We start from the raw sequence: 57,293 nt of genomic DNA, 5'->3' as shown, positions 1-57,293 counted from the left end.
AAGGGGCCGCTGTACCTGCCGGTGACGCCGCCACGCACCATCCCATCCATGCCACAAGCCGCAACGCACGCCGCGCCCGCTTCCGCCACGCATTCCGCGCCGGCGGCATCCAAACCGCACTGACCGGCGCCCCTTGGCACCGGTGTCCGCGTTCCAATACCGCGACGGCATGCTGCACGCCGAGGATGTGCCGCTGCCGCAACTCGCGGCGGCCTTCGGTACACCTTTATATGTATATGCGCGCTGCGCACTCACGGATTCCTGGTTGCAGTTTGCCCAGCCGTTCGCCCACACGCCCCATCAGGTGTGTTACGCAGTCAAAGCCAATGGCACGCTCGCGCTGTTGCAGGTGCTGGTGCAACTCGGCGCAGGCTTCGACATCGTGTCCGGCGGCGAACTCGCGCGCGTGCTGCGCGCCGGCGGCGAACCCGGGCGCGTGGTGTTTTCCGGAGTCGGCAAGCGCAGCGATGAACTGGAACAGGCGCTGGCCGCAGGCGTCGGCTGTTTCAACGTGGAATCCGCCGCCGAGCTGGAGCGGCTGAATGCGCTGGCCTCGGCGCGCAAGCAGCGTGCACCGGTGGCGCTGCGCGTCAACCCGGGCGTCGAAACGCGCACGCATCCGCATATCGCCACCGGCCACAGTGGCGCGAAATTCGGCATCGAGCTGGCCCAGGTTGAATCCCTGGCGCTGCACGCAACCGGCCCGCCGGGCGTGCAACTGCAAGGGCTCGCCTGCCATGTCGGTTCGCAAATCACCGAGTGCCAGGCAATTCTCGAAGCGGCAACACGGCTCGCCGAACTGGCCGACCGCTTGCGCGCGCGCGGCATCGGGCTCGCGCACCTGGATTTCGGCGGCGGCTTTCCCGTGCGCTATCGCCCCGATGAACCGCTGCCGGATGTGGCCGCGCTGCTCAGCGAGCTGCGCGCACTCGCCGAGACGCGCGGGCTGGCCATGCGCATCGAGCCGGGACGCGCGATGGTGGCGCCCGCGGGTGTGCTGCTCACGCGCGTTGAATACCTGAAGCGTACGGCACAGCGGCGATTTGCCGTCGTGGATGCGGGCATGACCGAATTGATCCGTCCGGCACTCTACGACGCTTGGCACGAGATCCGGGAAGTTGTGCCGCGCGCCGACGAGGCCGAGCTCTGCGACGTGGTGGGGCCGGTGTGCGAAAGTGCCGATATTCTCGGCCGCGATCGCCGGCTCGCCGTCCAACCGGGCGATTTGCTTGCGATCATGAACGCAGGTGCCTACGGCGCAAGCATGGCCTCGAACTACAACGCCCGCCCGCGCGCCGCCGAAGTGCTGGTGGACGGCGCGCGTTCCGCACTCATCCGCCGCCGCGAGACTCTCGATGATCTGATGGCGCACGAAGAACGGCTGCACAAATAATCAATTATGCATGCGCTCGATATCGAGAGTCTTGAGGTATCTGTACCCGTAGAGCGAGCCGAGCACCGCAGTGAGCAAGGAATAGCCCGAAAGGGGTGCGGACAGGATGGCCGCACTCCCGCCGTCGGGCCAGGGATGGCCCGTCGGCGGGACTCCGCTGCGAACAAGGCGCGCAGGGTAGCCGCGCTTTGCGCGGCCCGCTCTCCGGGGGAATGGCTTTGGGCACTTTCGCCGAAACGAAAGTGCCCCGCCCGCGGGTGCGGGTACCCGCATCCAAAAACTCTACGGCCGGAGGCCACGCTAAATACCCTAAACTTACCCCATGCCTGAAAACGCAGCCGCCAACGACACCCCGAAGAAGCCCCTGATTCTCGTGGACGGTTCGTCGTATCTGTATCGCGCCTATTTCGCTCTGCCGCCGCTCAGCAATTCCAAAGGCGAACCCACCGGCGCGGTGCGCGGCGTTGCCGCCATGCTGAAGAAGCTGCTCGCGGACTACGCTCCCGAACGCCTGGCGGTGGTATTCGACGCGAGCGGCAAGACCTTCCGCGACGAGCTGTTCGCGGAGTACAAGGCCAACCGGCCCGCCATGCCGGACGACATGGTGGAGCAGATCGAGCCGCTGCATGCACTGGTCAAAGCCCTGGGTTTTCCGGTGCTGCAAATCCCCGGGGTCGAGGCTGATGATGTGATCGGAACGCTGGCCAAACAGGCCGCGGACGATCACCTGCCGGTGCTGATTTCCACCGGCGACAAGGATATGGGCCAGCTCGTGAATCCGCAGGTCACGCTGGTGAACACCATGACCGGCACCGTACTCGATCGCGAGGGCGTGAAGCAGAAATTCGGCGTGTGGCCGGAGCAGATCATCGATTATCTGGCGCTGGTGGGCGACAGTTCCGACAACATTCCCGGGGTCTCCGGCATCGGTCCCAAGACCGCCGCCCCGCTGCTCGAACATTTCGGCACACTCGAAAGCCTCTACGCGCGTCTGGACGAGGTACCGCAACTGGCGATCCGCGGCGCCAAACAGTTGCCGGAAAAATTACGCGCTCAGCACGAACAAGCGATGCTTTCCCGCCAACTGGCGGTGATTCGCTGCGACGTGGAACTTCCGGTGACGCTGGCCGACCTCGCGATGCGCGCACCCGACGCGGCTGCGTTGCGCGAGCTGTACACGCGGCTGGAATTCAAGACCTGGTTACGCGAACTGGACGGCGGCGAAACCAAACCGATGGAAGCGGCGCCTGTCCCTGTTGCCGCTGCATCCTCACCCCTCACTCCTCACGCCTCGCCCGAGCCCAGCTATGAAACGATTCTGGATGAGACCGCTTTGGACAAATGGATAGCCAAGCTCGAATCCGCGGAGCTTTTCGCTGTCGACACCGAAACCACCGGCCTCGATTACATGCAGGCGCGCATCGTCGGCGTGTCGTTTGCGGTCAAAAGCGGCGAGGCCGCCTACCTGCCGCTCGCGCACCGCTATGCGGACGTGCCGCCGCAACTGGACCGCGAACGCACGCTGCAGCGCCTCAAACCGCTGCTGGAAAGCGCTGCACATGCCAAGCTCGGCCACCACATCAAATATGACGCTCACGTGCTCGCCAATCACGGCATCGCGCTGGCCGGAATCAAATACGATTCGATGCTGGAATCGTACGTGCTCGACAGCGTGGCAAGCCAGCACAACATGGACGCGCTCGCGGAAAAGTACCTGAACTACAAGACTATTCACTACGAAGACGTGGCCGGCAAGGGCGCGAAGCAAATCGGCTTCGAGCAGGTGCGCATCGAGGAAGCCACGCGTTACTCCGCCGAGGACGCGGACGTGACCCTGCGCCTGCACGCGACCCTATGGCCGCGGTTGCGCGCCGTGCCCGCGCTCAAGCGCGTGTTCGAAGACATCGAGATGCCGCTGGTGCCAGTGCTGCTCGCCATGGAAAACCACGGCGTGCTGCTGGACAGCGCCATGCTCAGGCAACAGAGCAGCGAGATCACCGCCAGCCTGCGCAAACTTGAACTGCGCGCCCATGAACTCGCCGGCCAGCCCTTCAACCTGGACTCGCCCAAGCAGTTGCAGAGCGTACTGTTCGAGAAAATGCAGTTGCCAGTGATGCGCAAGACGCCGGGCGGCCAGCCGTCCACGGCCGAGGACGTGCTGGAGGAACTGGCGGCAGGCTACGAGCTGCCGAAAGTGATTGTCGATTACCGCGCGTTGAGCAAGCTCAAGTCCACGTACACCGATAAGCTTCCGACGCAGGTGAATCCCCAGACAGGACGCGTGCACACCAGCTATCACCAAGCCGTCGCGGCCACCGGGCGCCTGTCCTCCATGGATCCGAATCTGCAGAACATCCCAGTGCGCACTGCCGAAGGCCGGCGCATCCGGCAGGCGTTCATCGCGCCGCCGGGAAACTGCATCGTATCCGCCGATTACTCGCAGATCGAACTGCGCATCATGGCGCACCTCTCGGGCGACGCCGGTCTCATGGCGGCCTTCGAGCAGGGCATGGACATCCATCGCACCACGGCGGCCGAAGTCTTCGGGTTGAAATTGGAGGAGGTCAGCGACGAGCGCCGCCGCGCCGCCAAGGCCATCAATTTCGGTCTCATCTATGGCATGTCCGCCTTCGGCCTGGCCAAACAGCTCGGCATCGAGCGCGGTGCGGCCCAGGATTACGTGGACCTGTACTTTGCGCGTTATCCCGGTGTTAAGCAGTTCATGGACAAAACACGCGCAGTGGCGCGCGAGCAGGGCTATGTGGAAACTGTATTCGGCCGGCGCCTGTACCTGCCCGAGATCCGCGCCAAGAATCCGCAGCTGCGCCAGTACGCCGAACGCAGCGCCATCAACGCGCCCATGCAGGGCACTGCCGCCGACATCATCAAGCGCGCAATGATTGCGGTACACCGCTGGCTGGGAGAGCAGCGCGTGCCGGCGAAGATGATCATGCAGGTGCACGATGAACTGGTATTCGAAGTTGAAGACCCCGCGCTCAATGACGTGCAACGCGAGGTGCCGCGTCTCATGAGCGGCGCGGCGGAGCTCAAGGTGCCCTTGGTGGTGGACATCGGTTCAGGCGCGAACTGGGATGAAGCCCACTAAATGGAAACGTTCCTTATCTCCTCTCCCCTCGGGGAGAGGCTGGATGAGGGGGTGTCTTCTGTTACTACATTTCGCTTCGCCTATGGCGGGATGAGAGAAAATTATTTTGTCAATTCAGCAAGTTAGTGCTGATTTAAAATGTCACGTACCCGCGGAACTTTTCCCCGGGCCAAGGCTCCAATCCTTCGAGCGCCGCAATAGCGCTCACTCCTGCTCACCTCCCTGAGCGGGAAAAGCCATCCGGTCTCCCCAAGCCGGGTGAAGCGTTTAACCCCGGTGTTTTACCCCTTTGGCACCGGGGTTTCTTTTGCCTGCGTTTTGCCGCGGCTTGCGGCGCTCATGCGTGGAGTGGATTTCCGGGCTTGGTGTAGAATCGCGCCTTCCTTGCGGCGCACTGCACGCGGACTCCCGGCCCGCAAGACTGCCTTGGCCCATGTGCCGTCCGCCGCTTTGCCGTCAGGAGCCTTGCGCATGAACAAATGGGTATTGATGTTGGCCACCGCAGCCGCGGTGGCGGTGGCCGCCAACGCCGGCGCCGCCAGCGATCAAAGCGCGGTCCCCGGAAACGCGGCCGCCGGCCAGGCCAAGTCCGCCACTTGCGCCGCCTGCCACGGCGCCGACGGCAATAGCGTGAGCTCGCAATTCCCCAAGCTTGCCGGCCAGAATGCAGACTACATCGTGCGCGAACTGCAGCGCTTCAAATCAGGCGAGCGCAGAAACCCGATCATGCAGCCCATGGCTGCGCCGTTGAGCACGCAGGACATGGAAGACCTGGCTGCCTGGTTTTCCAGCCAGACGGTCAAACCCGGTGAGGCCGACCCCAGCCTGGTGAAGACCGGCGAAGCGGTGTACCGCGGCGGCGATGCCGCATCCGGAGTGCCGGCCTGCCTCGCCTGCCACGGTCCGGATGGCGCCGGCAACCCGCCGATGAAAATCCCGCAACTATCGGGTCAGCACGCCGAATACGTGGTGAGCCAGCTGCAAGCCTTCGCCAACGGCAGCCGCCAATCTCCGATGATGGATACCATTGCCGCGCGGCTCACGCCGGCGCAGATGCAGGCGGTGGCCAGTTACATCCAGGGCCTGCACTACGCGCCCATCCAGCCGTGAACTTGCAGCCGCGTGCACGTTCACAATGGCTGTGCGTTATCCTGAATTCCAGAGGAACGTGAACAGAGACACGGTAAGCAAACTGTGCGCGGCCGGCGCGCTGCTAATGTGCTGCGTCTTTGCCGGAACGGCTTTCGCGGCCAGCGCGGCACCGGCCTACCGGGAGGGCGTGAATTACATCCCGGTGATGCCGGCCCAGCCCGTGAATGTGAATCCCGGCCAGGTCGAGGTGCTGGAATTTTTCTGGTACGGCAGTCCGCAGTGCTTCGCGCTCGAACCGTACCTGGACGCATGGCAGAAAAGCCTGCCGGCAAACATAGTACTGACGCGCGTGCCGGCCACGCTGAATCCCCAGTGGGACGTCGCGGCGCGCGCCTATTACGTGGCCGTACAGCTGGGTATCGCGGACCGGGCCAATGCGCTGATCTACGCGGCCATGCATGTCCAGCACCTGAGTCTCGGCACGCAAAGCGATTTTCAGCGCCTGTTCGCCAGCCAGCTCGATGTGAGCGCGCAACAGTTCAACACCACGTGGAATTCGCTGCAGGTGGCCGCACGCCTCGCGCAGGCCAAGGTTCTGGCGCAACGCTACGGCGTCACCAACCTGCCGGCACTCACGGTGGACGGCAAGTGGCTGACCGGTGCGGGCTACCATTTGAGCGCCGCACAGATCGTGCCGGCGGTGGGCTGGCTGGTGCAGCAGGACGAGAGCGCGCTGGCGGCGAGTGTGCAACAGTAAATGCGGATTTGTGATCCGCGATGGCGCGGAAGATACAGGAGAGTCACAGTGAAAATATCAAAAACCCTGACTGCCGCCGCGCTGGCGGCCGGCCTGCTGATTTTCGGCGCCAGCGCCCTGGCGGCCGGCAAGTTTCAGGAAGGCGTGAACTACGTGCCGGTATCGCCGGCCCAGCCGACCACGGTTGCACCCGGTCAGATCGAAGTTATCGAGTTCTTCTGGTACGGCTGCCCGCACTGCTTCGCCTACGAGCCTTACGTGGATGCCTGGCTCAAGCACAAGCCCGCGAACGTAGTGTTCAAACTCATTCCGGCAGCCTGGACCGGCGGCGAACACATGGACATCGATGCACGCGCCTATTACACCGCACAGGCCTTGGGACTGGAGCCGAAAATCCACAACCCGTTGTTCAACGCCATTCACGTGGACAACCGTTTTGACCTGACCCAGAGTCAGTCGGCTTTGCAGGGGTTCTTCGCCAAGTACGGCGTGAGCAAACAGCAGTTCAATGCCACCTGGAACTCGTTCGGCGTCAATCTCAAAATGAACCAGGCGCTGCAGACCATCACCCGCTACGGCATCCAGGGCGTGCCCACGTTCGTGGTCAACGGCAAATGGATGACCGGTGCCGGCTATCAGATGCCGCCGCAGCAGGCGATGCAATGCGTGGATTTTCTGATACAGCAGGAACAAGCGGCACTGAAGAAATAGCCGCTCCTAACTCTGGCCGCCACGCGGCCAGAGCCCGCCGCGCGCGATGAGGGCCACGAACGCAGGCTGGGTTATCCGACGACCAGACGGTCTGCTTTCATCAGTTCCCACTGCCGCTCGTACTCCATGATCCGGGCTACGCTCTCGACAAATGTTTCGTCGTGGCCGAATCGCAACAGCAGGTAAAGCCCCGTTTCCAGCCCGGAGGAGATTCCCCCGGCTGTGATCACGCGGCCTTGGTCAACGATGCGGTGACGGTCTATGGAACACTTCGGCGCAATCCGGGCCAAGCGGTCAATCGGGATGATCTTCTCGGATGGATCTCCATTCTTGCGGCTGGTCGCCTTGAGGCCGTCCAAGATACCCGCCTTGCCATAGATCCACGAACCGGTACACACGCTCACCAGGCAGGTTTTTTCGGGCAACGCGCGCACGAACCCTAGCAGGCGTGCGTTGTGCATCTCGCGTCGCGTGCCGATGCCACCGGGGATCAGAAAAGCATCCATATCGGGGTGATCGTCGAGCCCGTAGCGCGGCGTCACCTGCAGTCCCGCGGTGGCTTGCACGCACTTGGCGGTGTCGCCGACCAAAAAGACATCCAGCTCGGGGTCCATGCGCTGCGCTACCGCGAAGACGCCAAACGGGGCCGTGAAATCAACGACCTCCACTCCATCGAAAACGTAGATTCCCAAACGCTTGCTCATGCTGCTCTCCTCGGCGCCGGACAGGCGGCGCGGCGATGACGGATTGCGCCAACGTCAGACTCGCCAAGGCACTCTGACGCGGGTCGGGAACGGGATAGTCACGCCGGGTGGCGGACGCATTCGTGCAGCTAATGTATACTCCCATTAGCTACCCGTCTACCGGCCGCCAATGGTGAGCTCGCACCCATGATCGCCACATCCCGTTTTCCGCTGCTGGGAGAGCCGCTCGTGGTCGACTTGGTGAACACCCGGGTACGCCGCAACGGCGTTGCTGCGGACTTGCTGGACAAGCCTGCCGCATTGACCGCTTGGCTGCGCGCCGAGCACGCGCGTCTCGCCTGGACCGGCACGGCTGACGCGGCCGACCTCGAAGCCGTGCGCACGCTGCGTGACGCTATTGGGCATTTGCTGCGCGCCAAACGCGAGCACACGCAGCCACCGTCAGCCGCCTTGGGCAAGGTGAACCGAGCTTTGGCGAATCCGGCGGCCCGGTCCCGTCTGACATGGAATGCAGCAGGCCCGCGCTCGACTCCGCCGACACGCCGGTCGAGACGCGGCGCGTTGTTGCGCGCGCTGGCAGCGGACGCGGTAGCCCTGCTAACGGATCCGCAGGCTGATCACTTGCGTAAATGCGCGCATCCGGACTGCATATTGCAGTTTGTGGCACGCAACCCACGGCGCCGCTGGTGTTCCGATGCGTTGTGCGGCAACCGCGCGCGCGTGGCGAGACACTATCTGCGCCGGCACGCAGCGCGCTGATGCACACGCTGACGAATCCGTTACCACCCGTACAAGTGGCCCCCCCGCGCTGGATGCTGGCAGTCATCTGCAGCGCGGCCTTCCTGGTATTCGTGCAGACCTTCATGGTGGCACCGTTGATACCGCAACTGTCGGTCGTGTTTCACAGCGCGACGGCGTGGGTGGCCTTGGCGGTGCCGGCGTACGTTATCCCGCAGGGACTGGCGACGTTGTGGGTCGGGCCACTCTCGGACCGGCTAGGCCGGCGCGCAGTGATATTCGGTTCGCTATTTGTTTTCATTACGTTCACTGCGGCCACCGCCACCGCCCGTCACGTCGGTGCGTTCATCGCGTGGCGCATCGTCACCGGTGTGAGTGCGGCCGGCGTCGTACCCATTTGCCTCACGCTGATCGGCGATGTGGTGCCGTTCGAGAGGCGCGGTCGCGCGGTCGGCTGGCTGTTCGGGTCCATCGCGGGCGGGACCGCGACCGGCGCTGTCGTAGGGGCGCTGCTGGAGCCCGTGCTGGGCTGGCGCAGCTTGTTTCTCGGCGTAGCCGCGTTGTGTGCCTTGATAGTCGTGCTTGCATCGGTCACTGGTGCGTTTCCAAGGCTGATCCGTCCGCGCGTCAGGGCGACGTGGTTGGCCGTTATGCACGGTTACACGGAGCTGTTGTCTCAGGCACGCGCGCAGCGGACCTACGGCTATGTACTGCTCAACGCGGTTCTGCAATCAGGCGTATTCACGTGGCTGGGTGTGTATCTCCACCAGCGATTCGGGATGGACGAGGCCGGCATTGGTCTGATGTTGCTGGGCTACGGCGTGCCCGGCTTGCTGTTCGGTCCGGTGATCGGAAAGCTAGCAGATCGCTACGGCCGCGCAAAGATCGTTCCCGCTGGGGTAGCCCTGACTGGCGTGTGCGCACTGCTGCTCGCACTGCCATTGTCACTGGGCGCAACGCGGGTCGCCATCGTGCTGCTGTCGCTGGGTTTTGATTTGACCCACCCGCAGTTAGCGGCGATTGCCACCGACCTGCGCGGCGGCGGCAGGGGCCAGGCAGTAGCGTTGATGGCGTTCTCACTGTTCATCGGGTTCGGCGTCGGCAGCTTGTTGTTCCAGGCGGCCTTGATGCTCAGGTTTACCGGCGCACTCGTTCTATTCGGCGCTGTTGCGTTGGCCGCTGCGGGTACCGCCGTTATACTGTTTCGCAGGGAACGGCCGCGGACGGTATAGTCGGTGTGAACGTCACGGCCGGCAATCCGGCTTTGCGACGGTCAGAAATCGCGGCCGTGACGGATTCATCCCGGCTTTACCTCTACCCCTGCCACCAACACGCCCGCCGTACAAAACTGGCGCGGGCACGTGGTGTCACGGAAGTATTCGCCGTTAACGTGACGGCTCCCCCCGTTGACCCGCACTGCCGCCCGGCAGTAATGTGCGCCGCCCCTGTGCGCCAAATCTGGACCGCGGCTCCCGCCAATGCAAGCGGCGACGGGGGCTGATACCGAAGTTTCAAGCGCTGTGAGTGGCGAATTCGATTGATGGGAAACGCCGTGCAGCGACACACTGCCCGAATGACTTCGACATGAGCCTGAATAACGTTCCGGAACGCGTCGCTGCCCTGCGTATCGTGATGCACCAGCGCAAGGTATCCGCCTGCATCATTCCCACCGCCGATCCGCATCTTTCCGAGTATCTGCCGGCGCACTGGAAAGCACGCGAGTGGCTCTCGGGTTTCACCGGTTCGGCGGGGACGCTGATCGTCACTGCGGATTTCGCCGGGCTGTGGACCGACTCGCGCTATTTTTCCCAGGCTGAGCGGCAACTCGCGGGCAGCGGCATCGAACTCGTGCGCCTCGTCATTCCCGATCCGCTGGAATGGATCGAGTCGCTCGGCACGCGCCTCGCCAAGGGCGCCATGGCCGCCTGCGCGCCCGACATGCTGTCGCTCGCTCAGGAACGCGCCGTGCGCGCGCGGCTCGGGCAGTGCGGCGCGCGCCTGAACTTGGAAGATATGACCGCAGGCCTGTGGAAAGAACGGCCGCCGCTGCCCACGGCTCGGATCTTCGAACATGCGCCGGAATATGCCCTGCGCACGCGCACGGAAAAGCTGGACACAATTCGGGTTGTCATGCGCGCGGCCAGCGCCACCCATCATCTGGTGTCGGCGCTGGATGAAATTGCCTGGGTGCTCAACCTGCGCGGCAGCGACATCGAATACAACCCGGTGTTTCTGGCGTATCTGCTGATCGCTGAACGCGATGCGACCCTGTTCGTGGATGCCGCCAGATTGGACCCCGCTCTGCAGCGGCAACTGCAGCGGGACGGCGTGAACATCGCGCCGTACGCCGCCATTGGTCGCGCGCTCGGCGAGCTGCCGAAAGATGCCAAACTGCTGCTGGACCCGGCGCACACGGCCGCGGAAACGGCCGGCGCGATTCCTCACGGCATCATCCTTGAACAATCCCCGGGCCCGATCACGACCGCGAAGGCAGTCAAGAATGAAGGCGAACTCGAGCGTGTGCACGCGGCCATGCGACATGACGGCGTGGCCTTGGTCGAGGCCGCACATTGGCTCGAAGCCGCGCTGGCACGCGGTGAACGACTCGCGGAACTCGATGTGGACGCCAAGTTGCGCGCACTGCGTGCGGCGCAGCCCGGATTCGTGAGCGAGAGCTTCGCAACCATTGCCGGTTACCAAGCCAATGCCGCGCTGCCGCATTACCGTGCGACTGCCGCAGCGCACGCCGAATTGCATCCGCGCGGCATGTTGCTGATTGATTCCGGCGCGCAATATCTCGGCGGCACCACCGGCATCACGCGCGTGTGGGCGCTCGGTGAAACCACGGCCGAGCAGCGCCGCGACGTGACCCTGGTGTTGAAGGGCGTGATCGCGCTATCACGCGCAAAGTTTCCGCACGGCGCTTCCGGCCAACAGATCGACGCGCTCGCGCGCGCACCGATCTGGGCCGCGGGGATGGACTACGGCCACGGTACCGGTCATGGCGTGGGCTACTGCCTGAACGTGCACGAAGGCCCGCAGGCGATACGCCCGCCGCGTTCGCTGCCGTTGGTGGCGCTGGAAGCGGGCATGATCACCTCCATCGAACCAGGCATTTACAAGCCCGGACGGCATGGAGTGCGTATCGAAAACCTGGTCGCGACCGTGCCCGCCGGCGGCGGGGAGTTCGGCGAATTCCTGGCATTCGAGACCCTGACGCTGTGCCCGATTGATAGCCGCCTGCTGGAACCCGCGCTGCTCGATGCGGTCGAAATCGCCTGGCTGGATGCCTATCACGCCAAGGTGCGTGAGCGGCTTTTGCCGCTGCTCGCGGACGGCGGCGACCGGGCTTGGCTCGAGGCGCGCTGCGCGCCGCTGGCCGCTGCGACCGCCCACGGATAACGCGGGCTGCGGCCGCGCGCCGCCTGATTCGCGACGCTGGGCCGAATCGGCCCGGTTGTGAGCGGCGGGCGCTGTCAACAACCTGCCGCCTGCGGCGTTAGCAGTCACTCACGAACGACGGAATTTACCGGGAGCAAGATCATGCGGCGCCTGCGGCTCAGGGTGGATGAAACGCTCCGGCAGTTCCGATAGACTTCCGCCCCCCCAAGGAACGGCACCCCCCTTTTATGTCACCCTTTGACTCGATGGCCGAGGCAAGCGGTGCCGAGTCGCTGGCTCAGCACCACATGCACCTCATGCCCTGGGACGGGCTGTATCGGGCGGCCATTCTGCTGGGTCTGGCGGTCACGCTTTACCTGAGCCTGCGCTGGGCGCTGTTCCAACCGCTGCTGCATGCCGCCGAGACACATCATTGGACGCGCTTTATCGTGCACCCCAGCCTGCTGTGGATGTGCATGGGGCTGCTCATGCTGCTGTTCCGCACGCTGCTGTGGTTCCGCTACCGGTTGCCGCCGGTCGCCGGCTTTGCCGACGCGCCGCCGCTCACCGTCATCATCCCGGCCTACAACGAGGGGCCGATGGTGGCGCAATCCATAGATTCGGTGGCCGCGGCACGTTACCCGCCCGGCCAGCTCGAAATTTTCGTGGTGGACGACGGCAGCCGCGACGACACTTGGGAGCATATCGAAGCCGCCGCGCGGCGCCATCCGGGGCTGGTGACGACGCTGCGCTTTGCCGTGAACCGCGGCAAACGCGCGGCGCTGGAAGCCGGTTTCCGCCACGCGCGCGGCGAAGTCATCGTCACCATTGACTCCGACAGCGTCATCGAGCGCGGCACGCTGCTCGCCATGGCCGGACCGTTCCGTGATCCCAAAGTCGGCGCGGTGGCCGGCAAAGTCACGGTCTATAACCGCGGCGATGGCCTGATTCCGCGCATGCTCAAAGTGCGCTACGCGCTGTCGTTCGATTACCTGCGCGCGGTGCAGTCCACGTACGGTACCGTGTACTGCTGCCCGGGAGCGCTTGCCGGCTACCGCGCGAGCACGGTGCGCGCGGTGCTCGACGATTGGGTAAAGCAGAAGTTCATGGGCGTGGCCTGCACCTACGGCGAGGACCGCTCCATGACCAACTACATCCTCGACCAGGGATATGACACCGTGTACCAGCGCGCCGCAGTGGTGCACACCGTGGTGCCGCACAGTTACGCGAAACTCTGCAAGATGTTTCTGCGCTGGGATCGCAGCTACATCCGCGAGGAAGTGCGTTTCGCCAGCATCGTGTGGAAACGCCCGCCGGCCGCGCGCGCCATCGCCGTCGCCGACGCCGTCGTGACCAATTTGCGCTATCCCATCAGTTGGGCGGCGCTCGGCCTGCTGGCGGTGATCTTCGTCTGGGATCCCACGCTGCTGTTGCGCTTCCTGTACGTCATCGGGCTGGTGGCCGCGTTCAACATGCTGTATTACCTGCGCAGCGAGCGTTCCTGGGATTTCATCTACGGGATTTTCTATTCCTATTACTCTGCGTTCGCGCTGTTCTGGATCTTCCCTTACGCCGTCATCACGGTGCGCGCAAAGTCCTGGCTCACGCGCTGATTCTGAGGGGCACCTTCGCGGTGCGCCGACACGCCTTATTTCCTTTCCAGACCCCGGCGCGCAAGCGTAAACAGCATGATTGTGTCACCCGGACTTGTGTCAGGGCGTCTGCTTTTTGACGGCCAAGTTTATATGGGTGCTATCTGGGGTCTTGGCGCAACTTAGCCCAGACGCATGCATCCTCGAATTTGTTCCATTTCATTACTCGCTGGCGCAGGCATCCCTCGCGGGCGAACCCAAGACGATTCAGCACTTTCCCCGATGCGGGGTTGCGCCTCATGTGATACGCACACACCCTGTTCAGTTCCAATCCCTCGAATGCGAGCACGAGCATGGCTCTTCCCGCTTCAGTGACATAACCACGACCTGTGTGCCCGGAATCGAGCCAGAAGCTCAGCTCCGTCTGCCGATGCTCCCAGTCGATGTCTTTGAGCGCGATATAGCCGACGAAATTATCCGTGTCGCTGCGTAGCGCCATGGCGTAATGGAACCCGCGGCGGGTCGCGAAGTCCCCCAAAAAACCCGTGATGGCGGAACTCGCTTGTTCCGTTGAATACGGGTGTGGCACTGAAATCATCGTGTCCGAGATGTTCCGGTTGCCAGCAAGTTGCGCCAGTCTCGACGCATCGACTTGTACGAAGCTCCGGAGAGTTAACCGTTCGGTATTGAGGAATTGTGATGTGGAAATCATTGTCTTTTGGTGACAGAAGGTATGGCAAGAAATGCAACGACTCAGGGCCACTTCCCTAGAAACTCTTGCCAAGCTCCACAAACCACTCACGGCCGTCACCGGGGAAATAGCGGTAATTGCCGAAGCTGTAATCGGCACGCTCGGCATAGGCCTTGTTGGTGAGATTGGTCACGCGCAGCGCCAGCGACCAGCCGCCCGCCAGTTGCTGCGCGCCGCGCAGATTCAGCAGGTCCTGACCGCCGTAACGATGCTGGTTGTACTCGTCGAGGAAATAGCCGCCCACGTGCGTCCAGGCCAGTTCCAGTTGCGTACAGTCCGCGGGTTGCCAGCGCAAACGCACGCTGCCCACGCTGCGCGGCGCGTATTTCACGTCGTTGCCGTAGGCGATGAAATTGCCCTGGTTGAGCGTGGCGGAGAACGCATAGCGATGTAATGCATACGTGCCGTCCGCGAGCAACTGCCAGTGCGCGTCCAGACGCCAGGCAAATGAAAACTCCAGACCCTGAGAGCGGATGCGGCCGTTGCTCACGATGAAGCCGTTGGAATCACGGAAGATGTAGTGGTCTTTGAGCATGTAGTAGGCATCCGCATCCCAGGTCCACGGGCCGGAAACTCCGCGCCAGCCAAACTCGAACGAATTGAGCGTCACGGAATTCAGGTCCGCGACATCCTGGCCGCGCTGCAACTCGTACAGCTCCGAGACCTGCGGCGCACGTGCCCCGCGTCCGACGTTCAGGTAAACGGTCTGCTGCGGACTCGCGAGCCAGCTCACGCCGAACTTCGGCAGCACGTTCACGAACTGGTCGCTGCGATCCGCCGGCCGGTTGTATAGACAGCCGCCGAAACCACAGGGCGTTCCGTCCGGCTGCGCGTTTCCGGCCGGTAGAAAATTTTCGTAGCTGTAGCGCGCGCCTTCGACGCGCACCCCGCCTGAGAACAACCACTGCGGACTCCAGTAATGCGCGATATCCGCATACGCGGCGAGAGTGCGGCTGTCGGCAGCGTAATCGTAGTGCAGGCCCTGCGGCCGGATGTCGGCCTGGGCTGGCGGCATGTTGGTGATCGCCGCCGGCTGGTACTGGCTTGAGCGGCCGTGGGCATATTCCGCGTCCGTGCCATAGATCACCGAGGTGTCCGCCGACAGCTGCGCGCGCAGTTTGACGAGCACGCCGCCGCTGTTGGCCGCCGTGGTCTCGATCGGTTCGCCGGGCAGGAAATGCTGGGTGAAGCTCGTCCAGTTGTGACGCGCGTAGGGCGTGATGTCCAACTCGCGCGTGGTGGACAGATTCACCTGCCATTTCTGCAACAGGCGCAGGTTCTGCGACTTGCGGAATGCACCGGATGTGGGATTGGAATAGCGCAGCGCGGGGTTTTCGTAGGCATCCAGGCCGTAAATGTAACCCGCCGTTTGCTGGTCGAGGTTGGTGGCTTCCACCAGGGTTTCGCGGCTGAGCGCACCGGTATCGTGATCCAGACGCAGCGTGAGCTTTTGCTGGTCATAACCGGAATCGGCGCGAAAGCCGCTGTCGTGCGCCGCATTGGCACCGACGCGGTAACCGTCCGTGCCGCTCCAGTGGCCCGCGCTGGCCTCTGCGCGCGTGTAGTCATTTGTGCCACGCTCCAAGCTCGCGCTTGTCTGCGGTTGGTACTGCGGCCCGCGTGTCAGCACGTTAACGATGCCGTTCAAGGCATTCGAGCCGTACAGCACCGAACCCGGACCGCGCACCACTTCCACCGCCGCGGCCTGTTCGGTGTTGATCTCGAAGAGCGCGTTTACGTCGCAGAAACCCGCGGGCTGGATGGGCACGGAATCTTCGAGGAACAGGAACGCGCCGCAGGCGCCGCTGCCGGTCAGGAGCGGCGAGCGGATCGAGACCAGGCTCTCCTGCCCGCTGCCCTCGGTCACCCAGGCGCCGGGTACATTGTAGAAAATCTGCGCCGGATGGGTTTCGCCAATCAGCGCAAGCGTCTGTCCGTTCACCAGCGCGGTGTTGCCGGGCAGAATCTGCAACGGCACTGGTGCGCCGGTATCGGTCACCACGACCGGCCCAAGCTGCACGGGGTCGTCGGCGCGCGCCGTCTGTGCGAAGCCAATCAGCAAACACAGGCACGCCGCACAGGCCAACCAATCGCGGCGTGAACCAGTGGTTCGCCCGCGGTTCCCACAAGGGCGCTTTGCCGTATTTCCCCCTTTATCAAAGGGGGATAGAGGAGGATTTGTAAATTGACAAATCCACCCCCTTTCAGTCTGCGCTTGTTGGCTGCGCAGTCCTGCTCCGCCAAAAGTCCAGTCCATGCGTCCTGCATGGGCGTTCGCGGCGTTGCCGCTTACCCTGCTTCGCCTGAAAGTCCAGGGTTGCCCTGAACACTCTGTCATCCTGCATCGTGTTCCGGTCCAGGGAAACCATCCCTGGTCTCCCGCACATCGCTTCGCGATGTGCCCCTGGCAACCCGCTCGCTGCTGCGCAGCTCGCCCTTCTTTTTCAAAAGAGGGAGCCTGAGAAAAAAACGACGAGCTGTCACGGCGGAGACTGTCGCTCCAACCATAAGAGCGAAGCTCATTGTGGGAGCGGTCGTCCCGACCGCGATTCCAAAAATTCGAATTCATTGCGGCAGGGCGAACGCAATCACGTAATCGCCACGCTTGCCGAAGCCGTCGCCATGCCCGCTGGCGGCAATCACCACGTACTGGCGACCATTCACGCTGTAAGTCATGGGCGTGGCCTGGCCACCGGCCGGCAGCTTGTGCTGCCACAGCATTTTGCCGGTATTCAAGTCAAAGGCGCGGATGTCCTGATCCATGGTGGCGGCGATGAAAATCACTCCGCCGGCGGTCACGATCGGTCCGCCGATGTTGGGTACGCCCAGGTTCCAGTGATTGAGCACGGCATTGCCGAGCGGCACTTGCCATTTAATTGCGCCGGTCCGCATATCCACTGCCGCCAGCTCACCCCACGGCGGTTTGACACAAGGAATGCCGAGCGGCGACAGCAGCACTCGGCGACGCATGCCGTAAGGCGTGCCGGTCATGCGCGCGAATTCCCAGCCGTCGTATTTACCGGAATCGGCTTCGGCCTTGAGTTGATCGCGGGGAATCAGGGCATATTCCCACGGCAGATTCATGGTGTTGACCACGGCCAGCTGATGTACGGGGTCGAAGGCCATGCCGCCCCACTCGACGCCGCCGGCGTTGCCCGGCTGTTCAATCGTAGTTTTCAATCCGGGCGGCGTGAAGATGCCCTCGGAGCGGTATTGCTCGATCAGCTTGCGGCACTTGCCCTCATCCCAGAATGTCAGGCCCCAGGCGTCGCTCGGAGTCACCGGGCCCTGGCGTGCGAGTGGTGCGGGTAACACGGGAAACGGCTGGGTCCTGGACAACACTTCGCCCGCCGCGCCGTCCTGCGGCACGGGTTTCTCCACGATGGGGAAAATCGGCGCGCCGGTTTCGCGGTTGAAGGTGAACAACATGCCGGTCTTGGTGGCTTCGATGACTGCCGGTACGCGTTGACCATCGTGGTTCAGGTCCACCAATGTCGGCTGCGCCACGGTGTCGTAGTCCCAGAGATCGTGATGCACCAACTGGTAGCCCCACACCAACTTCCCGGTGTCGGCGTTGAGTGCAACCACGGAATTCGCCCAGCGGTTGTCGCCGGGCCGTTCGCCGCCGTACACGTCCGGGCTGGGCGAGCCCGTGGGCACGAACACCAGATGCCGTTCGGGATCCACCGAAAGCGGCGGCCAGGCATTGGCCGCGCCGGTGAGCTTTGCGGCCTCGGGCGCCCACTCCTTGTACACGGGGTTCGACGGGTCGCGCGGAATCGGGTCCCAGCCCCACAGGTATTGGCCCGTGCGTGCGTCATAGGCACGCACCGTGCCGTACTCCAACGCCACACCGCGGTTGTCGCCTATGGAGGAACCGAAAATGAGCTTGCTGTCCAGAATCACGGGCGGCGAAGTCACGAGATAGTTGCGGTAGCGGCTGCCGGTTTCGTACGTGGAACGAATCCCGTGCAGGAGATCGAGGATGCCGTGGTCGGCAAAATCCGCACAGGGTTTTCCGGTGCTGGCATCCAACGCCACGATGCGGCTGTCGAGCGTGGGCGCGAAGATGCGTGCGTGACAGGGCGCGTTTGACGACGACTGCCCGTCCACCCACAGGGTCACGCCGCGCGAAGCCGCGTCGGAATACCAGAGTTTGCTGACGTTGGTGTCGTAGCGCCAGCGCAATTTGCCGGTGGCTGCGCTGACCGCGACCACATTGGTTTCGCTCGTGGTGAGGAAGAGCGTGCCCTCATAGAGAATGGGCGTCGCCTCGAAAGTCATGTGTGATTTCCACTCGTCATCGGGGAAGCCGGCGCCGGTGTCACCGGTGCGGAAAGTCCACGCCACTTTCAGGTCTTTGACATTAGCCGGGGTGATCTGGGCCGCGGTTGAATAGCGCGTACCTCCCGCATCGCCGCCGTAATAGCTCCAGCCGACGTCGGGCGCTGGCGACACACTCACTTGGCTGCGGCCGCAGCCGGCCAACACCAGGACTAATGGCAGACTCAACAAAACGTAGCGGGAAATTATGCGCATGGCTCGCCTCCTCACCAGGTGGCACGCAAATTAGGCTGCAGAGCGAGCGTCTGCAACGTCAAAGGTGACAAGCGGCAGCCGCTCGGGCCGAGCGGCGTCGGTGGAGTGATGAATTCCGCTCAGGAGTCAAAAAGCTGTGGCAGGCGGCTGCGGTAGCGGCGGCTGAAATTCACGAAACTGCCGTCTTTCAGCAGGATGCGGTAATCGCCGCTGTCCCAGGGCTGGATTTCGCGGATGCGATCCAGGTTCACGATGTGGCCGCGGTGCACGCGCGCGAAGCGCTTGGGATCCAGACGCTTTTCCAGTGAGGCCAGCGATTCGCGCAACGGATAGCTCGCACCCTGGGCGTGGATGGTGACGTAGTTGCCGTCGGATTCGATGCGGTCAATTTCCGCGGTATTCAGAATGAACTCGCGGTTGAGTTTTCTCACCACCAGCCGTTCAACGCCACCAGTGGCCGTGGGTACAGGCGCCGGCGCGAGGCGGCTTTCCAGCCACAGACGATACACGCGGAATGCGTACAGCGCGGCCAGAATCATCCAATAAGTGACGAAATCCTTGCGGTATTCATAAATCCAGTTGCCGAGCGGCGCGCCGAACTCGTAGTGCCGGCCGGCGGCTGTATAGGCAAGCTCGCGCAATGCCACCATGCCGCTTACGTGAATGATTGAAAAGGGTAAGGTGGCCAAGAGATGCGACGGCAACGCCCATTTCCACGAGCGCACCGAGATCAGCACGCGGCTGTTGAACCAAGCAATCACCGGAATCAGCGCCCAAATGAGTATGGCACTTGAAAATTCCCAGACCACCGGTTCCCAAGGAGAAAGGACTATGCCGTCGCTGGCCTTGTTGGCAAGCGCGGTGAAGACATTGACCGTGGCAAAGGCCACCACCAAAACAACGAAAAAGGCGATCTGCCAGCCGCGCACCCGCCGGCTTATGACCAACTCCGGCAGCCTGTCCGACTCCTCCGTCATGCGATGCGCCTCAAACCAGCCACTGCGGGCCGGCTATCTTATTCCCGCGCCAAGTCCTTTGGACAGCCGCGCCTGCCGGTTCAACCTGACGCATGGGGTGTTTTGTGCTAGCTTGCGGCTGACTTCAGGAGGATTCCCCATGCGCAAACATCCCATCAGTTCCATTCTGGCCGGTGCGCTGCTCACACTGCTTACGATTCCAGCGTTCGCGGCCCTGCAACCGGGGGCAGCGGCACCGGATTTCACCGCCACCGCCAGCCTGGCAGGCAAGGATTTCACCTTTGCCCTCAAGCAGGCTCTCGCCAAGGGACCGGTGGTCGTTTACTTCTATCCCGCGGCCTTCACCAAGGGCTGTGACCTCGAAGCCCACACCTTCTCGACGCACGCGGAGCAGTTCACCGCGGCGGGCGCTTCCATCATCGGCGTGTCGGCGGATTCCATCACACGGCTCAATGCGTTTTCATCCGACCCGGAATACTGCGCAGGCAAATTTGCGGTGGCTTCGGACCCGGACGGCAAGATTGCGGCCGATTACGACCTGAAGATGATCCCGCCTCAGAAGGGAGTCGTGGACGTGCGTGGCGACACCGTAACCCACGGCTTCTTCCCGCGCACCACATTCGTCATTGACCGCGAGGGGAAAGTGGTCGCGACGTTATCGTCGCAAGCCGATCACCTGACGCCCGACGAACACGTGACCCGGTCGCTGGCAATCGTGGAACACCTGCACAAAGCCAAGGGACGCTGAGCCGCCGGTTTGCGGCGTGACCGCTGCGAGCTGAACTGACAGTCGGCTGACGGCCGGCCGCACCTGGGTGCGGCCGGCTCGTCTCTCAGTATTTCAACGCCTCGAGTCCTGCGTTCTGCAAAGCCGCGCTGGCTTGCGGCACATCCGTCAGCTGCAACTGGCGCCATTGCTGCATCACCGGCGCGAGCAGCTTCTGTTGTTCCGCAAACCCGCTGCGCATGTCCTTTGTGGGTGCGGCATCCGCACTTTCCACCGCCCGCGCCAAGGTGGCGAACGCGTTATCCAGGTACGTCAGGTTGTTGAGATTCGCAGGCGGCACGCCCACCGAATTGTCCGGGTTGACGGGCGCGATGCCGCCGATGGCATCCAGCTTGGCAGTCAGCGCGGCCACCTGAGCCGCCAGATTGCCGCTGACTTTGTCTTTCACCCCTGCGAGTTGCGTGAGTAGCGAACCTACCGCGTGACTGGCTTCGGCTACTTGCACACGCGTGCTTTCAATGCGCCGCGCAAATTCGAATTGCTGCTTGAGCTCACGGGTATTGACCTTTACGCGCGGATCTTCCCTGACGACCAGCGGCTGACTGTAGGTCTTGCCGTTCACTGTGAGCTTCAGCGTGTAGGTTCCGGGCACCGCCCACAGTCCGCCGCCACCGAAGCCGAAGGGATTTTTGAGCGCTGCCGGCTGCGCGTAGCGCAAATCCCAGACAAAGCGGTGCACACCGGCGCTCGCTGACAGCGGCGTAGGCTGCGGAATCCACTGCGGCGTGGTTTCGATTCTGGAAAGATCGATATTTGGCCGCGGCGTGGCGCTGCTGAAATGCTGCACCTGATTACCGAGGACATCGTAGATATCCAGGGTTACCGGAGCCACGCTGTCATTTTTCAGGTAGTAATCAATGTAGGCGCCCAGCGGCGGATTGGGTGCGTGCGCTTCGTCAGCGGGCAGCGGCGTACCTACGAAACCGGCCGGCAGTACCCGATAGGCGAGCGCCGGCTTGAACAGCCAGGCACTGCTGCTCGCCACCGGATCGGTGAGTTGCCGCAGCGCAGACACGTCGTCCATGATCCAGAAGGCGCGGCCGTGCGTGGCGATCACCAGATCGGCGCCGTGCACGTCAATGTCGCGCACCGAAGTCACCGGCAGATTCTGCTGCAGCGACTGCCAATGCGCGCCGTCGTCGAATGACACGTACACGCCCATCTCGGTACCGGCGTACAACAGGCCACGCTTCACCGGATCCTCGCGCACCACGTTCACAAAGTGGCCGGCGGGAATGCCGTTGACAATCAACTGCCAAGACTTGCCGTAATCATGCGTGGCATAAATGTACGGCTGGTAATCGTCGAGGCGGTGGCGGTCAATCGCCGCATAGGCGGTGCCGGGGCTGAAATGACCGGCCTCGAGGATGCCGACCTTCGACCAAGGTGTGAGTGCTGACGGCGTGACATTCGACCAGTGCTTGCCGCCGTCGCGCGTGAGCCAGATGAGGCCGTCATCGGTGCCGGCCCAGAGCAGGTTTTTCTTTAGCGGCGAGGGCGCCAGCGCGTAGACCACGCCGCGGCGCGGACCCAGCACGGCGCTGTCTTTGGCGGTAACCGGATCGAGCGTGGCCGGCACCGTGAGCGTGTCACGCGTCAGGTCGCCGCTGATCTTGTCCCAATGCGCGCCGCCATCCGTGGTGCGGAACACATACTGGTTTCCGAAATACAGCGCCTGTTTGTCGGCCTGTGAAAACACCAGCGGCATGGTCCACACTTGGCGGTAAATGCCGGGATAGGCGAGCGCCGGGCCGACGCTGCGGGTCTGCCCAGTGGCCAGGTTGAGCTGGTCCACGCCGCCGCCGTAGTCGCTGCCGTACACCAGATCGGGATTGAGCGGATCCACGGCGATGTAGCCGCTTTCGCCGCCGGCGGTGATCTCACGAAAGTTCATCATGTTGATGCCGTCGGTGTCCCGGCCGCGGCTCGGTACCGAGGCCGCGCCGGAGTCCTGCTGTGCGCCGTACACCCAGTACGGGAATCGGGTGTCGGTGGTCACGTGATACATCTGGCCGATGGGTTGATTGAACCACGAGCTCCAGGTCTGTCCGCCGTTGAGGGTGATGATCACCCCTTGATCCACGCCCGCGATCATGTGCGCGGAGTTGTCCGGATCGATCCACAGGCTGTGATAGTCGTCGCCGGTGGGGTCGCCCTTGAAGGGTAGAAAATTTTTGCCGCCGTCAGTGGATTTATAGAGCACGGTGTCACTGACATACACGATGTCGGCGTTCTTCGGGTCCACACTTACGCCGCCGAAATACCAGCCGCGCTGCCAAATGCGCCGGTCGCTGGAGATATGCGTCCAGTTCGTGCCGCCGTCGGTGGACTTGTACAAGCCGCCTTCTTTGGCATCCACCAGCGCATACACGGTTTGCGGATCGCTGGCGGCAACCGCGAGGCCGATGCGGCCTACACCCGCGCTCGGGAATCCCTGGCCGGTGATCTGCGTCCAATGGGCACCGCCGTCGTGGGAAACATACAGGCCACTGCCCGGTCCGTTGGACGGGGGATACACGTTCCACGGCGGCCGGCGCGTCTGCCAGAGTGACGCATAAATCGTCTGGTCGTCGGCACCGAACGCCAGGTCAATGGCGCCGGTGTTGTTATTCTTGTACAGCACCTTCTGCCAAGTCTGCCCGCCGTCGGTCGTCTTGAACACGCCGCGCTCGGTGTTCGGTCCGTACGCGTGGCCGAGCGCTGCCACGTACACCACGTTGGCGTTTTTCGGATCCACCAATACCTTGCCGATCTGCATCGTGTCGGTGAGTCCGATGTGGCTCCAGGTCTTGCCGCCGTCGGTGCTCTTGTACATGCCGTTGCCGTAGCCGATGTCGGAGCGCATGTCGGCCTCACCCGAACCGACGTAAATCACTTGGGAATCCGACGGCGCTACTGCGATTGCGCCGATGGAACCAACCGGCTCGTTGTCGAAAATCGGCTCCCAAGTGCGGCCTGCATCGTTGGTCTGCCACACGCCGCCGTCTACGGAACCAAAATAGAAATGGTTGGACTGGCCGGGTATGCCGGCCACCGCCAGCACGCGGCCGGAACGGTAGGGCCCGATCAAGCGCCAGTGCAGGTTGGAATACAGGCCGGGATCAAATCCGGCCGCCTGTGCGGCCACGGCGAGGAACAACAGGGGGGCGGCAAAAACCCAGAGGCGCAGGCGCATGGTGCGGTTCCTTAATTAGTCGGGGTGCGGATGCCGGTTTAAGACCGGCGCGGGGGCGTTAAGTTTAGCCGCATTGGCCGGGCCAGGCTGACAAAATTTTACCGATTCCGGATAGACAGGCCTTGACAACTATTCTATCCTTCCACAATAATGGAAGAATGGAAACACAAACTGCCATGGCGGCGCTCACCGGACTCGCCCACGACACGCGCCTGGCGCTGTTCCGCCTGCTGGTGCCCGCCGGCGACAAGGGTCTCGCGGCGGGCGATCTCGGCGCACGGCTCAAGCTCCCGCCCGCCACGTTGTCCTTTCATCTCAAGGAACTGCGCCACGCGGGCCTTGTGAGCCAGCGCCGCCAGGGCCGCGCTATCTACTACGCCGCGGACTACGCCGCCATGGACGCGCTCATCGCCTATCTCACGGAAAACTGCTGCCAAGGCGCCAGTTGCGCGCCAGACCCGGCCTCGCCACGCCCGCACAAGACCCGGAGCCGCCGTGCTTGAGCGCGACATTCCAGTATCCCTGTCCGCCATGGCGGCGCTTTACCGCGCCCTGTGGCGGCGGCTGGTTGCATTGTCGTTTCCCCACAGGAGCATTGCCATGAACCGTCTGCATGTCCACGTCGCCGTCCGCAACCTCGCGGAGTCCGTCCGCTACTACTCGACGCTGTTTGGTGCCGAGCCCACGGTGCGCAAGGACGAGTACGCCAAGTGGATGCTGGAAGACCCGCGCGTCAACTTCGCCATTTCCGCCCGCGGTCGCGCGCCGGGCGTGGACCACCTCGGCATCCAGGTGGAGGAGTCGGAGCAACTCGCGGCCATCACCGCCAGACTGAGCACGGCGGAGAATGCTACCCATCAGGAAAGCGACGCGCACTGCTGCTATGCGCGCTCCGACAAGACTTGGAGCACCGATCCCTCCGGCATCCGCTGGGAGAGTTTCCATACCCACGGCGAAATCACCACCTATGGCCTGGACACGGTCGCGGCCGGGACCAAATCTGCTTGCGGTTGCGGCATGTGAGCGCGCCGCCTCGCCTCTCAACCCACCATACAATTCAGCGCGCACTTGCATGAACGCTTTTTGGACCGGCGTCCTGGCCGGTTACGGCATCGCGATTCCCGTCGGGGCGATCGCGATATTGATCCTGGAAACTGGCCTGCGCGAGGGATTCGCGCGGGGATTTTTCGCGGGCGCCGGCGCCGCCAGTGCGGATTTCCTGTACGCAGCCGTGGCGGTGGCGGCCGGCAGCGCGGCGGCCGTAGCGGTTGCTTCATTCGCGCTGCCGCTGAAAATCGCCAGCGGTCTGGTGTTACTCGCGCTGGGCGGCTACGGCATGTGGAAAGTCTTCAAACCAAAATCCACGGGTAACAGTTCGGCAAACGTAAATAACCACGGCAGCACTTATTTTCAGTTCTTGGGACTCACGCTGCTCAATCCCATGACCATCGTGTATTTCGCCGCGCTCATTCTCGGTGGCAGCGCCGGCGCGCGGGCGGGCGTGACCGCGGCAGTCCTGTTCGTGCTGGGCGCCGGGCTCGCATCGCTTTCCTGGCAAACATTGTTGGCGGCGTGCGCTTCACTGTTGAAAAAGCGCCTGCCCGCCGGCATGCAGCGACTGTTCAGTCTCGCCGGCAATCTTGTTGTCGCCGCGTTTGGTGTCGGGATTCTGCTGCGTTTGGCGGTGTAAGCACGGGCCGGCGCTCAAGGCGACAGGCGTTTCCCCGGTTCCGTTTGAACGGTCATTGCAGGAATTGACGCTTCCTGTGGCAGAGGCTTTTGCGCGGTCTCTTCGCCGAGCCAGGCGCTGAGCACCGCACCGGCAACGCCGATGAGGGCGAAGATCAGCATCAGCCAGGCTATGCCGATGACATGCTGCACCAGCGGCAGCAGAAACACCGCGAGCAGCGCGCCCGCGCGCGACACTGCGGTCGCCAGGCCGTGGGCGGAAGCACGCAGGTCAGTCGGGAAGAGTTCCACCGGAAACACCCAGCAGGTGTTACTCGGGCCATAGCTGACGGCGACTTGCCACAGCAACAGTCCCGCCGCCAGCACGGCAAGCGGCGGCGGACCGTGCAGCGCGAACACCCAGATCAGCAGCAGGCCGACGACCGAGCCCACGAAGCCGATGACCTGCGCACGCAAGCGGCCCACGTGTTCGATGGTCTCAGCGAGTAAAGCCGTGCCGATGATCGCCACCACATCGAGCAGCGTGTTGCCGATGACCGATTGCACATTGGTACGCAGGCCAAGCCCCAACAGCAGCAGCGGCGCGTAGATGCCGAAGCTGTAGCCCATGATGTCGAACAGGAACCAGGGCAGGGTGATGAACAACGTGCGCCGTATATAGGTGCGCGCGAACAGGGTGCGCCAGGCTGCACGCGGCGTTTGGCGACGGTGTTGCTGCGCTTCGATGAGCGCTCGCTTTTCTGTTTCGTTGAGCGCTGGCACCAGTTGCCCCAGTACCGCTACGGCTTCGGTGACACGGCCGCGGCGCAGATACCAGCGCGGCGACTCAGGCAGGTTCTTGCGCAGCCACAGGATGCCGAGCGCGGGAATCGCGCCGGAAGCCAGCATGAAGCGCCAGGCGTGTTCGCCGAGCGGCAGGAGCGCGAGGCCCACGGCGCTCGACACCGCTGCGCCGCCCATCCACAGCGCGAACACCCACACGGTGATGCGGCCGCGGCGTGCGCGCGGCAGAAACTCGACCAGATAAGTGGCGGAGACCGGATAGTCGGCGCCCACGCCCACGCCCAGCACAAAGCGCAGTGCAACCAGCGAGGCAATGTCCCAGGCAAAACCGGAAGCCAGTGCGGCCACCAGAAACGTCGCCATGTCCAGAAGATAAATCGCCTTGCGGCCATAGCGGTCGGCGAGCGGTCCGCCAATGAGTCCGCCGAGCAGCGCACCGGCAAGCGCTGCGCCGCCCAACAATCCGGTTTGCAGCGGACCCAGCTGCCACTGCGGTTTCAGCAGGATGAGCGCAATGGCGATAATCGAAAGATCATAGCCGTCCAGAAAAATGCCGAGTCCCGCCGCCCAGGCGGAACGCCGGTGGACACGCCCGATGCGCGCCTCGTCCAGGCTGTCAAGAATCCCCTGCACGTGGATTTATTCCGGATGATTTCGAGCGAACAGCATGCCACAAGCTCATCCAGCGCGCGGACATGCTTGAAATCTGGCGCTGTTCGCGACTATCCGGCAAACTAGTTGGGCTGCCATGCCAGCGCTGAGAAAATCGGGACTATCGTGAACGAAACCGCCATCAACCCGAATGAATTCAACTCCGACGAATGGCTGAACACGCTGACCCATTTCGTGGGTCTGCTGCTGACGGTCGGCGCGGTGCCTGTGCTCATCATGCTGGCGGCGCTCTACGGCAATGCACGCGAGGTTACAACCTTCAGCATCTTCGGCGCTGCGCTCATATTCACCTACCTGAGTTCCTCGCTGTATCACTACGTGGAACCCGGCGCGTGGAAACGCATCCTGCGGCGTCTGGATCATCTGGCAATCTACTTGCTGATCGCCGGTACCTATACGCCTTTCGTGATCGTGGGTCTCGGCGGCGCTTGGGGCTGGAGTCTGTTTGGTGTGCTCTGGGGATTGGCGCTAATTGGCATCGTGGCAAAACTGAGTTTCGGTCACCGCTACGAGCTGGTCTCCACCATTGCCTACGTGATCATGGGCTGGATTGGACTCATAGCCATCGTGCCGCTGGCTGAACATCTGCCGCGGCCTTCGCTGGTTCTGGTATTGGCGGGCGGCGGATCTTACACCGTCGGCGCGTTGTTCTATGCTTGGGACAGGCTGCGCTTCAACCACGCCATCTGGCATGTATTTTGTCTCGGCGGCAGCGTGCTGCAGTTCACGGCGGCATTCTTCCTACTGGGGACGTAACTCGATGCGTGCTCGTTGCACGCAATTTCTGACAGAAATCCCCACGCAACGTGGGGATTTCTGTCTGGCGCGCCCGGCGGTGTGCGGCCGGTGTCTTCCAACAAACAGGCTTGGTGGCTATTTGTTCCGGCCGAACGCCCGGACAGGAAGTCCGGGCCGGTAAGCGCGTCAGGGATGACTCCGTGAGCGTGAAGTGGATGAATTTGGCGCGCCCGGCGAGATTACTCCGGGCACCTGCCCTCCGCCCTTCGGGCCATCGCCGCTGCGCGGCGCTGTTCAAAATCGCTCTAGTCTCGGCTTTCCCTGCCTCGCCAAGAACCCGGAGTTTGTCATCCTGACAAACTCGTTCGGCGCATGCGCCGAACCCCGGCGATTTTGTCGAACCCCGCTGATTGGGTGTCGTGGGTTCGCATCCGCATTGAAAATCGCCAGACAAAAAAACCGCGCATGGCGGGTTTTTTGTCTGGCGCGCCCGGCGGGATTCGAACCCACGACCTCTGGCTTCGGAGGCCAGCACTCTATCCAGCTGAGCTACGGGCGCAATCTCTTTTAAACCATCAGCGGTAATAACCATCCCTGGTGGGCCCCGCCAGCCGCGACGTCGTGTCGCGGCGCTCGGCCGGAGCGAAATGCCACTGGCATTTCGCATGAAGACACCGGCCGAGCCCAGCTGAGCTACGGGCGCGTAATCATTTCAAACTATCTGTGGTATCACCCATCCATGGTAGTCCCGCCAGCCCAGCCATCCATGGCTGGGCGTTCGCCGGGACGAAACTACGTTTCGTCTGAAAGCCCCGGCTCACCCCGCCGAGCTACGGGCGCGAAAAAACGGGCGGGAAGGATACCGCCAAGCAGCACAAGCGTCCAATGCCGCTCAGCAATTTCCTCCGGCTGGTCCCGCAGTTATATAATCCGCGCCTTGCAAGCCCGGTCGCCAATCGTCGGCCGAGCCAATCTTCAGCAGAGGACCCGCGGTGGACCATCAAGATCACCAGCAACTGCACGAACACAGCAAACGTCACGACCAGCATTTTTACGACTCCTTTCTGCTGGTGTTCGGGGTGCTGGCGCTGTTCGCCATCTGCGTGTACTGGATTGCCATGTCGGTCGCCAATAAGTCGCCGGGGTCCTATGACCTGGGCGGCGCGATGCAGGAAAAGCTCATTGACCAGCGCCTCGCGCCCATCGGCGACGTGCGGATCGCAGGCAATGCCAACACCCAGACAGAATCCCCGGCGCCGGCTCCTGCCGCTGGTGCAGCGTCTGTCTCCGAAAGTGGCAAGCAAATCTGGGAAGGCACCTGCTCCGCCTGCCATCAGGCAGGCGTGCTCGGAGCGCCAAAGATCGGTGACAAAGCCGAATGGGCACCCCATCTCGCCAAGGGCTTGCCCGTACTGGAGCAGCACGCCCTGCATGGTTTCCTGCAGATGCCCGCCAAAGGCGGAAACCCTTCGCTCACTGACGCCCAGGTGATCAAGGCGCTGGAGTACATGATCAGCCAGAGCGGCGGCGCGGATCTGATACACAAGTAAACCGCGATCTACCGTTGATACCCACAGCCGCTCCCTGAGCGGCTTTTTTGTTGGTAATACTGGCTTGACAGGTTTGAGCGTTAGCCTATACTAACCGTCAGTGCATACTAACCTACAACTCAAGCTGCAGGTGCTGGGTGACCCCACGCGCAGGGCGATCTTCGAGCGCCTGGCTCACGGTCCCCTGGCGGTGGTGGACATTGCCGACGGCCTGCCGGTGACCCGCCCGGCTGTGTCCCAGCACCTGAAGGTGCTGAAGGAGGCAGGCTTGGTAACCAATGAACGCGCGGCCAACCGCAATCTGTATCAGCTGAACCCCGCAGGCGTGGCCGCGCTGCGGGATTACCTCGACCAGTTTTGGCAGCAATCCCTGCAAACATTCAAAAAAACCGCGGAAAAATCCTTCAAGGAGAAAACCAAGTGAACCAGCCCATGACCGAAACGACGGCCATCCCGTCCGTGCGTCACACCGTCATCGTGGAAGCGCCGCGCGCGCACGCATTCGACGTGTTCACCCGCGGTCTCGACACTTGGTGGTTCCGCGACCACCACATCGGCAAGGAACCCCTGCAAGAGGCCGTGATGGAGCCGCGCGCCGGCGGGCGCGTGTACGAGCGCGGCATCCACGGGGCGGAATGCGACTGGGGCCGGGTGCTGGTGTGGGAACCGCCTGCGCGCCTCGTGGTGTCTTGGCAGATACAACACGACTGGGGGTTCGATCCCAACCCCGCGCACGGCAGCGAATACGAGGTCCGCTTCGTCGCAGAAACCGCGACGCGCACGCGCGTGGAATTCGAACATCGCAACTTTGAACGTCACGGGGCGCGCGGCCAGGCGATGCACGACGCCGTGACAAAAGGCTGGGCCAAATTGCTTGCAGCTTACGCTCGGACTGCCAGCAAGACCTGACTGCGTGCGTCAATCTCAGACCACAATTCAAACTGGAGAACCTGTATGGCCGAGATCCTGCATCTCATCAAAATCAATGCCGCGCCCAAAATGGCGTATCAGGCTATTTCCACGGTCGAAGGCATCCGCAACTGGTGGACACGCGACGCCGACCTTGACGCGAAGGTCGGCGGCAACGGTGAGTTCCGCTTCGCCAATGGCAAGCGCATCACCAAAGTACGGATCGAGGAACTTCAGCCATCCAGCCGCGTGGTGTGGAAGGCATTGTCCGCCCCGATACCCACTTGGGCAGGTACGACCATCCGTTTTGAACTGCGCGCCGAAGATGATGGCGGCACGCTCGTGCACTTTGCGCATAGCGGCTTCAAGGATGCGGACGACCTGTTTGCCTATTCGGCCACCGCCTGGGGTTATTTCATAGTCAGCCTGAAGCAGTACCTGGAGACCGGCAAGGGCATGCCACATCCGGATGATGTGTTTTCGCGCAAGCCTGCCGCCTGAATGCAGTTTTTACTTCGAGGAGAGAATGATGACTCGCAGACTGGTTTCTCTGGCGCTTGCCTTAACGGGCCTGCTGATCGCGCTCGGCGCCTTTGGCCACAGTTTTATGGGGCGCAAGACTTTGGACATGGGACTCGCGCGCGTAGTGCTCGATGCGCACACCGACAAGCTGATTTACCTGGTGTGGTATTTCTGCGGCGGCTGCATGCTGGTATTTGGTCTGCTGGTAATCGCCAGCGCCTGGCGGGGCTGGCGCGGCGAAAACCGCTGGCTGCCCGTCGCGGGCCTCATCGGCAGCTTCTACCTGTTAACCGGCGTGCTTGCGCTCGCCTACATGCGGGAGCCTTTCTGGAGCGTGTTCGTAATCCTGGGCGGACTGACACTGATTTTTTCGTTCGCGCTGCGGAAAGCCTGACCCGTTGCGCGCGAATCAACGCGCGGTCGGCTGGCGATCCAGCAGGCGATAGCCGATGGCTTCGGCCACGTGCGTAGTTTGTACTGCGTCACTTGCGGCCAGATCCGCGATGGTGCGCGCGGTCTTGAGGATGCGGTGGTAGGCGCGCGCGGAAAGCCCGAGGCGTTCGGTGGCGCGCTCCAGCAAATCGAGTCCCTGGCCGTCGGGCGCACAGAAATGTCCGGTTTCACGCGGCGTGAGCCGCGCGTTGGGCTTGCCACAGCGTTGCAATTGACGGTTGCGCGCCGCCAAGACCCGCGCCGCCACCGCGGTGCTCGGCTCGCCATCGGGCGGTGTGTCCGGCCTGAGTGCCTCGCGCGGCGGGCGCGGCACCTCCACGTGCAGGTCAATGCGATCCAGCAGCGGCCCTGAAATGCGCGCGCGATAGCGCTGCACCTGCTCCTCGGTGCAGCGGCAACGGCCCGAGTTATCTCCCAAGTAACCGCAGGGGCATGGATTCATGGCGGCGATCAACTGGAAGCGCGCCGGAAATTCCGCCTGGTGCGCCGCGCGCGATACCACGACTTGGCCGGTCTCCAGCGGTTCGCGCAGCACTTCGAGCACGTGGCGGTCGAATTCCGGCAGCTCATCGAGAAACAGCACGCCGTGATGGGCGAGCGAGATTTCGCCCGGGCGCGGCACCGAGCCGCCGCCCACCAAGGCCACACCGGACGCAGTGTGGTGCGGTGCGCGATACGGCCGTTGGCGCCAGCTCCTGGCGCTGAACCCGCTGTCGCTGATCGAGGCAATGGCCGCGGTCTGCAGCGCCTCTTCTTCGCTCATGGGTGGCAGGATGCCCGGCAGGCGCTGCGCCAGCATGCTCTTGCCGGTACCGGGCGGCCCGATGAACAGGAGCGAGTGGCCGCCGGCGGAGGCGATTTCCAGCGCGCGTTTGGCCCGATGCTGGCCGCGTACCTCGGCGAGATCATCGTATTGCGGCGCGTGAGCGACCAGCGCAGATACATGCGGACGCAAACGCTGCGCCCCGGTCAGATGCGCACACACGTCGAGCAGATGGCGTGCTCCATGCACCGTGACGCCGGACACCAATGCGGCCTCGTCGGCATTGTCGCAGGGCAGCATCAGGCTGCGGCCGGCGGCGCGCGTCTTGAGTGCCGCGGGCAATACACCGCGCACCGGCTTGAGTTCGCCGGAGAGCGACAGTTCACCCAGAAATTCCACGTCGCGGGAAACTTCCAACGGCAGCTGGCCGGAGGCGGCCAGGACGCCGAGCGCAATCGGCAGGTCAAACCGCCCGCCTTCTTTCGGCAGGTCGGCGGGCGCGAGATTCACGGTGATGCGGCGCGCGGGAAAATCGAAGCGTGAATTGAGCAGGGCGCTGCGCACCCGATCGCGGGACTCGCGCACCGCGGCTTCCGGCAGGCCCACGATGGCAAACGCCGGCAGGCCCATCGAAAGATGCGCCTCCACGGTGACTTCGGGAGCGTCAATGCCTACCAGAGCACGACTGAATATGCGGGCCAGCATCCTTGCCGATTCCTTCCCTGATGCGGCGATTACTTTTTCCTTGTAGCCGGGGCCGCGCGGCTTTCAAACTCGGCTTCCAGTTCCTGCAGGCGCGCGGCCAGTTCCTCGAGGCGCTCACGGGTACGCGACAGTACCGCGGCCTGCACGTCGAATTCCTCGCGCGTCACCAGATCGAGTTTGGCGAATACGCTCTGCAGCACCGCACGGAAGTTCCTTTCCGCATCTGCCTTGAAGTCGCGCAGGCCCGCCGGCACGCTGTCGGCGAGTTTCCGCGCGAGGTCGTCGAGTATCTTGGGATCCAGCGCCATGCCTGCTACCTTGCCGCTCGCAGTTCGCAGCCAGTATATACCGCACCCCGCTCCGCGTGCGGGAGGGGGTGCTAGACTGATAGCGGGCTTTCCAAACTGGGGCGGGCGGCAGCATGAAAATGGTGAGTGCGGTCATCAAACCCTTCAAGCTCGACGACGTGCGCGAGGCACTCTCCGACATCGGCGCACAGGGCATCACCGTAACCGAGGTTAAGGGTTTCGGCCGGCAAAAGGGCCACACTGAACTTTACCGCGGCGCCGAATACGTGGTGGATTTCCTGCCCAAGGTGAAGATCGAGCTGGCAGTACCGGACGATCTGCTGGAACGCGCCGTCGAAGCTATCAGTCATGCCGCCAAGACCGGCAAGATCGGCGATGGCAAGATTTTCGTTTATGACCTGGAACAGGCGGTACGCATCCGCACCGGCGAAACCGACGCCCAGGCCCTGTGAGGATGGCATGATGAAACCCCATAGTCTGATTTTGCTGGTGGCCACGCTCATCACGACGGCGGCATTGGCCCAAGGCGCCGTCTACAAATGGGTAGACAAGAGCGGCAACGTGCATTACAGCTCGGTGCCGCCGAACTCCACGCTTGCGCCCACAGCCATCGTCAATTCCGCCGACGAGTTTGCACCTGCCGCGCGCAGCGCGCCGTCGGCTGCGTCCGCGGTCGCGGCCCTCACCACCATCAAGGGCGATGATTCCCCCGCCTGCAAGACTGCGCGTGAAACTCTGGCGAAATACATGAGCGCCAGCTATCTGTACACCCTGGGAAAAGACGGCAAACAGCAAAAGCTTGACGCGCAGCAGCAGGCCGCTGCGATCGCGCAAGCCAGAAACACCGTGACCCAGGCCTGCGCATCGCAGACCTCGCCGCCATGAACGTGAAATATCTGCTGCCGGCCCTGATTGTGCCTGCCGTCCTGGTATTCGCCGTGGCCCAGGCACAGCAGGTTTATCGCTGGGTGGACGCACAGGGCAACGTGCATTATTCGCAGACACCGCCGCCCTCGGCCGCCACCAAAGCCAAGCTAATCGAAGTTGCACCGCCGCCGCCCGATCCCACCGGGGTGGCGCAGCAGCAGCAGCTGGTCAAATCGGTGGCGGCGGCCGATGCTGCACAACAGAAGGCGGCGCAGGAAGCCGCACAGGCCGCGGCCAAAAAGGCCCAACAGCAGCAGGCCTGCGACGCCGCACGCAAGCAGTTACAGGCCTACATGGACACCCATCGGGTCATCACCAACTCGACGAGCGCCAGCCCCGCGTATTACACCGGGGACGATCTGGTGAAACTCCGCGAGCAGACGCAGCAACAGGTAGACAAAGCCTGTGCCGGCACTTGAATGCGGAGCCCGGCATAGCGCCATCCGATCTGTATTTGACCATCCCCGACCTCTTTAATATTGCACACGCTTGCCGTACGCTTGCGCGGTTTTTTCCGACCGCCAGCGGTATCCGACGCCCATGAGCAACCAGCCGATCGAAGACGCCCGCGAAATTTTCAATGTGCTGCGCTGGGGCGACGGCTACTTCGACATCAATGACCAGGGGCACCTGGTGGTATTCCCCACGCGCAAGCGCGAGGACGGCTGCGTGGACCTGCACCGGCTGGCCACCGAGGTCGGCAAGTGGAATCTAAACCTGCCGGTGCTGTTCCGCTTCGGCGACATCTTGCGCGATCGCGTGGACCGGCTGTGCAACGCCTTCGCCAAGGCCATGGAATACCACGAGTACAAGGCCGGCTATACCGCGGTCTATCCCATCAAGGTCAACCAGCAGCGCGCGGTGGTCGAGGACATTCTCCGGCACGGCGAGGGCCGCGTGGGTCTCGAAGCCGGCAGCAAACCGGAATTGCTGGCGGTGCTGGCGCTCGCGCCACCCGGCGCCACCATAGTGTGTAACGGCTACAAGGACCGCGAATACCTGCGCCTAGCGCTCATCGGCCAGCAACTCGGTCACAAGGTTTACATCGTCATCGAAAAATTGAACGAACTGGACCTGCTGCTCAAGGAAGCGGCCGAGATGCGCGTCAAACCCACGCTCGGCGTGCGCGTGCGCCTGACCAGCACCGGGCGCGGCAAGTGGGAGCACACCGGCGGCGAGAAATCCAAGTTCGGCCTGTCGGCCGGACAGATTCTGGAAGCCGTGGAGCGGCTCCGGACCGCGGGCATGCTCAACTGCCTGCAGCTGCTGCATTTCCATCTGGGCTCGCAGATCGCCAACATCCGCGACGTGCAGCGCGGCATGCTCGAAGCCGGCCGCTGTTTCGCGGAACTCGCGGAACTGGGTGTGGGCGTGCGTATCCTGGACGTGGGCGGGGGACTCGGCGTGGACTACGAAGGCACGCGCTCGCGCAGCTCCTGCTCCATGAACTACAGCATGGAGCAGTATGCCAACACTATCGTGCGTTCGCTGTGGGAAATCTGCGAGGAATACGAGCTGCCGCACCCCGGCATCATCACCGAGTCGGGACGTGCCATTACCGCGCATCACGCGGTGCTCGTGACCGAAGTGGTGGACCGCGAGTCCATACCCGACAAGCCGCTCACCGCGCCCGACCCCGAGGATCCGCAGATCCTCATGGACCTGTGGGAGGATTACGAGAACACCGATGGCCGTTCGCTGCTCGAGGTCTATCAGGATGCGCTCTACTGGAACGGCGAGGCCCAGACGATGTACATCCACGGCGTGCTGACGCTCGAGCAGCGCGCGCGCGCCGAGCAGATTTACCATGCCACCTGTCGCAAGGTGCGTGACGGTCTCAAGCCCACCACGCGCGCGCACTCCGATGCGATATTCGAAATTGACGAGAAACTCGCGGACAAGTTCTTCTGCAATATGAGCGTGTTCCAGTCGGTGCCGGATGTCTGGGCCATTGATCAGGTGTTTCCCATCATGCCGGTGCACCGCCTCGAAGAGCCGCTCACGCGGCGCGCTGTCCTGCAGGACCTGACTTGTGACTCCGACGGCCGCATCGAACAGTACGTGGACGAGGAAGAACTCGAGGCCACCATGCCGGTGCACGCCATGCACAACGGCGAACCTTATTACCTGGGCTTTTTCATGGTGGGCGCTTACCAGGAAATCCTCGGCGACATGCACAACCTGTTCGGCGACACCGACTCGGTGAATGTCGAACTGGACGCCGCCAACGGCTACAAGCTGCTCAAGTCCGAACAGGGCGACACGGTCGAGGAAGTGCTGCGCTACGTGCACTTTGAACCCAGCGACCTGGTGGTGCGCTACCGCAGCAAGATTGACCTGGCCACGGCTCTTGATCCCTACCAGCGCGCCCAGTATCTGAAGGAACTGGAAGAAGGCCTCAAGGGCTACACCTATCTCGAGAAGTGAGGGGTAAGGAAGTGAGGCCGGGCGCTACGCGCCCTGTGAGGATGTTGACTCATCATTCCCGCATCCGCTCACATGCAACGAACCGCCTGACTTCCTCACAACCGCCCGCACTCGAAGCGTTTCGCACCGGTAACCAGAAATGCAATCGCCACCCCAAGCTCGCGCCTCGCTCTTCGCCAACCGCAACTTCACGCTGCTGTTCGGCGGCAGCTCGATTTCGGCGATCGGCGATCAATTCACGCTGGTGGCGCTGCCATGGCTGGTGCTGAAGCTCACCGGCAATCCCGCGGCGCTCGGCATCGTGCTGGCGGTGATGGCGTTTCCGCGCGCAGCCTTCATGCTCATCGGCGGCGCGGTCGTGGACCGGCGCTCGCCGCGGCGCGTGCTGCTCGAAGCGCGCGCCGCCAACGCCGCGTGCATCGTGATCCTGGCGGTGCTGGTACTGACCGGCGCCATCCACATGTGGATGATTTATCTGCTGGCGCTCGGCATCGGCCTGTCCACGGCGTTCGCCTATCCGGCGGGCACGGCCATCCTGCCGCAGCTCGTGGAGCTGCAGCAGTTGCGCTCGGCCAACGCGCTGTTCATGGGTATGCGTCAGTTGGCGTTGATCGTCGGGCCGGTGCTGGCCGGATTCGTGATCGCGCTCGGCGCGCATGCAGTGTCCGCGCAACACCTGCCGGACGCGCGCGGCATGGGTCTGGCGTTCAGCATCGATGCGGTCAGTTTTGTCGCGTCGCTGGTTTCATTGCTCATGATCCGTATCCGCGCTGATTTCCATCCGGCCGCGGCCCGCGGCGGCATGTTCGCCAGCGTGGCGGCCGGCCTGCACGGCGTGTGGAAGGATCTGCCGTTGCGCGCCTTCGTGCTGTACGTCGCCATCGTCTCCGTCTTCGTGGGCGGCCCGATCCAGGTGGGACTGCCGGTGCTGGCGGACACGCGTCTCAACATGGGCGCGGCCTCGCTCGGCATCCTCATGACCGCGAACGGTGTGGGCATGTTCGCCGGCAGTTTCCTGTCGGGAGTGGGCACCCGTCTGCTGCGCGGCCGCCTGGGCTTCATGGTGCTCGGCTTCGATGCGCTCTCCGGTCTGGCGGTCGCCGGCCTGACGCTCGTGCACGCGACCTACAGTGGTGCGGTATTGCTGCTGTGCGTCGGATTGCTCACCGGCATCGTGCAAATCGCGATATTTACCTGGATTCAGCAGCGCGTGCCGCAGGAACTGATGGGCCGCACCATGAGCATTTTGATATTTACCTTTATGGGGCTGGGGCCGATCTCAGCCGCGATCGCCGGGGCCCTGCTCAAGGTGATCTCGCTGGGCGCTTTGTTCGGCATCGCTGGCCTGGCGCTTACCGTGATTGCACTCTGCTGCCTGGCCAGCCGGCAATTGCGCGGTATCCGCGCCGTTGAGCCGCAGCCGGCAAAAACTGCCGGTACCTAGGAACGCATCCTTGGCCGCGGTTAAAACCCCGGGCGGCGAATCCCGAACTTCCGCGAATTGCCTGCCCCACATCCCTGGCTGATCGTGACGCGCATGGACCGCGACTCCAACAGCAGTGTGAAATTCCAGGACTCGGCGGCCGACCGACACATGGCCGAGGCGGCTTCCTTGTGGAGCTATCTCCCGCAGTTGTTGCGTTATCCGGTACGCGGTTATGCGTTGGGCGTGCTGGTGGTATTGGGCGCACTGCTCGCCCTGACGTTCCAGGCCGGCGTGTTCGGCTTGGCCATGCTCGCGCTACTGGCTTGCTGGCTGTGCTTCTATGCGCTCGAAGTGGTGGGCGATACAGCTTCGGGACATGCGCTACCGCCGCCGCTGGGCACCGAGGTTTTCAGTGAATTTGATTTCGGCAGCATCGGCCTGCTGCTGGCTTATCTGGTCTTTCTCGAAATGGTTCCGGCGTATTTCGCGGTGTTCCATCATCAGTCCGCGGCACGCTGGCTCGCGATTGTCATGCTGTTTTTCCTGCCGGCGTTCATCGCACTTTTGGCCATGGAAGACCGCTTCTGGCAAGCACTCAATCCGGTCAAGCTGGTGCTGTTTATTTGGCGAACGGGATTTGCCTATCTGATGATTTGCGCGGTCATGATCACGGCTCTTGCGATAGCCATCGTGCTTGGCCGGCATCTCGTCTCGGCACTGGCCTACATGCTGCTCCTTTACTGTCTGATTCTCGCCTGCCATACATTGGGCTTTGTCGCGTATCACCGCCAGGACCAGCTCGGGCTGAGCGTGGCAACAGACAAACCCACACAGGAGACACGCCAAACCGAAGCGCGGCAGGCTGCGCTCAATCGCCTGCTGCAAAACATTGACCGCCTGGCAGCGCAAAACCATGCCCACGCGGCGGCCGTGCTGGTGCTCGCGCCTGCCGTAACGCCGCTACAGGCACGGGTTTTCCACGAGCAACTTTTCGAGGCGCTGCGCGCACGCCGGCATATGGCGCTGGCCCTGCTCGCCGGCGCGAAACTCATGGAAGTACTGCTGGAGGAAATGCGGCGCGAACGCGCGCTGGATATTTACGAACAATGCCTGGATATTGCCTGGCGTTTCGAGCCGCGCAGGCTGGCACACGGCGTCCCGCTCGCCGAAACCGCGCTGCAAATCCGGCGCTTCGGCCTGTTCGAAAAAATTGTCGCCGGAATCAGCGCTCGCCACCCGGGCACGGACATCACCATTTCCTTGCAATTCCTGAGCGCACGCTACCTGGCCGAGATCCGCAAAGACGATGCGGCGGCGCTGGCGGCACTCCAACCGCTGCTGGCTGCGCGGGCGCATCCCTGGCACACGCGCATCACGGCGCTGCATCGCGTGCTCGATAATTCGTCACTGATGTCTTGATACCATCGTCTGACCAAAGAGCGGCCTCAGCAATTGATGTTTCCAGCAGACCCGGGGAGTACGCATCCATGAAAGTGGGATTTATCGGTCTCGGTGCCATGGGCTATCCCATGGCGCTCAATCTGCACAGGGCGAAATTGCTCACCGCAGTATTCAACCGCACAGGCGCGAAGGCTGAGGCACTGGCGCAGGAAACCGGCTGTGTTGCGGCGCAAGACATCAGCGCACTGGCCGGATTGTGCGACGCCGTGGTGATTTGCGTCGCGGCTGATCAGGACGTGCTGCAAGTCATAGACGCGCTGGCCGCAACACTCAAGCCGGGGAGCCTGGTGATTGACTGCTCCACGGTGAGCGCCGCGACTGCGCGTGAAGCCGCCGCGCGTCTTTCCAAACGCAAAATTGATTTTGTCGACTGCCCGGTTTCCGGCGGCACTGAGGGCGCGAAGCACGCCATGCTCGCCATCATGTGCGGCGGCAAGGAAAAACCTTTCCAACGTGCACAGCCAATTCTGAAAGCACTCGGCAAGCGCATTGTGCTCATGGGCCCGGTGGGCGCCGGCCAGGCCACCAAGGCGGTGAACCAGATTGCCGTGGCCGGCATCGCCCAAGCGGTCACCGAAGCTCTGGCCTTTGCGGAAGCCGAAGGTTTGCCGTTAGACAAAGTAATTGACGTGGTCGGCAGCGGCGCGGCCGGTTCATGGTTCATGGCGCACCGTGGCCCCACGATGAGGGAGGGCCGCTACCCGCTGGGCTTCAAGGTCAGCCTGCATGACAAAGACCTGGGCATCGTGCAGCAGATGGCCGTGGCGCACGGTGTGCAGTTGCCGGTGGTGGAAATGACGCGCGTACATTACCGACGCCTCATGCAGGACGGACACGGGGACGAGGACATTTCGGCCTTGTTCCGTCTCAAGCGCCAACTGTTCGGGCACTGAGCCGGGCGCGCTGGCCGCACGGCGCAAACCTGCCGGTACCCTTGCCGGCCGCAGCGGAACCGCCGACACTGGTGTACATGGCTAAAGCCGAATACGCCCGACGCGCAACCGACGAGTTTTTCCTGCCGGATTTCTGCTCCGCGCCGGTGGTATTGATCGTGGTGCTGATCGCCGAACTCACCGCCTTCGTGCTGGTGGTGGCGCGCAACCTGCCGGGCGAGGGTCCGGCCCTGTGGCTGGACCTGGCGCGCATTTCGCTGTTTTTACAATGGATCGCACTCACCAGCGCCGGGGTGCTGTGCGCCACACGCAAGTACCTGCGGCGTATGCCGCTGCGTCACGCCGCCGGCGTAAGTTTTATCCTGCTGCTCATCACCACCGGAGTGCTGAGCGAAGTGGCTTTCGAGCTCGCACGCTATACCGGCATCGGCCAGGGTTTCCTGCCCGGCAGTCATGGCGGTTTCCTGTTGCGCAACCTCATCATCTGCGCCATCGTCAGCGTGCTGGTGCTGCGCTATTTCTACGTGCAACATCAGTGGAAAGCCAACGTGCAGCGCGAGGCGCGCGCACGCATCGAGGTGCTGCAGTCGCGCATCCGCCCGCATTTCCTGTTCAACAGCATGAACACCATCGCGGCCCTGATTCGCAGCACCCCGGACCTGGCGGAACGCACCATCGAGGATCTCTCCGATCTGTTTCGCGCCAGCCTCAAGCAGACCAGCCCGATGGTGCCACTGAGCGACGAGCTGGCCATAACGCGCCAGTACCTGGGCATCGAGGAATTGCGTCTGGGCGAGCGTCTCAAGGTCAACTGGCAGATTGACGCGTTGCCCGTGGATGCGAACGTGCCGCAATTGATGCTGCAGCCGCTGCTGGAAAACGCCATCTATCACGGCATCGAGCCCCAGCCGCACGGCGGCAGCGTGGACGTGGTCGGCCGTTTCGAGGCCAGGACCCTGAACATCCTGATCAGCAACCCGCTGCCGCCCGAGGGCGCCCCGCGGCGGCGCGGCAACCGGATTGCGCTCGACAACGTGCGCCAGCGGCTGGCGCTGGCCTGGCCGGACCATGCCACGCTTGACGCCCAGGCGGTCGATGGCGTGTATCGTGTGCACCTGAGTTTCCCCTACGAGAGCCATACCCCATGAAAGTGCTGGTAGTGGACGACGAGTTGCCGGCGCGCACCCGGCTCAAGGAACTGCTGGCTGCAATCCCCGACTGTGAAGTCGCAGGCGAAGCGGCCGACGGCCGCGAGGCCCTGCAGATGTGGGAGGCCAAGCAGCCGGACGTGCTGCTACTCGACATCCGCATGCCGGTAATGGACGGGCTGGAAACCGCGCGCCATCTTGCCGCGCAGGACAATCCGCCGGCGGTGATCTTCACCACCGCGTATGACGAATTCGCGGTGGATGCTTTCGACACCCATGCCATTGCTTACCTGTTGAAACCGGTGCGCCAGGAAAAGCTGGCCGGCGCCCTGGCGCGCGCCCAACGCCTGAACCGCATGCAACTGACGCGCGTCACCACCGAGACCCGGACCGCGAACGTGCGCCAGCATATCTGCGCGCGCCTGCGCGAGCGCCTGCACGTGGTGCCGGTGGAACACGTTCAATGTTTCATCGCCGACCAGAAATACGTCACGGTCTGTCACACCGAAGGCGAACTGCTCATTGATGAATCCCTCAAGGACCTGGAAACCGAGTTCGGCGAGCGTTTCCTGCGTGTGCACCGCAACGCGCTGGTGGCGCTCAAATATGTGCAGAGCCTGGACAAGAGCGACGACGGACACTTTCTCATCCGCCTGCGTGGGCGCGAACAGCCCGTTGAAGTCAGCCGCCGGTTGGTGGCCACGGTGCGCGCGCGCCTGCGCGGCCGGCTCTGAATCCGCGCGCTGCGTTTCCGTCGCCAGCATTTCCGCGCCCGCCATGTCCCCGCGCCCGCTCCGCATTGCCACGCGCAACAGCGCACTCGCCTTGTGGCAAGCCGGGCACGTCGCCGCGCGGCTGCGCGCGCTCGCGCCCGCGCAACCGGTGGAACTGCTGCCGCTCGTAACCCAAGGCGATCGCGCGCTCAACGCTTCGCTGGCGCAAGCCGGCGGCAAGGGCTTGTTCATCAAGGAACTGGAAACCGCGCTCGCCGACGGGCGCGCGGATCTCGCGGTGCACTCCATGAAGGACGTACCGGTTGCGCTGCCGCACGGGTTCGTGATTGCCGCGGTGCTGGAGCGCGAGGATGCACGCGACGCTTTTGTGTCGCGCCGCTGGCCGAGCCTCGCGGCGCTGCCCCAGGGTGCGCGCGTCGGCAGTTCCAGCCTGCGGCGCGCGTGCCAGCTGCGCCACCACCGCCCGGACATCGAGCTGCAGCCGCTGCGCGGCAACGTAGATACCCGGCTACGCAAGCTTGAGCGCGGTGAATACGACGCCGTGGTGCTGGCGGTCGCGGGATTGAAGCGGCTCGGACTTGCGCACACAATCAGCAGCGTGCTCGAGCCTGAAATCTGCCTGCCGGCCATCGCCCAGGGCACCATCGGCATCGAGTGCCGCGCGAATAACCGGGAGATTCTGGATTTGCTCACGCCCCTCAGCCACGCGCCCACATGGCAGCGCACGCTCGCCGAGCGCGCGCTGAATCGCGGCCTGTCCGGCAGTTGCCAGCTGCCGGTCGCGGGTTACGCGGAACTGCAGCAGCACGCCAGCCTGCGGCTGCGCGGCTGCGTCGGCCTGCCGGACGGCAGCCGCCTGATTGCGGGCGAGGCTCGCGGCTCGGCGGCCCAGGCCGAAGAACTCGGTTTGCAACTCGCCCATGACTTGCTGGCACGCGGTGCCGCCGATGTGCTGCGCCAAGTGTCCGGAGCCTGACCGTGGCCGCCCCCAAACCGCTGCGCGACACCGGCATCGTCATCACCCGGCCGGTGCACCAGGGCGAGGCGCTCCAGGCGCGGCTGGAAACCAAGGGTGCGAGCGTGCTGCACTTCCCTACCATCGAGATCCTGCCGGCCGCGCGCAGCAGCGAATTACAGGACTGCTTCGGGCGGCTGGAGCGCTACCACTACGCGATTTTCATCAGCCCCAACGCCGTGGATTACGCCGCCGACTTCATGGATTTCGGGTCGCTGCCGCCCAAGCTCAAGCTAGCCGCGATCGGCCCGGGTACCGCGCGCGCCCTGAGTGTGCACGGCCGCAAACCCGACATGCTGCCGCGCGACGGCGCGAGCAGCGAGGCGTTGCTGAAGCTCAAGGCGCTGAATGCCGTGACCAACAAACGCATCCTCATCGTGCGCGGCCAGGGCGGACGCGAGTTGCTGGCCGAGACCCTGGAAGAACGCGGCGCCGAGGTGGAGTACGCCGAGGTTTACCGGCGCGCAATACCCCGCATTGACCACGCCGAACTTGGCAGCTGGTTCCGACAGGGCAAGGTGGATGCCGTCGCGGTCACCAGCCGCGAGGCGCTGCTGAATCTCGATCACATGCTGAGCCCGGGGCTGACTCCGTATCTGCGTGCCTCCCAGCTTTTGGTGTCGAGCACGCGTGTGATTAAACTGGCGGGAGCGCTGGGCGTGCGGCGCCGGCCGCTGGTCGCGGCGGACGCCAGCGACCGCGCGCTCGTGCACGCGCTCGTCAACTGGTGGGCCCGCCAGGGACGTGAACAACGCAAACACCGGAGGGAGCATGAGCGAAGCGCCTGATCCCCGCGAAGCCGGCAGTCGCGAGCAGACCGCGATGCCTGCGGCAGCGTTCCCGGCCCGGCACCGGCATTGGCCGGGATGGCTGGCATTGCTGCTCGCGCTGGTGGCACTGGCGCTGGCGATTGCAGGCTGGGTGAACTTCAGCCGCACTGAAGAACAGCAATTCGCGCGTCAGAACTCGGAACTGCAGGCCGCGAATCGGCGGCTGGATGTGCTCAGCCAGACCGCGGCGCTCAAGAGCCAGCTGGACAGCGAGCAGAACAACACCCAGCAGGCACTCAAGAACTTCAGCGATCAGCTCGACAGCATGGGTGCGGCGCTCACCGATCTGCGGCGGCGCTCCGAGCGCGGCCGCGATGCCTGGATCAAGGCGGAAGCCGCCACCCTGCTTTTAGCCGCCAACGACCAAGTGGAACTGAATTCCGATCCGGCACTGGCGTTGAAAGCACTGGCCGCCGCCGACGAACGCCTGAAATTGCTTTCCGACCCGGGGCTGATCCCGGTACGCCAGTTGATTGCCAGGGAAGAAGCCGCGCTGCGCACAGTGCCGCAAGCCGACATCCCCGGCATGGCGGTCACGCTCACCAGCCTCATGGAATCCGCAGGGAAATTTCCGCTGAAGCGCGTGGCGCCGGAGCGCTACACCCCGGGCACCGCAGCTCAGCCTGCCGATAACGACCGCGCGCGGCTCACCTTGTGGCAGCGTTTCAAGGCCGGCCTGGACCGCCTGGGACGGGACATCTTCACGGTGCATCACCGCAACCAGCCGATTGAACCCCTGCTGACGCCCGAACAGGATTACTTCCTGCGCCAGAACCTGGAATTGCGGCTCGCGGCGGCACGCGCCGCCTTGCTGCAACGTGACAGTGCGGCGTTCCAGAGCAGTGCCCAACTCGCGCACACCTGGCTGGCAACGTATTTCAACCCGCAGGATACCAGCGTGAAGGCCGCGATCCAGGAGCTCACGCAAATGCAGGGGCAGCAGCTCAATCCGCCGCTGCCGGACATCTCCGCATCGCTCACGCTGTTGCGGCGCCTGGAGCCGCCGCGCGCCAGCGCGCCATGAAATACGCGTTCTACATCCTGTTGGCGCTGTTGGCTGCAGTGATCATTGCCGGCGCACTGCACGTAGACAGCGGCTACGTGCTGCTCTCGTGGCGCAACACCAGCGTGGAGATGTCGCTCGGCACGCTCGCGGTGCTGATCCTGGTGGTGTTCTTCGGCCTGTACCTGCTAACCACGCTGGTGGTCAAACTCTGGGCATTCCCGCGACGCGTGCACGAGGCCATGGAGCGGCGTCGCGAGGCGCGTTCGCGGCGCTCCGCCATCCGCGGCCTGATCGATCTCGCCGAGGGCCGCTGGGCCGACAGTGAGCGCCATCTGATTCGCCACGCCGCCGACAGCAAGGTGCCGATGATCACCTACATCGCGGCAGCGCGCGCCGCACAGATGCAGGGCGCACACGAGCGCCGCGACACTTATCTGCGCCGCGCCTACGAGCGCGAACCCGCGGCGCAACTCGCAGTGCTGCTCACCCAGGCTGAATTGCAGATCGCGCATCGCCAGTACGAGCACGCACTTGCCACGCTGCGGCGTCTGCAGGAACTCGACCCGGATCACGCCTACGGCTTGAAACTGCTGGCACGCCTGTACCGCAAGCTCGGCGACTGGCAGGCGCTGCATGCGCTGCTGCCCAAACTGCGCGACACGCGCGCCTTGCCGCGCGCGGAAATCGACCGGCTGGAAACCCAAGCGGTGAGTGTACTGCTGGAGCGCCTGGATACCTCCGCGGGAGCGCCGCAGGCCGAGGCCATGTGGAACGCATTGCCGCGGCGCCAGCACAGCGACGCCGGCATCGTGCGCGCGTATGCGCAGTTTCTGCTGAAATGCGGCGAGTCCAAGACCGCCGAAAGTGTCGTGCGTGAGGCGCTCAAAGCCAATTGGGACGAGGAATTGATTCTGCTCTACGGTCAAACGCGCGGCGATGATCCAGTGCGGCAATTGGCGCGTGCCGAGGAATGGCTGGCGGAAAAAGGCGAAAGTGCCGCGCTGCTGCTGACCGCAGGCCGGCTGTGCGCCACAGCCCGCCTCTGGGGCAAGGCGCGCAGTTACCTGGAATCCAGCATCGTGCTGGGCGCGCGCCCTGAGGCCTACGAGGAACTCGGTCGGCTGCTCAAGACCCTGGGCGAGCCGGAACACGCCATGCAGGCATTCAGCGACGGTCTGGCGCTGTCGCTCGGTCAGAAGATCAAGGCATTCAAACCCGGCAAACCGCGCTTGCGCCGTGTGCGCGGCTGAATTCAATCGTTACTGTATATCAGCCCGCATACGCGGGCCTCAAATCTTTTGAATTGTTGTCGCAAGAAGATCAATCAGAATCTTTCGAGTCGTCGGAATTTTCCAACACCTTACCGGTCTTCGCGTCCACGCCTACTTCGTGAATCAGTTTTCCGCGGCGGATGTCGAACGAATAGCGCAAGCCGCTGCCACCCTTCTCTTTTTCCAGCCCTTCCTTGAGAATTTTGCCGGGAAAGGTTTTGAGCGCGATGGTGCGAGCCTGCGCAAGGCTGATCCGGGCTTCCCGGGCGTATGGCTGCCCGCTGTAAGCCTGAGCGGCTATCAGTGGCAGCGTGCATGCCAAGACGGCGATGATGCACGCAGTAGATATTTTCATGACCTGACTCCTTGTTGTTACTGACGGCCAGAGGCTACCATGGGAGCCGACATCGGTCCGGTGACCAAGATTAAATTTGGATTACGATTTGTTCATGGATGCCGACATAACCCCAAAAACTTCTTTCGTGAATTACTGACCCAACATGCAAATACCCGAAATCCTGGTGATTGAATCCCAGCACCGGCCGGGCAACCTCGGCCGCATCCTCACTGCCATCGGCGAATGCGGGATCATGGTGGATCACATCACGCTGATGCGCCGCGCGCAAGACAAGAGCGTGTGGGAAATCACCGTGGAGATGGACGAAGCTGCGCGCCAGCAACTCAATGCCCGGCTCGCCGAACTGCCCTACGGCAAGCTGCTGGGCCGCTCCGACCGCGTGTTCAACCGCCATCGCGGCGGCAAGATTGAAACCGTTTCCAAAGTCCCGCTGGACTCCATCCAGCAGTTGCGCGATGTCTATACACCGGGCGTCGCGCGCGTGTGCCTGGAAATCCAGAAGCATCCGGAAGAAGTCTGGGACTACACCAACCTCGGCAACACCGTGGGCATCGTCACCAACGGCACGGCGATCCTCGGGCTCGGCAACATCGGCGCGATTCCCGGCCTGCCGGTAATGGAAGGCAAGGCGATGATTTACGCCAAGTTCGTCGGCATTTCCGGCGTGCCGATCCTGCTGAGTGATACGGATCCGAAAAAAGTGATTGATGCGGTCCTCGCCATCGAGTCCTCGTTCGGCGCCATCCACATCGAGGATATCGCCGCGCCCGCGTGTTTCGAGATCGAGGAGACCCTGGCCGCAAAACTCGCCAAGCCGGTGATGCAGGACGATCAGCACGGCACCGCGGTGGTGACGCTGGGCGCGCTGCTCACCGCCACCCGCCGCGTCAAACGTGAGCTGAAAGATTCAGTCATCGGCCAGATCGGCTTGGGCGCCGCCGGCATCGGCATTTCACAATTGCTGCTGCATTACGGCGTGCGCCAGCTGCTGGGCACCGACCTGCGCGAGGAAGCTCTGACACGCCTGGAACGCATGGGCGGCAAGCGCGCCACGCTTTCCGGGGTGATGCAGAAGGCCGACATTGTGATCGCCACCAGCGGCGTGAAGGGTTTGATCAAACCGGAGCTGGTGCGCAAAGGGCAGTTGATTTTCGCGCTCTCCAACCCGGAAGCCGAGATCGAGCCGCGCCTTGCGCTCGAACACGGCGCGGTATTCGCCACCGATGGGCGCAGCGTCAACAATGCGCTCGGCTTCCCGGCGTTGTTCCGCGGCGCGCTCGATGCGCGCGCCAAGCGTTTCACCCATGAAATGTACTTGGCAGCCGCGCAAAAGCTCGCGGAACTCGCCCCGCCCGACGAATTGCTCCCGCACGTGCTGGATAAGTCCGTGCATCTGCAAGTGGCGGAAGCCGTCAAGGCAGCCGCGATGCATTGATGCATGCCGCGTCTGGCTGCATCCACCAGGAAATCACATTCACGGTCTTACCCGGGAGCCGCCTTACATGCACCTCAAACGCCACGCAACAACTGCCCGTCATATTTCCGCGGTCTACGTCATATCTGCCGTGCTGTTAGCGGCCGGCATCGCCCCGGAAATCGCTGCGCACGCGGATGCCTTGAGCGATCTGCGTACGACACTCAGCAAGCTAAGCGACCAATCACCACTCGAAGCGACGGTGGACGTGAAATGGAGCAACGTCAACAAGAAAGAGAATAGCGGCAAGCCGCAATCAGCAACGGTGTTGTTCGACATTGAGCTGGGCAGCGGTTTAAGAATGCATTTCAGCTCGGCGTCACTGCAGCAGGCTGATACCGAGCTCCAAGCTGCGATCGGAGATGCCGATCACCCTACACCCACCGTGGCACTGCTCGGAAACGACGTTGATCCACTCACCATGGAACATCTGCTCACGCGCGGACCCGCCTTGCTGCGTCTGCTGGCAAACGCCTCGGCCGCGACTGTCAGTGAAACCACGCTTTGGGGACAGCCTGCACGTGAGCTCCTGGTTCAGTTGCCGCAGCCTAAATCCAAGGACGTGAGTCTCAAGGATTATCAGCGTACGGTGAGCATCTGGCTCAATGCCGACGGCGTACCCCTTGCGTTTACCGATCATAGCCAGTTCAAGGCGTGCCTGCTGTTCCTCTGTGCCACCACCGACAGCACCGAGTCGGACCGACTCGATGTGGTCAACGGCCGCCTGGTGGCTACCTTGGTATCGCGCGATCAAAAACTGTCCGGCCTGGGGCAGAATACCGACAGTCACATTGTTTACACGCTGATCGTGCAAGCTGCCAAACCGGCAACCAAAGCCGCCGGAGCCAGCTCGATTCAGTAAACCCACCTGTAGCGCCGATAGCAAAACGCCAGCAGCCACAGCGGGCCGATCAGCAGGAACAGCAGATCCTTGAAGAACGACGGCTTCTTGCCCTCGATCTTGTGACCGATGAACTGGCCAATCCAGGCGACCACGAACACGATTGCCCACACAAGCCACGGCCAGGCGACCGTAAGGTTTACGCCGTAGACGATAAAAATCATCGCCGCCGTCACCAGCGTCATGCCGAGCGCCAAGCGCCAGGCGAGCGCGTAGTAGTAGATCAACACCACAACGGCCACCAGTACTCCCCAATTGAAAAATGCCGAGCGCGCAGCCCATGCCTGAGGCACAGGGATGGACCAGAGCAAACCGATGACCGCTAACATGATGAGCGGCACGCACGCCCAGTGCAGCGTCTTGTTCACGGGGTGGCCGTGACTTTCGCCGTATTCGTCCAGCCAGCTTTGTACCGTGCGCATGGACCTGTCTCCGTGACACTGGCCTTAGAATAACGCGCTTTCCCCGGAGCCTGCATGGGCCTGCTGCAATTCATCGCCAAACTCAGATTTCTGCCGGAAGCCCGGCGGCTGGAGCTGTATCCGCCATTCTTCAAGATGCGCATCAAGGTGCTGGAAGTGCGCGACGACTGGCGGCACGTGCGTGTCAAACTGCCGCTCACCGCGTTCTCGCGCAATCTTTCCGGCGACATGTTCGGCGGTTGGCAGGCGGCGCTCGCCGATCCGATTGCGGCGCTGGCCTGCGCGCGCGTGTTCCCCGGTTATGCCGTATTCACGCGCGCCATGAGCATTGACTTTGAAAAGCCGGGACGCACGGATCTGGAACTGCGCTTCGACATGCAGCCGGAACAGGAAGCCGCCATCGCCGCGGAACTCGCGGCCAACGGCCGCGCCACACCCACTTTCGAGTACGGCTATTTTCTCGCCGGCGGCGTGCAGTGCACGCGCATCGTCAATACGGTCGCCATCCGCCCGCGCGGTTATGCGAAGACCAGCACGGAACAGGTGGACCTCAACAGGGCGCGCCAATAGGCCTGAATTTTCGCCGGGATTGCATGCGGCCGGCGCCGGCCGGAAAATACCGCCATTGCCTCTCTCCAAGGAAGCCGCCATGAACACATGCCGCCCGCTGATTTTCACGAGCGTCATCGCGCTCGCCGCTTGCACGGCGCTCGGCGCCTGCACCACCCTCAACCCCTACACCGGTCAGCAGCAGACCAGCGGCCTCGCCAAGGGCGCCGCCATCGGTGCGGTCGGCGGCGCGGTGGCCGGCGCGCTCATCGGCGGTGGCAGCGCCCGCAAGCGCGCACTCATCGGCGCCGGCGTCGGCGCGCTCACCGGCGCGGGCATCGGCTACTACATGGACGTGCAGGAAGCGAAACTGCGCCAGCAGTTGCAGGGCACCGGCGTATCGGTGACGCGCAACGGCAACGACATCGTGCTCAACATGCCGGGCAACATCACCTTCCAGACCAACAGCTCCCAGCTCAATCCCGCGTTCACCAACGTGCTGCATTCCGTAACGCTGGTGCTCAAGGAATACAACAAGACGCTGATCGACGTGGACGGTTTCACCGACAGCACCGGCTCCCCGCAGTACAACGTCATGCTGTCGCAACTGCGCGCCCAGGCGGTGGCCAGCAATCTCGAAGCCCAGGGCATCCTGCCGGCGCGCATCGCGGTGCAGGGATTCGGCGAGGCCAACCCCATCGCCAGCAATGCCACGCCCGAAGGCCGCGCGCAGAATCGGCGCGTAGAATTGCATCTCGCGCCGTTGACGGCGAATTGATCAGGCCTGAGATTGTGGGAGTGGCGATATTCGCCGCGATTCGGGCACAAGATCGCGGCTGAAAGCCGCTCCTACAGTTGGAATAAAGACCTAAATCTCGATCAGACCGTCAGACAGTTCCTCGGGATTACCGGGTTCGGGCGGATAGTGCCTGATTACAGCCGCAGTGAGCCTATGAGTTCTGTCTTTGGTGCTTGTAGTAATGATCGCGCGAATTTCCCACGGTTTCCAAGCAGCCAAAAATAAAAGCGCTGATTCGCCTGGACTTTTGTTCAGGGGAACCGGATATTTCAGGAGTCGTACAGATATTTGAGGCATTGGCCTGGACAATCTCTCTTTGGAATTCGGATGATTGCATAAAGGCCTCCACCTCCTGCTGCCAGGCATTCAGCTTGACATAAATGTCGTTGATTAAGTTTACTGTCTGTGCTTCGCTTTGATTCCAGCTAAAAATTTTGGAATTGAGATTGAGAGTTCGTGCCGCAAGCTGCGCATTCTTTTCGAGAAGCGAAGCGGTGTCTCTGAGATCCTGCAACGTTTTTTCGTTAGAGGCGGCAATTTTGGCATTGCAGTGGCGTACATAACCGGGAGCTTGCGCAGAATTGGTAATCATGCTGCCGTTGTTACAAAAACCACTGCAGCCTGACGACAATGCAGCGGAATCCGCATTTTTCGCCAATTGCTCCAGACGGTTGGGTCCTCCGTATTGGTTACATTGTTTGCGCACCGTCTCAAGCTCACGCTTGTGCTCGTTAGTCTGTTTGTCATGTCGCTTTAAACGCTTCGCATACTCATCTTGATCTTTCGATAGCCGAGCGTTTTCAGCATCGAGCTGTTTTTTTTCCCCCATCAACGTCTGTTGTTTGCTCTGCGCTTGTATCAATTGCTCAGAAAACTGTTTACCTGTGGAGATGTAATGGTTGATTGTAGTGTCAATTGACTCCGCATGTGCTGCAAGAATGCCGGCTTGAGCGAAGTACGCCGTTAGAATAAGAAAATAAGATATCGGTCGTTTGCCGTGTTTGCAGATAAAGGTCACAATCATATCCCGTCAACGCTGATCCGATCTCGATATGAAAGCCCGCCTAAGCAAAGCCTAGGCGGGTTGGTTTCAAATCATACCAATGACTCCAAGCCTCAGGGCGTTGAGGTGCAGGTAGGTGCTTTTTGATCTGGGCAGTTTGTTATGCCGCCATTATTGGGCTGTACATGGTTAAAGCCGAAGAATTGAAGAACAGCATTTTCAATGCGATTCCAAACCGATAATTGACTATACCCGACGTTAGCCGACACGGCTGCGGCTGACAACCCCAAAAGAGGCAGACAATAATTTCTTCATGTGAATGCTCCTCAAAATTAAGGGTGGAGGAAATCCTGCAATGTTCAGTTACTTCGCAGTTAACCGAATATTCCCCGCCCCCCTATAGTGGTTGTCAATGGTGGAATCGCTCAAATACACACGCCCATCTCGCTTTTCAAATCTCTATCAAGCCGTCGGACAGTTCCTCGGGATTACCGGGCTCGGGCGGGTAGTGCTTGGCCATGGCGGTGCCGCAGGCGCCGATTGCAGCCACGAAGCCGTCCACCACGCGTCCGGCCTTCACATCTGTCACGAACGCCTGGACGATGCCCCGCCAGTGCGCTGCGCCGATTTTTTCGTGGATGCCCTTGTCCGCCACGATTTCCACGTAATGCTCCGCCAGCGACACGAAGAACAGCACGCCTGAGTGCTCACGCGTCATGTGCACGCCCTGTTCATAGAATTGGGCGTGCGCAAGGCGGCGGGCGCGTGAGTGCTTCACCCAGCGCGGCACCAGGCGCAGGTGCAGTTCCGGCGCGAACAAAAACAGCAGTGCCAACACGACGAACAACAATAACTGGATCTGATAGATGTGTATCCAGGCGAGCGGCGCGGAAACCAGATACAGGATGCCCGGCAGAATCAGCGCGGCCATCGCGGCCCACAGCAGCGGCAGAAACACATAGTGGTCGCTGATGCGCGCTACCACCGCCACGAATTCGCCGCTGGTGTTTTTCTCCGCCGTATGAATGGCGGCGGTAATGCGGGCTTTGTCGGAGTCAGAAAACTCGATCATGTCCATGCCTCGTTGCTTCTTTGCTCCCCGCTTGAACACTTGGGTGCGGGGTTCTACGTTTTTTGTGCTACGTGCTAAGTGCTGCGTGCTGCGGAAAAGAGGGTCGGTCTCCGACGCAGCACCCAGCACACAGCACGCGGTACTTCTTCCTACCATCCTCCAGAAGCGCCGCCGCCGCCGAACGAGCCGCCGCCGCCGGAAAATCCGCCAAAGCCCCCGCCTCCGAAGCCGCCACCAAATCCGCCGCGTCCGAGACTCCCGCCCAGCATGCCCAAGGCCATCCAGCCGAGCCAGCCCATGCCGCTGCCGTGCATGCCGGGAGCGCCCGGCCCGCCGCCACCGCGGTAGAAAATCGCGCGGATCAGCGGAATGAGTGCAAACGCAATGATCAACAAAAGCAGCAAGCCGGTACCCGAACGATTGCGCACCTGCTGCTGTTGCACAGCCTGCTGCTTGTGGCCAAGCACGCCGAGAATCGCCTGCACACCTGCCGTAATGCCGCCTGAATAATCGCCCTGCTGGAAACGCGGCGCGATGATGTTGTGGATGATCTCGAAACTCTGCGCGTCGGTGAGCGTACCTTCGAGGCCGTAACCCACCTCGATGCGCATCTGCTTCTCGCCCACGTCCACGATCAGCAGCGCGCCGGTGTTCTTGCCCTTCTCACCAATGCCCCAGTGACGGCCGAGCTGATAACCCCAGTATTCGATGGGATAGCCGTTGAGCGTCGGCACCGTCACCACCACCAGCTGGGTGCCAGTGCTCTGCGCGTAGCCCGCGAGCTGCTGTGAGAGTGAATTGAAGACCGCAGGTGACAACAGGTGCGCCGTGTCCACCACCGGACCGCTCAACGGCGGGAACGGCGGCATGCCGGCATTGAGAGGATTGCTCGCCGCGAATACGGGCGTCGCGCATGACCCAGCCAGCACCATCAGCAGCGCGGCCAAGCCATGCGTTGCAGGCTTGAATGCTCCCGGTTTACCCCTCACGCCTCACTCCTCACCCCTCACTTAATTTACGGCGTGCCGGAGAAGTTGACCTTGGGCGCCTGCTGCGCCTGCTCCGAGATCGTGAAGTTCTGCACCGGCTGGTAGGTGCTGTAGAACATCGAGTGGTACCAGCGTCCGGGTATGGTGGTGAGCGTAGTGTCGTACTGCTGCACCGCCAGGATGTAATCGCGCCGCGCCACCGCGATGCGGTTCTCCGTGCCTTCGAGCTGCGCCTGCAACACCAGGAAGTTCTGGTTGGCCTTGAGGTTCGGGTAATTTTCCGTGACCACCATGAGGCGCGAGAGCGCACCGCTCAGCGTCGCCTGGTTCTGCTCGAACTGGTGGAAGGCCTGCGGATTGGTGAGGATGTTGGCGGGAATCTGCGTCTGCGTGACCTTGGCGCGCGCATCGGTGACCGCTTCCAGCGTGCTCGATTCGTGCGCCGCATAGGCTTTCACGGTGGCCACGAGGTTGGGAATCAGATCGGTGCGCCGCTGGTATTCGTTCAGCACCTGGCTCCAGGCGGCCTCCACGCCCTGCTTCTGGGCCGGAATGGCATTGATGCCGCAACCGGCCAGCAGCAGCGTACAACTAAACACAGCCGCCAAGGCGGTCAACTTGCGTACGGGATGACTCAACATGGCAAGGCCTCTCAATCCAAAGCGCTGGAATTGCGCGCAATCATAGCACCGCGCCCGTGACGGCCGCCCTGGGTGCCGGACGCACGGGTTAATATGGGCACAGACCCGCAATTTAACCTGCGCATGGAAGACGGGGAGTTGGCATGGCGCGACAAAAACGTACAGTGGTCCTGGTGCACGGCTGGAGCGTGCGCAATACCGACACTTACGGCGGGTTGCCGGAACGCCTGAAGCTGGAAGCCCGGCACAGTCCCGATCTGGAACTAGACGTGCGCCAGATCTGGCTGTCGGAATACATCAGCTTCCACAACGAAGTCACCATCCCCGACATCGCGCGCGCCTTGCAGGCAGCGCTCGTGCGCGAGCTGGGTGACGCGCTCAAGCACAAACAGCGCTTCGTGTGCATCACGCACTCGACCGGCGCGCCCGTCGTCCGCGCCTGGTTGCAGCACTTCTACATCGGCCGCGGCGAGCGCAAACCGCCGCTCAGCCATCTCATCATGCTGGCACCGGCAAATTTCGGCTCGGCGCTGGTGCAGCTCGGCCTGTCGAAGCTCTCGCGCCTCAAAGCCTGGTTCGAAGGCGTGGACGTGGGCACCGGCGTGCTCGACTGGCTGGAACTCGGCAGCGCCCAAAGCCTGGCGCTCAATCTCGAATGGCTGCAGCAGGGTGCGGCTTACATCGGCCCGCAGGGATTTTTCCCGTTTGTGCTCGCCGGCCAGTCGCACGATCCCAAGCTATACGATTTCATCAACAGCTACACCGCGGAGATGGGCTCCGACGGCGTGATCCGCGTGGCTGCGGCCAACCTGAACTACACGCATGTGCGCCTCGAGCAGATGGCGCCCGTGCCCGACCAGAAATCGAAACTCGGCTTCAGCGCGCCGCGGCTCGTTCCCGATGCGCCGGCAGTATCGCCGGCGGTGCCGCTAGCCGTGATTCCAGGCGTGTGCCATTCGGACCTGCGCATGGGCATCATGCGCAGCATTCCCGCGGACGTCACGCCCAACGCCACCGTGGACGCCATTCTGCAGTGTTTGCGCGTCGCGAGTCGCAAGGATTACGCCTCACTGTTCGACGCCTTCCGTGTGCAAACCGCGGAAGTGCAGCAGCGCGAACAGGTGGAAGACCGCAGCGTCATCGGCCCGTTCGATCACCAGGTAATCGTGGACCCCTGCAGCATGCTGGTGTTCCGGGTGCGCGACGATCAGGGTAATGCACTCAAGGATTTCGACTTGCTGCTTACCGGCAAGGACGGCAATCCCAACAGCCTGCCGCCGGGATTTTTCATCGCCCGGCAACGCAATCATCTGGATCCAGGCACGCTGACCTATTACCTCAATTACGCGCGCATGCAGGGAAGCCCGGCGGTGACCTATAAAGACAAACAATTGCGTCCCACCCTACGGCCCTGCGAGAGCCTGGGCCTGCACGTGATTCCCTATCCGCAGGAAGGTTTCGTGTTGTATCAGCCCGCCACGCTCACGGCGTCCGCGGAGAATCTCGCGAATTTCATCAAGCCCAACCAGACCACCATAGTGGACATCGTCATGCGCCGTATCGTGCGCGAGGGAGTCTATCGCCTGACCCAGAACCCCTCGCCTGAAGATTTCACCAAGCAGCCGCCGGGCAAGCCCATAACTTGATTATTTGGAGTTGCGGTCATGAACAAAAGCAAAGTCATTTTTGCCCTGACACTGTTGTCGGTCCTGCTGCTGCAGGCCACATATACCGTGGCGGCCACACCGGCAACCGAACGCTTGGCGCTTGCTGGCCATCACTTCACGGTTGAAATCGCGACCACGCCGCCGCAGTGGGAGCACGGCCTCATGTTCCGCACACACATGGCGGCGAATCACGGCATGCTGTTTATATTCCCCGACGTGCAGACGCGCTACTTCTGGATGAAGAATACGCTGATCCCGCTCGACATCATTTTCTTCGATGCCCACAAGCGGCTCATCAACGTGTCGGCCGACACCCCGCCCTGCAAGGCTGATCCCTGTTCCACTTACGCCAGCACCGCGCCGGCTCAATACGTGCTGGAACTCAATGCCGGCATGGCCGCGAAGCTGGGCCTCAAGTCCGGCAATCGGTTCACGGTCCATTGACCGCAGGTTTGTTGCCTGCGCTCCGGCGCGCCAGCGTATAGCCGAGCAGCGGACGCAGAATCAGATAAATCAGCGCGGCGCCGGCGCCGCCCAGAAGCAGCCACGCCACCACGCCGTGCAGGCTGTAGAGCCAGAGCTGTTCGAGCGCGTGCCGAAATCCGGAATGCAGCAGCTCCAGCAACTGGCTGCGGGTGAACGGCAGCGGCGGCTGATGGAAAATCCACTGTCCTGCCTGCATGAAGGGAATCAGCAACAGCAGTTGCAATGGATAGGCCAGAAAATTCACCGCCTGGATCAGCGGCAGATTGAGGCGGAACACCACGGCGACCAGCGCACACAGAATCGTCGTGGTGCCGAGCACCGGAGTCGCGCCGAGCATCACGCCCAGTGCCAACGTCAAGGCAATCTTGTGCGGCGTCATGCCCTCGCTCAGGAGCGCAATGACCAATCGCGACAGCTTAAGCTCGCGCAAATTCATGTCTTCCCCCGCATGCGGCACTATGCCACAGAATAGCGAGCCAGCTAATGTCGTAACGGGCGCTCAGTTCGGCCGGACGCCTCATCCAACTGAAGGGTCACATGCTATGATTGCGCCCCATCAGGCCGCGGATTCCCGCGGTTTTTTACGTTAGCCGGCATGCAAGCGCTCAGTATTCACGGCCTCACCAAGACCTATGGCAACGGCGTCGTCGCCCTCAAAGGCATCGACTTTGAGGTAAGCGAAGGCGAGTTCACTGCGCTGCTCGGGCCGAACGGCGCCGGCAAGACCACCACCATCGGATGCGTTTCCAGCCTCCTTGCTCCAACTGCCGGTCATATTCGTGTGATGGGACATGATGTGGTTCGCGACGGAGTGGCTGCCCGCCGCAGCATTGGCGTCGTGCCGCAAGAGATCGCGCTGTACGATGATTTGTCCGCGCACGAAAACTTGAGCTATTGGGGCGGCGCTCAAGGATTGCGCGGCACTCAACTCCAAAGCCGCATCCGTGAGGTTCTGGAACTCACCGGACTGCTCGACCGCGCCAAAGAGCCGATCAAGCA

The 57,293-nt window shown here is 62.8% G+C and carries 56 protein-coding genes and 1 tRNA gene (1 of these 57 running past the window's edge); 40 read left to right on the top strand and 17 right to left on the bottom strand.

The window, feature by feature from the left end:
* From VJR90_09430 to VJR90_09405, 6 genes are all read left to right on the top strand, one after another.
* On the top strand, window positions 1-123 hold the 3' portion of the coding sequence (locus tag VJR90_09430; GenBank protein ID HKV97696.1) for a lipoprotein. The gene continues 66 nt to the left of window position 1, outside the view; 123 of the gene's 189 nt are visible here — the last part of the coding sequence; the start codon falls outside the window, past its left edge; its stop codon occupies window positions 121-123.
* 19 nt (window positions 124-142) lie between these two features.
* Entirely contained in the window at window positions 143-1,393 is a 1,251-nt protein-coding gene (gene lysA, locus VJR90_09425) for a diaminopimelate decarboxylase (GenBank protein HKV97695.1), read from the top strand.
* Between the two features lie 322 nt (window positions 1,394-1,715).
* Window positions 1,716-4,499 carry a DNA polymerase I gene (polA, locus tag VJR90_09420; protein ID HKV97694.1) on the top strand — a complete coding sequence of 928 codons (2,784 nt, stop codon included), beginning with the start codon at window positions 1,716-1,718 and terminating at the stop codon, window positions 4,497-4,499.
* Window positions 4,500-4,970: 471 nt separating this feature from the next.
* Window positions 4,971-5,609 (top strand): c-type cytochrome, encoded by a 639-nt coding sequence (locus tag VJR90_09415; protein HKV97693.1) that lies wholly within the window; start codon window positions 4,971-4,973, stop codon window positions 5,607-5,609.
* Window positions 5,610-5,667: 58 nt separating this feature from the next.
* The gene (locus tag VJR90_09410; protein ID HKV97692.1) at window positions 5,668-6,348 is read left to right on the top strand and encodes a thiol:disulfide interchange protein DsbA/DsbL; all 681 of its coding nucleotides are present in this window, start codon (window positions 5,668-5,670) and stop codon (window positions 6,346-6,348) included.
* Between the two features lie 48 nt (window positions 6,349-6,396).
* Window positions 6,397-7,059: a thiol:disulfide interchange protein DsbA/DsbL gene (locus VJR90_09405; protein HKV97691.1), complete on the top strand. Its 663-nt coding sequence runs from the start codon at window positions 6,397-6,399 to the stop codon at window positions 7,057-7,059.
* A gap of 71 nt (window positions 7,060-7,130) precedes the next feature.
* Here VJR90_09405 and VJR90_09400 read toward each other — a convergent pair whose 3' ends face one another.
* Window positions 7,131-7,763, bottom strand: coding sequence for a DJ-1/PfpI family protein (locus VJR90_09400; protein ID HKV97690.1), 633 nt, complete (start codon window positions 7,761-7,763; stop codon window positions 7,131-7,133).
* 186 nt (window positions 7,764-7,949) lie between these two features.
* Between VJR90_09400 and VJR90_09395 the strand changes: the two genes are divergently transcribed.
* The 4 genes from VJR90_09395 (at window position 7,950) to VJR90_09380 (ending at window position 13,495) form a co-directional block, all read left to right on the top strand.
* Window positions 7,950-8,522 carry an ABATE domain-containing protein gene (locus VJR90_09395; GenBank protein ID HKV97689.1) on the top strand — a complete coding sequence of 191 codons (573 nt, stop codon included), beginning with the start codon at window positions 7,950-7,952 and terminating at the stop codon, window positions 8,520-8,522.
* On the top strand, window positions 8,522-9,733 hold the full coding sequence (locus VJR90_09390; protein HKV97688.1) for an MFS transporter: 1,212 nt from the start codon (window positions 8,522-8,524) through the stop codon (window positions 9,731-9,733). The genes VJR90_09395 and VJR90_09390 overlap by 1 nt, the downstream gene beginning before the upstream one ends.
* Before the next feature lie 352 nt (window positions 9,734-10,085).
* Complete coding sequence (locus tag VJR90_09385; GenBank protein ID HKV97687.1) at window positions 10,086-11,903, top strand: aminopeptidase P family protein; 1,818 nt, start codon at window positions 10,086-10,088, stop codon at window positions 11,901-11,903.
* A gap of 227 nt (window positions 11,904-12,130) precedes the next feature.
* A complete protein-coding gene (locus VJR90_09380; protein ID HKV97686.1) occupies window positions 12,131-13,495 on the top strand; it encodes a glycosyltransferase in 1,365 nt (454 codons plus the stop codon).
* Between the two features lie 139 nt (window positions 13,496-13,634).
* On the opposite strand, the gene VJR90_09375 is transcribed toward VJR90_09380, so the two are convergent.
* The 4 genes from VJR90_09375 to VJR90_09360 form a co-directional block, all read right to left on the bottom strand.
* A complete protein-coding gene (locus VJR90_09375; GenBank protein HKV97685.1) occupies window positions 13,635-14,186 on the bottom strand; it encodes a GNAT family N-acetyltransferase in 552 nt (183 codons plus the stop codon).
* Between the two features lie 55 nt (window positions 14,187-14,241).
* A complete protein-coding gene (locus VJR90_09370; protein HKV97684.1) occupies window positions 14,242-16,287 on the bottom strand; it encodes a TonB-dependent receptor in 2,046 nt (681 codons plus the stop codon).
* A 503-nt stretch (window positions 16,288-16,790) separates the two neighbouring features.
* The gene (locus VJR90_09365) at window positions 16,791-18,764 is read right to left on the bottom strand and encodes a pyrroloquinoline quinone-dependent dehydrogenase (protein ID HKV97683.1); all 1,974 of its coding nucleotides are present in this window, start codon (window positions 18,762-18,764) and stop codon (window positions 16,791-16,793) included.
* A gap of 119 nt (window positions 18,765-18,883) precedes the next feature.
* Window positions 18,884-19,741 carry a LytTR family DNA-binding domain-containing protein gene (locus VJR90_09360; protein HKV97682.1) on the bottom strand — a complete coding sequence of 286 codons (858 nt, stop codon included), beginning with the start codon at window positions 19,739-19,741 and terminating at the stop codon, window positions 18,884-18,886.
* Between the two features lie 139 nt (window positions 19,742-19,880).
* Between VJR90_09360 and VJR90_09355 the strand changes: the two genes are divergently transcribed.
* Window positions 19,881-20,489: a peroxiredoxin gene (locus VJR90_09355; GenBank protein HKV97681.1), complete on the top strand. Its 609-nt coding sequence runs from the start codon at window positions 19,881-19,883 to the stop codon at window positions 20,487-20,489.
* A gap of 85 nt (window positions 20,490-20,574) precedes the next feature.
* On the opposite strand, the gene VJR90_09350 is transcribed toward VJR90_09355, so the two are convergent.
* Window positions 20,575-23,703, bottom strand: coding sequence for a hypothetical protein (locus VJR90_09350; protein HKV97680.1), 3,129 nt, complete (start codon window positions 23,701-23,703; stop codon window positions 20,575-20,577).
* Between the two features lie 158 nt (window positions 23,704-23,861).
* Between VJR90_09350 and VJR90_09345 the strand changes: the two genes are divergently transcribed.
* From VJR90_09345 to VJR90_09335, 3 genes are all read left to right on the top strand, one after another.
* Window positions 23,862-24,206: a metalloregulator ArsR/SmtB family transcription factor gene (locus VJR90_09345; GenBank protein HKV97679.1), complete on the top strand. Its 345-nt coding sequence runs from the start codon at window positions 23,862-23,864 to the stop codon at window positions 24,204-24,206.
* A 97-nt stretch (window positions 24,207-24,303) separates the two neighbouring features.
* Window positions 24,304-24,726, top strand: a complete 423-nt coding sequence (locus VJR90_09340; GenBank protein ID HKV97678.1) for an ArsI/CadI family heavy metal resistance metalloenzyme — start codon at window positions 24,304-24,306, stop codon at window positions 24,724-24,726.
* A 49-nt stretch (window positions 24,727-24,775) separates the two neighbouring features.
* On the top strand, window positions 24,776-25,393 hold the full coding sequence (locus VJR90_09335; protein HKV97677.1) for a LysE family transporter: 618 nt from the start codon (window positions 24,776-24,778) through the stop codon (window positions 25,391-25,393).
* Between the two features lie 14 nt (window positions 25,394-25,407).
* On the opposite strand, the gene VJR90_09330 is transcribed toward VJR90_09335, so the two are convergent.
* Complete coding sequence (locus VJR90_09330) at window positions 25,408-26,808, bottom strand: MFS transporter (protein ID HKV97676.1); 1,401 nt, start codon at window positions 26,806-26,808, stop codon at window positions 25,408-25,410.
* Window positions 26,809-26,952: 144 nt separating this feature from the next.
* On the opposite strand from VJR90_09330, the gene VJR90_09325 reads away from it, so the two are divergent.
* Window positions 26,953-27,603 (top strand): hemolysin III family protein, encoded by a 651-nt coding sequence (locus VJR90_09325; GenBank protein HKV97675.1) that lies wholly within the window; start codon window positions 26,953-26,955, stop codon window positions 27,601-27,603.
* Window positions 27,604-28,067: 464 nt separating this feature from the next.
* Here the strand turns inward: VJR90_09325 and VJR90_09320 are convergent.
* Window positions 28,068-28,144, bottom strand: a tRNA-Arg gene (locus tag VJR90_09320).
* 433 nt (window positions 28,145-28,577) lie between these two features.
* Here VJR90_09320 and VJR90_09315 point away from each other — a divergent pair.
* The 5 genes from VJR90_09315 (at window position 28,578) to VJR90_09295 (ending at window position 30,960) form a co-directional block, all read left to right on the top strand.
* A complete protein-coding gene (locus VJR90_09315; GenBank protein HKV97674.1) occupies window positions 28,578-29,135 on the top strand; it encodes a c-type cytochrome in 558 nt (185 codons plus the stop codon).
* A 100-nt stretch (window positions 29,136-29,235) separates the two neighbouring features.
* Window positions 29,236-29,559 (top strand): metalloregulator ArsR/SmtB family transcription factor, encoded by a 324-nt coding sequence (locus VJR90_09310; protein ID HKV97673.1) that lies wholly within the window; start codon window positions 29,236-29,238, stop codon window positions 29,557-29,559.
* Between the two features lie 8 nt (window positions 29,560-29,567).
* Window positions 29,568-30,044: an SRPBCC family protein gene (locus VJR90_09305; protein HKV97672.1), complete on the top strand. Its 477-nt coding sequence runs from the start codon at window positions 29,568-29,570 to the stop codon at window positions 30,042-30,044.
* A 45-nt stretch (window positions 30,045-30,089) separates the two neighbouring features.
* Window positions 30,090-30,545, top strand: a complete 456-nt coding sequence (locus VJR90_09300; GenBank protein ID HKV97671.1) for an SRPBCC domain-containing protein — start codon at window positions 30,090-30,092, stop codon at window positions 30,543-30,545.
* 28 nt (window positions 30,546-30,573) lie between these two features.
* On the top strand, window positions 30,574-30,960 hold the full coding sequence (locus tag VJR90_09295) for a hypothetical protein (protein ID HKV97670.1): 387 nt from the start codon (window positions 30,574-30,576) through the stop codon (window positions 30,958-30,960).
* A gap of 15 nt (window positions 30,961-30,975) precedes the next feature.
* Here VJR90_09295 and VJR90_09290 read toward each other — a convergent pair whose 3' ends face one another.
* Entirely contained in the window at window positions 30,976-32,487 is a 1,512-nt protein-coding gene (locus VJR90_09290) for a YifB family Mg chelatase-like AAA ATPase (protein ID HKV97669.1), read from the bottom strand.
* A gap of 29 nt (window positions 32,488-32,516) precedes the next feature.
* Window positions 32,517-32,795: an accessory factor UbiK family protein gene (locus VJR90_09285; GenBank protein HKV97668.1), complete on the bottom strand. Its 279-nt coding sequence runs from the start codon at window positions 32,793-32,795 to the stop codon at window positions 32,517-32,519.
* A 113-nt stretch (window positions 32,796-32,908) separates the two neighbouring features.
* Between VJR90_09285 and glnK the strand changes: the two genes are divergently transcribed.
* From glnK to VJR90_09220, 13 genes are all read left to right on the top strand, one after another.
* The gene (gene glnK, locus VJR90_09280) at window positions 32,909-33,247 is read left to right on the top strand and encodes a P-II family nitrogen regulator (GenBank protein HKV97667.1); all 339 of its coding nucleotides are present in this window, start codon (window positions 32,909-32,911) and stop codon (window positions 33,245-33,247) included.
* Between the two features lie 7 nt (window positions 33,248-33,254).
* Window positions 33,255-33,680, top strand: coding sequence for a DUF4124 domain-containing protein (locus tag VJR90_09275; GenBank protein ID HKV97666.1), 426 nt, complete (start codon window positions 33,255-33,257; stop codon window positions 33,678-33,680).
* Window positions 33,677-34,141, top strand: coding sequence for a DUF4124 domain-containing protein (locus tag VJR90_09270; GenBank protein ID HKV97665.1), 465 nt, complete (start codon window positions 33,677-33,679; stop codon window positions 34,139-34,141). The genes VJR90_09275 and VJR90_09270 overlap by 4 nt, the downstream gene beginning before the upstream one ends.
* 121 nt (window positions 34,142-34,262) lie before the next feature.
* Window positions 34,263-36,149 (top strand): biosynthetic arginine decarboxylase, encoded by a 1,887-nt coding sequence (gene speA, locus VJR90_09265; protein HKV97664.1) that lies wholly within the window; start codon window positions 34,263-34,265, stop codon window positions 36,147-36,149.
* Between the two features lie 139 nt (window positions 36,150-36,288).
* Window positions 36,289-37,593 carry an MFS transporter gene (locus VJR90_09260; protein HKV97663.1) on the top strand — a complete coding sequence of 435 codons (1,305 nt, stop codon included), beginning with the start codon at window positions 36,289-36,291 and terminating at the stop codon, window positions 37,591-37,593.
* Window positions 37,594-37,650: 57 nt separating this feature from the next.
* Window positions 37,651-38,994, top strand: coding sequence for a hypothetical protein (locus VJR90_09255; protein ID HKV97662.1), 1,344 nt, complete (start codon window positions 37,651-37,653; stop codon window positions 38,992-38,994).
* Complete coding sequence (locus tag VJR90_09250) at window positions 38,991-39,929, top strand: NAD(P)-dependent oxidoreductase (protein HKV97661.1); 939 nt, start codon at window positions 38,991-38,993, stop codon at window positions 39,927-39,929. The genes VJR90_09255 and VJR90_09250 overlap by 4 nt, the downstream gene beginning before the upstream one ends.
* A gap of 77 nt (window positions 39,930-40,006) precedes the next feature.
* Window positions 40,007-41,077: a histidine kinase gene (locus VJR90_09245; GenBank protein HKV97660.1), complete on the top strand. Its 1,071-nt coding sequence runs from the start codon at window positions 40,007-40,009 to the stop codon at window positions 41,075-41,077.
* A complete protein-coding gene (locus VJR90_09240) occupies window positions 41,074-41,811 on the top strand; it encodes a LytTR family DNA-binding domain-containing protein (protein HKV97659.1) in 738 nt (245 codons plus the stop codon). Before VJR90_09245 ends, VJR90_09240 begins: the two co-directional genes overlap by 4 nt.
* 43 nt (window positions 41,812-41,854) lie before the next feature.
* The gene (gene hemC / locus VJR90_09235; GenBank protein ID HKV97658.1) at window positions 41,855-42,787 is read left to right on the top strand and encodes a hydroxymethylbilane synthase; all 933 of its coding nucleotides are present in this window, start codon (window positions 41,855-41,857) and stop codon (window positions 42,785-42,787) included.
* A 2-nt stretch (window positions 42,788-42,789) separates the two neighbouring features.
* Window positions 42,790-43,614: a uroporphyrinogen-III synthase gene (locus VJR90_09230; GenBank protein HKV97657.1), complete on the top strand. Its 825-nt coding sequence runs from the start codon at window positions 42,790-42,792 to the stop codon at window positions 43,612-43,614.
* Window positions 43,598-44,680 carry a uroporphyrinogen-III C-methyltransferase gene (locus VJR90_09225; protein HKV97656.1) on the top strand — a complete coding sequence of 361 codons (1,083 nt, stop codon included), beginning with the start codon at window positions 43,598-43,600 and terminating at the stop codon, window positions 44,678-44,680. Before VJR90_09230 ends, VJR90_09225 begins: the two co-directional genes overlap by 17 nt.
* Complete coding sequence (locus VJR90_09220; protein ID HKV97655.1) at window positions 44,677-45,912, top strand: heme biosynthesis HemY N-terminal domain-containing protein; 1,236 nt, start codon at window positions 44,677-44,679, stop codon at window positions 45,910-45,912. The genes VJR90_09225 and VJR90_09220 overlap by 4 nt, the downstream gene beginning before the upstream one ends.
* 70 nt (window positions 45,913-45,982) lie before the next feature.
* On the opposite strand, the gene VJR90_09215 is transcribed toward VJR90_09220, so the two are convergent.
* Window positions 45,983-46,288 carry a PepSY domain-containing protein gene (locus tag VJR90_09215; GenBank protein ID HKV97654.1) on the bottom strand — a complete coding sequence of 102 codons (306 nt, stop codon included), beginning with the start codon at window positions 46,286-46,288 and terminating at the stop codon, window positions 45,983-45,985.
* Between the two features lie 145 nt (window positions 46,289-46,433).
* Here VJR90_09215 and VJR90_09210 point away from each other — a divergent pair, with 145 nt between their 5' ends.
* Together VJR90_09210 and VJR90_09205 are read left to right on the top strand one after the other, a co-directional pair.
* Window positions 46,434-47,726, top strand: coding sequence for a malic enzyme-like NAD(P)-binding protein (locus VJR90_09210; GenBank protein HKV97653.1), 1,293 nt, complete (start codon window positions 46,434-46,436; stop codon window positions 47,724-47,726).
* A gap of 67 nt (window positions 47,727-47,793) precedes the next feature.
* A complete protein-coding gene (locus VJR90_09205; GenBank protein HKV97652.1) occupies window positions 47,794-48,627 on the top strand; it encodes a hypothetical protein in 834 nt (277 codons plus the stop codon).
* Here VJR90_09205 and VJR90_09200 read toward each other — a convergent pair.
* Window positions 48,621-49,088, bottom strand: coding sequence for an Mpo1-like protein (locus VJR90_09200; GenBank protein ID HKV97651.1), 468 nt, complete (start codon window positions 49,086-49,088; stop codon window positions 48,621-48,623). The two genes, VJR90_09205 and VJR90_09200, sit on opposite strands and share 7 nt — an antisense overlap.
* A 54-nt stretch (window positions 49,089-49,142) precedes the next feature.
* Between VJR90_09200 and VJR90_09195 the strand changes: the two genes are divergently transcribed.
* Both VJR90_09195 and VJR90_09190 read left to right on the top strand, forming a co-directional pair.
* The gene (locus VJR90_09195) at window positions 49,143-49,658 is read left to right on the top strand and encodes a DUF4442 domain-containing protein (protein HKV97650.1); all 516 of its coding nucleotides are present in this window, start codon (window positions 49,143-49,145) and stop codon (window positions 49,656-49,658) included.
* Window positions 49,659-49,737: 79 nt separating this feature from the next.
* Window positions 49,738-50,415: an OmpA family protein gene (locus VJR90_09190; protein HKV97649.1), complete on the top strand. Its 678-nt coding sequence runs from the start codon at window positions 49,738-49,740 to the stop codon at window positions 50,413-50,415.
* Between the two features lie 172 nt (window positions 50,416-50,587).
* Here the strand turns inward: VJR90_09190 and VJR90_09185 are convergent, their stop codons facing one another.
* From VJR90_09185 to VJR90_09170, 4 genes are all read right to left on the bottom strand, one after another.
* Window positions 50,588-51,454 carry a hypothetical protein gene (locus VJR90_09185; protein HKV97648.1) on the bottom strand — a complete coding sequence of 289 codons (867 nt, stop codon included), beginning with the start codon at window positions 51,452-51,454 and terminating at the stop codon, window positions 50,588-50,590.
* A 436-nt stretch (window positions 51,455-51,890) separates the two neighbouring features.
* A complete protein-coding gene (locus tag VJR90_09180; protein ID HKV97647.1) occupies window positions 51,891-52,511 on the bottom strand; it encodes a TPM domain-containing protein in 621 nt (206 codons plus the stop codon).
* 149 nt (window positions 52,512-52,660) lie between these two features.
* Entirely contained in the window at window positions 52,661-53,500 is an 840-nt protein-coding gene (locus VJR90_09175; protein ID HKV97646.1) for a TPM domain-containing protein, read from the bottom strand.
* A gap of 26 nt (window positions 53,501-53,526) precedes the next feature.
* Window positions 53,527-54,141, bottom strand: coding sequence for a LemA family protein (locus VJR90_09170; protein HKV97645.1), 615 nt, complete (start codon window positions 54,139-54,141; stop codon window positions 53,527-53,529).
* A 143-nt stretch (window positions 54,142-54,284) separates the two neighbouring features.
* On the opposite strand from VJR90_09170, the gene VJR90_09165 reads away from it, so the two are divergent.
* Both VJR90_09165 and VJR90_09160 read left to right on the top strand, forming a co-directional pair.
* Complete coding sequence (locus tag VJR90_09165) at window positions 54,285-55,787, top strand: phospholipase (GenBank protein HKV97644.1); 1,503 nt, start codon at window positions 54,285-54,287, stop codon at window positions 55,785-55,787.
* A gap of 18 nt (window positions 55,788-55,805) precedes the next feature.
* Window positions 55,806-56,252 carry a DUF192 domain-containing protein gene (locus tag VJR90_09160; protein HKV97643.1) on the top strand — a complete coding sequence of 149 codons (447 nt, stop codon included), beginning with the start codon at window positions 55,806-55,808 and terminating at the stop codon, window positions 56,250-56,252.
* Here VJR90_09160 and VJR90_09155 read toward each other — a convergent pair.
* Window positions 56,239-56,730 (bottom strand): DUF2062 domain-containing protein, encoded by a 492-nt coding sequence (locus tag VJR90_09155; GenBank protein ID HKV97642.1) that lies wholly within the window; start codon window positions 56,728-56,730, stop codon window positions 56,239-56,241. The genes VJR90_09160 and VJR90_09155 overlap by 14 nt on opposite strands.
* 159 nt (window positions 56,731-56,889) lie before the next feature.
* Between VJR90_09155 and VJR90_09150 the strand changes: the two genes are divergently transcribed.
* Window positions 56,890-57,293, top strand: a 404-nt coding sequence (locus VJR90_09150; GenBank protein HKV97641.1) for an ABC transporter ATP-binding protein, incomplete at its 3' end; no start/stop codon positions are given.

This window comes from Gammaproteobacteria bacterium, assembly GCA_035279405.1.
Lineage (GTDB): Bacteria > Pseudomonadota > Gammaproteobacteria > Natronospirales > REEB76 > REEB76.
This window is presented reverse-complemented; position numbering and strand designations above follow the sequence as displayed.

Coding starts and splice junctions, on each gene's coding strand:
- VJR90_09220 (HKV97655.1), top strand. CDS start 44,677: ATGAAATACGCGTTCTACATCCTGTTGGCGCTGTTGGCTGCAGTGATC.
- VJR90_09350 (HKV97680.1), bottom strand. CDS start 23,703: ATGCGCCTGCGCCTCTGGGTTTTTGCCGCCCCCCTGTTGTTCCTCGCC.
- VJR90_09390 (HKV97688.1), top strand. CDS start 8,522: ATGCACACGCTGACGAATCCGTTACCACCCGTACAAGTGGCCCCCCCG.
- VJR90_09165 (HKV97644.1), top strand. CDS start 54,285: ATGGCGCGACAAAAACGTACAGTGGTCCTGGTGCACGGCTGGAGCGTG.
- VJR90_09295 (HKV97670.1), top strand. CDS start 30,574: ATGACTCGCAGACTGGTTTCTCTGGCGCTTGCCTTAACGGGCCTGCTG.
- VJR90_09275 (HKV97666.1), top strand. CDS start 33,255: ATGATGAAACCCCATAGTCTGATTTTGCTGGTGGCCACGCTCATCACG.
- VJR90_09195 (HKV97650.1), top strand. CDS start 49,143: ATGGGCCTGCTGCAATTCATCGCCAAACTCAGATTTCTGCCGGAAGCC.
- VJR90_09355 (HKV97681.1), top strand. CDS start 19,881: ATGCGCAAACATCCCATCAGTTCCATTCTGGCCGGTGCGCTGCTCACA.
- VJR90_09365 (HKV97683.1), bottom strand. CDS start 18,764: ATGCGCATAATTTCCCGCTACGTTTTGTTGAGTCTGCCATTAGTCCTG.
- VJR90_09180 (HKV97647.1), bottom strand. CDS start 52,511: ATGATCGAGTTTTCTGACTCCGACAAAGCCCGCATTACCGCCGCCATT.
- VJR90_09170 (HKV97645.1), bottom strand. CDS start 54,141: ATGTTGAGTCATCCCGTACGCAAGTTGACCGCCTTGGCGGCTGTGTTT.
- VJR90_09225 (HKV97656.1), top strand. CDS start 43,598: ATGAGCGAAGCGCCTGATCCCCGCGAAGCCGGCAGTCGCGAGCAGACC.
- VJR90_09395 (HKV97689.1), top strand. CDS start 7,950: ATGATCGCCACATCCCGTTTTCCGCTGCTGGGAGAGCCGCTCGTGGTC.
- VJR90_09245 (HKV97660.1), top strand. CDS start 40,007: ATGGCTAAAGCCGAATACGCCCGACGCGCAACCGACGAGTTTTTCCTG.
- VJR90_09290 (HKV97669.1), bottom strand. CDS start 32,487: ATGCTGGCCCGCATATTCAGTCGTGCTCTGGTAGGCATTGACGCTCCC.
- VJR90_09340 (HKV97678.1), top strand. CDS start 24,304: ATGAACCGTCTGCATGTCCACGTCGCCGTCCGCAACCTCGCGGAGTCC.
- VJR90_09305 (HKV97672.1), top strand. CDS start 29,568: ATGACCGAAACGACGGCCATCCCGTCCGTGCGTCACACCGTCATCGTG.
- glnK (HKV97667.1), top strand. CDS start 32,909: ATGAAAATGGTGAGTGCGGTCATCAAACCCTTCAAGCTCGACGACGTG.
- VJR90_09205 (HKV97652.1), top strand. CDS start 47,794: ATGCACCTCAAACGCCACGCAACAACTGCCCGTCATATTTCCGCGGTC.
- VJR90_09270 (HKV97665.1), top strand. CDS start 33,677: ATGAACGTGAAATATCTGCTGCCGGCCCTGATTGTGCCTGCCGTCCTG.
- speA (HKV97664.1), top strand. CDS start 34,263: ATGAGCAACCAGCCGATCGAAGACGCCCGCGAAATTTTCAATGTGCTG.
- VJR90_09415 (HKV97693.1), top strand. CDS start 4,971: ATGAACAAATGGGTATTGATGTTGGCCACCGCAGCCGCGGTGGCGGTG.
- VJR90_09360 (HKV97682.1), bottom strand. CDS start 19,741: ATGACGGAGGAGTCGGACAGGCTGCCGGAGTTGGTCATAAGCCGGCGG.
- VJR90_09215 (HKV97654.1), bottom strand. CDS start 46,288: ATGAAAATATCTACTGCGTGCATCATCGCCGTCTTGGCATGCACGCTG.
- VJR90_09385 (HKV97687.1), top strand. CDS start 10,086: ATGAGCCTGAATAACGTTCCGGAACGCGTCGCTGCCCTGCGTATCGTG.
- VJR90_09190 (HKV97649.1), top strand. CDS start 49,738: ATGAACACATGCCGCCCGCTGATTTTCACGAGCGTCATCGCGCTCGCC.
- VJR90_09400 (HKV97690.1), bottom strand. CDS start 7,763: ATGAGCAAGCGTTTGGGAATCTACGTTTTCGATGGAGTGGAGGTCGTT.
- VJR90_09380 (HKV97686.1), top strand. CDS start 12,131: ATGTCACCCTTTGACTCGATGGCCGAGGCAAGCGGTGCCGAGTCGCTG.
- VJR90_09240 (HKV97659.1), top strand. CDS start 41,074: ATGAAAGTGCTGGTAGTGGACGACGAGTTGCCGGCGCGCACCCGGCTC.
- VJR90_09210 (HKV97653.1), top strand. CDS start 46,434: ATGCAAATACCCGAAATCCTGGTGATTGAATCCCAGCACCGGCCGGGC.
- VJR90_09260 (HKV97663.1), top strand. CDS start 36,289: ATGCAATCGCCACCCCAAGCTCGCGCCTCGCTCTTCGCCAACCGCAAC.
- VJR90_09375 (HKV97685.1), bottom strand. CDS start 14,186: ATGATTTCCACATCACAATTCCTCAATACCGAACGGTTAACTCTCCGG.
- VJR90_09285 (HKV97668.1), bottom strand. CDS start 32,795: ATGGCGCTGGATCCCAAGATACTCGACGACCTCGCGCGGAAACTCGCC.
- VJR90_09160 (HKV97643.1), top strand. CDS start 55,806: ATGAACAAAAGCAAAGTCATTTTTGCCCTGACACTGTTGTCGGTCCTG.
- VJR90_09300 (HKV97671.1), top strand. CDS start 30,090: ATGGCCGAGATCCTGCATCTCATCAAAATCAATGCCGCGCCCAAAATG.
- VJR90_09335 (HKV97677.1), top strand. CDS start 24,776: ATGAACGCTTTTTGGACCGGCGTCCTGGCCGGTTACGGCATCGCGATT.
- polA (HKV97694.1), top strand. CDS start 1,716: ATGCCTGAAAACGCAGCCGCCAACGACACCCCGAAGAAGCCCCTGATT.
- hemC (HKV97658.1), top strand. CDS start 41,855: ATGTCCCCGCGCCCGCTCCGCATTGCCACGCGCAACAGCGCACTCGCC.
- VJR90_09200 (HKV97651.1), bottom strand. CDS start 49,088: ATGCGCACGGTACAAAGCTGGCTGGACGAATACGGCGAAAGTCACGGC.
- VJR90_09155 (HKV97642.1), bottom strand. CDS start 56,730: ATGAATTTGCGCGAGCTTAAGCTGTCGCGATTGGTCATTGCGCTCCTG.
- VJR90_09345 (HKV97679.1), top strand. CDS start 23,862: ATGGAAACACAAACTGCCATGGCGGCGCTCACCGGACTCGCCCACGAC.